50 protein-coding genes, 1 tRNA gene and 1 pseudogene (2 of these 52 running past the window's edge) are annotated in these 56,284 nt (G+C 63.9%); 27 read left to right on the top strand and 25 right to left on the bottom strand.

Translation table 11 applies throughout. The annotated features are described in order from the left end of the window. Positions 1-720, bottom strand: partial view of an AsmA family protein gene (locus NKI37_RS18370; protein WP_352626314.1) — the beginning only. Its footprint begins 1,134 nt before the window's first position; 720 of the gene's 1,854 nt are visible here — the first part of the coding sequence; the start codon lies at positions 718-720; its stop codon lies beyond the left edge, outside the window. 364 nt (positions 721-1,084) lie between these two features. On the opposite strand from NKI37_RS18370, the gene NKI37_RS18375 reads away from it, so the two are divergent. Then, the gene (locus NKI37_RS18375; protein WP_352789365.1) at positions 1,085-3,049 is read left to right on the top strand and encodes an acetoacetate--CoA ligase; all 1,965 of its coding nucleotides are present in this window, start codon (positions 1,085-1,087) and stop codon (positions 3,047-3,049) included. Between the two features lie 264 nt (positions 3,050-3,313). Here NKI37_RS18375 and NKI37_RS18380 read toward each other — a convergent pair whose 3' ends face one another. Continuing rightward, a complete protein-coding gene (locus NKI37_RS18380) occupies positions 3,314-7,318 on the bottom strand; it encodes a PAS domain S-box protein (RefSeq protein WP_352794528.1) in 4,005 nt (1,334 codons plus the stop codon). A 323-nt stretch (positions 7,319-7,641) separates the two neighbouring features. Between NKI37_RS18380 and NKI37_RS18385 the strand changes: the two genes are divergently transcribed. Then, positions 7,642-8,100 (top strand): phasin, encoded by a 459-nt coding sequence (locus tag NKI37_RS18385; protein WP_023669330.1) that lies wholly within the window; start codon positions 7,642-7,644, stop codon positions 8,098-8,100. 345 nt (positions 8,101-8,445) lie between these two features. Then, positions 8,446-8,522, top strand: a tRNA-His gene (locus NKI37_RS18390). A 144-nt stretch (positions 8,523-8,666) separates the two neighbouring features. Here the strand turns inward: NKI37_RS18390 and NKI37_RS18395 are convergent. The 7 genes and pseudogenes from NKI37_RS18395 to NKI37_RS18425 form a co-directional block, all read right to left on the bottom strand. Continuing rightward, a complete protein-coding gene (locus NKI37_RS18395) occupies positions 8,667-8,921 on the bottom strand; it encodes a hypothetical protein (RefSeq protein ID WP_023740474.1) in 255 nt (84 codons plus the stop codon). 66 nt (positions 8,922-8,987) lie between these two features. Beyond that, positions 8,988-9,115: pseudogene (locus NKI37_RS18400) on the bottom strand (glutathione-dependent formaldehyde dehydrogenase); the annotation flags it as partial. A 181-nt stretch (positions 9,116-9,296) separates the two neighbouring features. Continuing rightward, positions 9,297-9,425 carry a hypothetical protein gene (locus NKI37_RS18405; RefSeq protein ID WP_023729077.1) on the bottom strand — a complete coding sequence of 43 codons (129 nt, stop codon included), beginning with the start codon at positions 9,423-9,425 and terminating at the stop codon, positions 9,297-9,299. Positions 9,426-9,459: 34 nt separating this feature from the next. Next, complete coding sequence (locus NKI37_RS18410) at positions 9,460-9,777, bottom strand: hypothetical protein (protein ID WP_031195897.1); 318 nt, start codon at positions 9,775-9,777, stop codon at positions 9,460-9,462. Positions 9,778-9,868: 91 nt separating this feature from the next. Then, positions 9,869-10,168, bottom strand: coding sequence for a hypothetical protein (locus tag NKI37_RS18415; protein WP_156939228.1), 300 nt, complete (start codon positions 10,166-10,168; stop codon positions 9,869-9,871). A 566-nt stretch (positions 10,169-10,734) separates the two neighbouring features. After that, the gene (locus tag NKI37_RS18420; protein WP_352789370.1) at positions 10,735-11,016 is read right to left on the bottom strand and encodes a hypothetical protein; all 282 of its coding nucleotides are present in this window, start codon (positions 11,014-11,016) and stop codon (positions 10,735-10,737) included. Positions 11,017-11,263: 247 nt separating this feature from the next. Further along, entirely contained in the window at positions 11,264-12,070 is an 807-nt protein-coding gene (locus NKI37_RS18425; protein ID WP_023723361.1) for an IclR family transcriptional regulator, read from the bottom strand. 228 nt (positions 12,071-12,298) lie between these two features. Between NKI37_RS18425 and NKI37_RS18430 the strand changes: the two genes are divergently transcribed. The 4 genes from NKI37_RS18430 to NKI37_RS18445 are packed head-to-tail and all read left to right on the top strand — an operon-like array spanning position 12,299 to position 16,808. Beyond that, on the top strand, positions 12,299-13,351 hold the full coding sequence (locus NKI37_RS18430) for an ABC transporter substrate-binding protein (protein WP_023723360.1): 1,053 nt from the start codon (positions 12,299-12,301) through the stop codon (positions 13,349-13,351). 27 nt (positions 13,352-13,378) lie between these two features. Next, on the top strand, positions 13,379-14,878 hold the full coding sequence (locus NKI37_RS18435) for a sugar ABC transporter ATP-binding protein (protein WP_196815217.1): 1,500 nt from the start codon (positions 13,379-13,381) through the stop codon (positions 14,876-14,878). After that, positions 14,875-15,840: an ABC transporter permease gene (locus NKI37_RS18440; protein ID WP_023686801.1), complete on the top strand. Its 966-nt coding sequence runs from the start codon at positions 14,875-14,877 to the stop codon at positions 15,838-15,840. The genes NKI37_RS18435 and NKI37_RS18440 overlap by 4 nt, the downstream gene beginning before the upstream one ends. Beyond that, positions 15,837-16,808 (top strand): ABC transporter permease, encoded by a 972-nt coding sequence (locus NKI37_RS18445; RefSeq protein ID WP_023695084.1) that lies wholly within the window; start codon positions 15,837-15,839, stop codon positions 16,806-16,808. The genes NKI37_RS18440 and NKI37_RS18445 overlap by 4 nt, the downstream gene beginning before the upstream one ends. On the opposite strand, the gene NKI37_RS18450 is transcribed toward NKI37_RS18445, so the two are convergent. Beyond that, a complete protein-coding gene (locus NKI37_RS18450) occupies positions 16,782-17,723 on the bottom strand; it encodes an amidohydrolase family protein (protein WP_352789373.1) in 942 nt (313 codons plus the stop codon). The two genes, NKI37_RS18445 and NKI37_RS18450, sit on opposite strands and share 27 nt — an antisense overlap. A gap of 71 nt (positions 17,724-17,794) precedes the next feature. Here NKI37_RS18450 and NKI37_RS18455 point away from each other — a divergent pair, with 71 nt between their 5' ends. The 4 genes from NKI37_RS18455 to NKI37_RS18470 are packed head-to-tail and all read left to right on the top strand — an operon-like array spanning position 17,795 to position 21,718. After that, positions 17,795-19,120, top strand: coding sequence for an alanine racemase (locus tag NKI37_RS18455; RefSeq protein ID WP_352789376.1), 1,326 nt, complete (start codon positions 17,795-17,797; stop codon positions 19,118-19,120). A 38-nt stretch (positions 19,121-19,158) separates the two neighbouring features. Continuing rightward, a complete protein-coding gene (locus NKI37_RS18460; protein WP_023670576.1) occupies positions 19,159-19,503 on the top strand; it encodes a RidA family protein in 345 nt (114 codons plus the stop codon). A gap of 2 nt (positions 19,504-19,505) precedes the next feature. Further along, on the top strand, positions 19,506-20,516 hold the full coding sequence (locus tag NKI37_RS18465; RefSeq protein WP_023681856.1) for a succinylglutamate desuccinylase/aspartoacylase family protein: 1,011 nt from the start codon (positions 19,506-19,508) through the stop codon (positions 20,514-20,516). 20 nt (positions 20,517-20,536) lie between these two features. Further along, a complete protein-coding gene (locus NKI37_RS18470) occupies positions 20,537-21,718 on the top strand; it encodes a hypothetical protein (protein ID WP_352789379.1) in 1,182 nt (393 codons plus the stop codon). Positions 21,719-21,792: 74 nt separating this feature from the next. Here NKI37_RS18470 and NKI37_RS18475 read toward each other — a convergent pair whose 3' ends face one another. From NKI37_RS18475 to NKI37_RS18485, 3 genes are read right to left on the bottom strand one after another with little or no spacing between them, the layout of a single operon-like run. After that, entirely contained in the window at positions 21,793-22,644 is an 852-nt protein-coding gene (locus NKI37_RS18475; protein WP_352789382.1) for a TIGR01459 family HAD-type hydrolase, read from the bottom strand. After that, complete coding sequence (locus NKI37_RS18480; RefSeq protein ID WP_352789385.1) at positions 22,641-23,930, bottom strand: FGGY-family carbohydrate kinase; 1,290 nt, start codon at positions 23,928-23,930, stop codon at positions 22,641-22,643. The genes NKI37_RS18475 and NKI37_RS18480 overlap by 4 nt, the downstream gene beginning before the upstream one ends. Continuing rightward, the gene (locus tag NKI37_RS18485) at positions 23,914-24,957 is read right to left on the bottom strand and encodes a class II aldolase/adducin family protein (RefSeq protein WP_352789388.1); all 1,044 of its coding nucleotides are present in this window, start codon (positions 24,955-24,957) and stop codon (positions 23,914-23,916) included. The genes NKI37_RS18480 and NKI37_RS18485 overlap by 17 nt, the downstream gene beginning before the upstream one ends. Before the next feature lie 193 nt (positions 24,958-25,150). Between NKI37_RS18485 and NKI37_RS18490 the strand changes: the two genes are divergently transcribed. The 7 genes from NKI37_RS18490 to NKI37_RS18520 all read left to right on the top strand — a co-directional run bounded on the left by NKI37_RS18490 (position 25,151) and on the right by NKI37_RS18520 (position 32,677). Further along, positions 25,151-25,933, top strand: coding sequence for a DeoR/GlpR family DNA-binding transcription regulator (locus NKI37_RS18490; protein WP_023748638.1), 783 nt, complete (start codon positions 25,151-25,153; stop codon positions 25,931-25,933). After that, on the top strand, positions 25,930-27,309 hold the full coding sequence (locus NKI37_RS18495) for an FGGY-family carbohydrate kinase (RefSeq protein WP_352789391.1): 1,380 nt from the start codon (positions 25,930-25,932) through the stop codon (positions 27,307-27,309). The genes NKI37_RS18490 and NKI37_RS18495 overlap by 4 nt, the downstream gene beginning before the upstream one ends. Before the next feature lie 44 nt (positions 27,310-27,353). Beyond that, a complete protein-coding gene (locus NKI37_RS18500) occupies positions 27,354-28,850 on the top strand; it encodes a sugar ABC transporter ATP-binding protein (protein ID WP_352789429.1) in 1,497 nt (498 codons plus the stop codon). Then, a complete protein-coding gene (locus tag NKI37_RS18505; protein WP_023701287.1) occupies positions 28,847-29,839 on the top strand; it encodes an ABC transporter permease subunit in 993 nt (330 codons plus the stop codon). Before NKI37_RS18500 ends, NKI37_RS18505 begins: the two co-directional genes overlap by 4 nt. Positions 29,840-29,915: 76 nt before the next feature. Next, positions 29,916-30,854, top strand: a complete 939-nt coding sequence (locus NKI37_RS18510) for an ABC transporter substrate-binding protein (RefSeq protein ID WP_352789394.1) — start codon at positions 29,916-29,918, stop codon at positions 30,852-30,854. Positions 30,855-30,919: 65 nt separating this feature from the next. Next, positions 30,920-31,813, top strand: a complete 894-nt coding sequence (locus NKI37_RS18515; RefSeq protein ID WP_352789397.1) for a sugar phosphate isomerase/epimerase family protein — start codon at positions 30,920-30,922, stop codon at positions 31,811-31,813. 621 nt (positions 31,814-32,434) lie between these two features. After that, complete coding sequence (locus tag NKI37_RS18520; RefSeq protein ID WP_023670565.1) at positions 32,435-32,677, top strand: DUF768 domain-containing protein; 243 nt, start codon at positions 32,435-32,437, stop codon at positions 32,675-32,677. Between the two features lie 33 nt (positions 32,678-32,710). On the opposite strand, the gene NKI37_RS18525 is transcribed toward NKI37_RS18520, so the two are convergent. Then, positions 32,711-33,829 carry a DmpA family aminopeptidase gene (locus tag NKI37_RS18525; RefSeq protein WP_352789399.1) on the bottom strand — a complete coding sequence of 373 codons (1,119 nt, stop codon included), beginning with the start codon at positions 33,827-33,829 and terminating at the stop codon, positions 32,711-32,713. A gap of 8 nt (positions 33,830-33,837) precedes the next feature. After that, complete coding sequence (gene xseA, locus NKI37_RS18530; protein WP_023735728.1) at positions 33,838-35,511, bottom strand: exodeoxyribonuclease VII large subunit; 1,674 nt, start codon at positions 35,509-35,511, stop codon at positions 33,838-33,840. A gap of 91 nt (positions 35,512-35,602) precedes the next feature. On the opposite strand from xseA, the gene NKI37_RS18535 reads away from it, so the two are divergent. Next, the gene (locus NKI37_RS18535) at positions 35,603-37,801 is read left to right on the top strand and encodes a bifunctional diguanylate cyclase/phosphodiesterase (protein WP_352789402.1); all 2,199 of its coding nucleotides are present in this window, start codon (positions 35,603-35,605) and stop codon (positions 37,799-37,801) included. Positions 37,802-37,807: 6 nt separating this feature from the next. On the opposite strand, the gene NKI37_RS18540 is transcribed toward NKI37_RS18535, so the two are convergent. Further along, positions 37,808-38,764: a LysR substrate-binding domain-containing protein gene (locus NKI37_RS18540; protein WP_352789404.1), complete on the bottom strand. Its 957-nt coding sequence runs from the start codon at positions 38,762-38,764 to the stop codon at positions 37,808-37,810. A gap of 178 nt (positions 38,765-38,942) precedes the next feature. On the opposite strand from NKI37_RS18540, the gene NKI37_RS18545 reads away from it, so the two are divergent. Beyond that, positions 38,943-39,233 (top strand): DUF1127 domain-containing protein, encoded by a 291-nt coding sequence (locus NKI37_RS18545; RefSeq protein ID WP_023670560.1) that lies wholly within the window; start codon positions 38,943-38,945, stop codon positions 39,231-39,233. Between the two features lie 223 nt (positions 39,234-39,456). Here the strand turns inward: NKI37_RS18545 and NKI37_RS18550 are convergent, their stop codons facing one another. The 4 genes from NKI37_RS18550 to NKI37_RS18565 form a co-directional block, all read right to left on the bottom strand. Then, positions 39,457-40,518 carry a DUF937 domain-containing protein gene (locus NKI37_RS18550; RefSeq protein ID WP_352538387.1) on the bottom strand — a complete coding sequence of 354 codons (1,062 nt, stop codon included), beginning with the start codon at positions 40,516-40,518 and terminating at the stop codon, positions 39,457-39,459. Positions 40,519-40,608: 90 nt separating this feature from the next. Next, complete coding sequence (locus tag NKI37_RS18555) at positions 40,609-41,982, bottom strand: glutamate--cysteine ligase (RefSeq protein ID WP_352789407.1); 1,374 nt, start codon at positions 41,980-41,982, stop codon at positions 40,609-40,611. Between the two features lie 113 nt (positions 41,983-42,095). Further along, positions 42,096-42,830: a 16S rRNA (uracil(1498)-N(3))-methyltransferase gene (locus NKI37_RS18560; RefSeq protein WP_023681840.1), complete on the bottom strand. Its 735-nt coding sequence runs from the start codon at positions 42,828-42,830 to the stop codon at positions 42,096-42,098. A 31-nt stretch (positions 42,831-42,861) separates the two neighbouring features. Continuing rightward, a complete protein-coding gene (locus NKI37_RS18565; protein ID WP_023681839.1) occupies positions 42,862-43,509 on the bottom strand; it encodes a hypothetical protein in 648 nt (215 codons plus the stop codon). An 86-nt stretch (positions 43,510-43,595) separates the two neighbouring features. On the opposite strand from NKI37_RS18565, the gene NKI37_RS18570 reads away from it, so the two are divergent. Then, positions 43,596-44,294 carry a type 1 glutamine amidotransferase gene (locus tag NKI37_RS18570; RefSeq protein WP_023681838.1) on the top strand — a complete coding sequence of 233 codons (699 nt, stop codon included), beginning with the start codon at positions 43,596-43,598 and terminating at the stop codon, positions 44,292-44,294. Positions 44,295-44,665: 371 nt separating this feature from the next. Then, entirely contained in the window at positions 44,666-44,806 is a 141-nt protein-coding gene (locus NKI37_RS18575) for a hypothetical protein (RefSeq protein ID WP_006206855.1), read from the top strand. Here the strand turns inward: NKI37_RS18575 and NKI37_RS18580 are convergent. The 3 genes from NKI37_RS18580 to NKI37_RS18590 are packed head-to-tail and all read right to left on the bottom strand — an operon-like array spanning position 44,803 to position 47,572. Then, positions 44,803-45,570, bottom strand: coding sequence for a metallophosphoesterase family protein (locus tag NKI37_RS18580; RefSeq protein ID WP_023681837.1), 768 nt, complete (start codon positions 45,568-45,570; stop codon positions 44,803-44,805). The two genes, NKI37_RS18575 and NKI37_RS18580, sit on opposite strands and share 4 nt — an antisense overlap. A gap of 55 nt (positions 45,571-45,625) precedes the next feature. After that, the gene (locus tag NKI37_RS18585; RefSeq protein ID WP_023815110.1) at positions 45,626-46,762 is read right to left on the bottom strand and encodes an alpha-hydroxy acid oxidase; all 1,137 of its coding nucleotides are present in this window, start codon (positions 46,760-46,762) and stop codon (positions 45,626-45,628) included. Positions 46,763-46,774: 12 nt separating this feature from the next. Next, positions 46,775-47,572, bottom strand: a complete 798-nt coding sequence (locus NKI37_RS18590; RefSeq protein WP_023695102.1) for an FCD domain-containing protein — start codon at positions 47,570-47,572, stop codon at positions 46,775-46,777. A gap of 205 nt (positions 47,573-47,777) precedes the next feature. Here NKI37_RS18590 and NKI37_RS18595 point away from each other — a divergent pair, with 205 nt between their 5' ends. The 4 genes from NKI37_RS18595 to glcF all read left to right on the top strand — a co-directional run bounded on the left by NKI37_RS18595 (position 47,778) and on the right by glcF (position 53,615). Continuing rightward, positions 47,778-49,100, top strand: coding sequence for a DUF3422 family protein (locus NKI37_RS18595; protein WP_023686827.1), 1,323 nt, complete (start codon positions 47,778-47,780; stop codon positions 49,098-49,100). Between the two features lie 259 nt (positions 49,101-49,359). Beyond that, entirely contained in the window at positions 49,360-50,856 is a 1,497-nt protein-coding gene (locus NKI37_RS18600; protein WP_286439457.1) for an FAD-linked oxidase C-terminal domain-containing protein, read from the top strand. A gap of 217 nt (positions 50,857-51,073) precedes the next feature. Continuing rightward, complete coding sequence (locus tag NKI37_RS18605; protein WP_023704472.1) at positions 51,074-52,285, top strand: FAD-binding protein; 1,212 nt, start codon at positions 51,074-51,076, stop codon at positions 52,283-52,285. Positions 52,286-52,289: 4 nt separating this feature from the next. Further along, on the top strand, positions 52,290-53,615 hold the full coding sequence (gene glcF, locus NKI37_RS18610; protein WP_352789411.1) for a glycolate oxidase subunit GlcF: 1,326 nt from the start codon (positions 52,290-52,292) through the stop codon (positions 53,613-53,615). Positions 53,616-53,619: 4 nt separating this feature from the next. On the opposite strand, the gene NKI37_RS18615 is transcribed toward glcF, so the two are convergent. Both NKI37_RS18615 and NKI37_RS18620 read right to left on the bottom strand, forming a co-directional pair. Then, the gene (locus NKI37_RS18615; protein WP_023670547.1) at positions 53,620-54,540 is read right to left on the bottom strand and encodes a bifunctional 5,10-methylenetetrahydrofolate dehydrogenase/5,10-methenyltetrahydrofolate cyclohydrolase; all 921 of its coding nucleotides are present in this window, start codon (positions 54,538-54,540) and stop codon (positions 53,620-53,622) included. 271 nt (positions 54,541-54,811) lie between these two features. After that, positions 54,812-55,555, bottom strand: a complete 744-nt coding sequence (locus NKI37_RS18620) for a L,D-transpeptidase (RefSeq protein WP_352789412.1) — start codon at positions 55,553-55,555, stop codon at positions 54,812-54,814. Positions 55,556-55,764: 209 nt separating this feature from the next. Here NKI37_RS18620 and NKI37_RS18625 point away from each other — a divergent pair, with 209 nt between their 5' ends. Continuing rightward, a protein-coding gene (locus NKI37_RS18625) for a DNA-3-methyladenine glycosylase I (protein WP_023704470.1) crosses the window boundary here: on the top strand, positions 55,765-56,284 show its 5' portion. 119 nt of this gene lie beyond the right edge of the window; 520 of the gene's 639 nt are visible here — the first part of the coding sequence; it begins with the start codon at positions 55,765-55,767; its stop codon lies off the right edge, out of view.

Here is a 56,284-nt window from a genome sequence, read left to right on the forward strand (position 1 = left end):
CGAAAACGTGACCGGTGCGGCGCCGCCGGCAAACAGCACCAGCGGCTTGGGCGAGGCGGCATCGACGGTGACGCTCTCGCCGCGCCAGATTCCGGTCGCCGACAAGGTCGCGTTGCTGTTCATCGCTGCCCAGCTCGCCTGGCCGGACAGGCTGGTCAGCAATTCGACGTCCTTGCCGCCGACGGAGGCGACCATGCGGCCGTCCCTGAATTCCACGGTGCCGAACGGATCGGCGGGCAGCTTGCTCAGATCCGGCTTCGTCGGATCGGCGTTGACCACGCCGCGCGCCGTGTCGATGGAGCGGGTGATGCGTCCGCCCGTTGGTATGGCGGGCAGGAATATGCCGTTTGCGGCGCGCTGGACCCGGATCGTCGGCCGCACCAGCCGCGCCGTCGAAAACACCACATCGCCCTGCAGCGCCGCCATGGCCGACAGGTCGACCTCGACCCGTTCGGCCTCGATCACCGGCGGCGCGTCGGTCTCGGTCCACTGGGACAGCGTGACGTCGCTCAATATGGCGCGGAACTTCGGCCACACCTCGATGCGCGGCGAACCGGCGATGGTGACCCTGAAACCGCTCCACGCGCTCATCTCCCAGGCGATGCGATCGCGCACGATCCGGGTCGAGGCAAACAGCGGCAGAGCGGCGACGACCAGCGCGATGACGAGCACGGCAACGCCGATCGCCCATATTCCGCGCCGGATCAAAGGTGATGGCATATTGCCCCGGTTGCTTTCATTCCGATAAACGCCTGACGGGTGTAACCGCCAGTCGTCACCACGCCTTCCAGCCGTCACTACGACTTAGGGCTGAGGCATTTCAAGTCTTTATGGCCCGGCGATGGCAATTGCGCACATATGGCCGAGTTTAGCGGAACAAAATCTTGCTCTGCCGCACGGTGGTAGGCATAAGCGATGCAGCTTCAGCCTGTTACGAGGCGCGGCGTTTTTGGGACAGCGGCGCCTGTAAAGCTGAGGCTAGTGCATGTCGCCCGGAAGAGTGCAGCGGTTCCGGGACAACGACGTGCATCAAAACAAAAGCATATCTATCTTGCGACGCGACCGGCTTCAAGGAGGATCGATCATGGCTGCCGAAGCACCGCTCTGGACTCCGACGCAAGAGCAGATCGACGCAGCACCACTGACCGCGTTCATGAAGGCAGCAGCGGCCAAAAGCGGCACATCCTTCACCTCCTACGCCGAACTGCACCGCTGGTCGGTCGAGGATCGCGAAGGCTTCTGGAGCCTGCTGTGGGACTTTTGCGGCATTGTCGGCGACAAAGGGACCGATGGGACGGTGCTCGTCGATGGCGACAAGATGCCCGGCGCATCGTTCTTTCCCGAAGCGACACTGAACTTCGCCGAGAACCTGCTGAAGAAGACCGGTTCCGGTGACGCGATCGTCTTTCGCGGCGAGGACAAGATCGAGCGGCGGCTGTCGTGGAGCGAACTGCACCAGCTGACCTCGCGCTTTCAGCAGCTTTTCCTGTCGCTCAAGGTGAAAAAGGGCGACCGCATCGCGGCGATGATGCCCAACATGCCGGAAACCGTCGCCGCCATGCTGGCGGCCGCCTCCATCGGCGCGGTCTGGTCGTCCTGTTCCCCCGATTTCGGCGAGCAGGGCGTGCTCGACCGTTTCGGCCAGATCGAGCCGGTCATATTCATTGCGCCGGATGGCTATTGGTACAATGGCAAGGCAATCGAGGTCGCCGACAAGATCGCTGCCGTTGCAGCGAAGCTCGAAACAGTAGCCAAGGTCCTGATCGTCGACTATCTCGGTACCTCGCGTGACATCGCCGCGGTCATCGATAAGGCCGTGGCGCTCGAAGAGGCGCTGTCACCCTTTGCCGCCAAAGCGGTCACGTTCGAGCGGCTGCCGTTTGCGCATCCGCTCTACATCCTGTTTTCGTCAGGTACCACCGGCGTTCCCAAATGCATCGTCCATTCGGCCGGCGGCACGCTGGTCCAGCACGTCAAGGAACACCGGCTGCATGCCGGGCTCGTCGAAGGCGACCGCTTCTTCTACTTCACCACCTGCGGCTGGATGATGTGGAACTGGCTGGTGTCGGGCCTGGCCTCGGGCGCCACGCTGCTGCTCTATGACGGCTCACCCTTCCACCCCGACGGCAATGTGCTGTTCAGCTTCGCCGATGCCGAGAAGATGACCTTTTTCGGCACCTCAGCCAAATTCATCGATTCCGTGCGCAAGGCCGGGCTCAAGCCGATCCGCAGCCATGATCTGTCGAGTGTGCGGGCTATTTCCTCCACCGGCTCACCGTTGTCGCCGGAGGATTTCCGCTTCGTCTATGACGGCATCAAGAAGGACGTACATCTCGCCTCGGTTTCCGGCGGCACCGACATCGTCTCCTGTTTCGTGCTCGGCGTACCGACGCAACCGGTCTGGACCGGCGAGATCCAGGGTCCCGGCCTCGGCCTTGCCGTCGATGTATGGGACGATGACGGCAAGCCGATCCGCGAGCAAAAGGGTGAGCTGGTCTGCACAAAAGCGTTCCCGTCGATGCCGATCGGCTTCTGGAACGATCCTGAGGGCAAGAGATACCATGCGGCCTATTTCGAGCGCTTCGACAATGTCTGGTGCCACGGCGACTTCGCCGAATGGACCGCGCATGGCGGCATGATCATCCACGGCCGTTCCGACGCGACGCTCAATCCGGGCGGTGTGCGCATCGGCACGGCGGAGATCTACAATCAGGTCGAACAGATGCCGGAGATCCTTGAGGCGCTGTGCATCGGTCAGGATTTCGACAATGACGTCCGCGTCGTGCTGTTCGTGCGGCTGGCCGCCGGCGTGACGCTGGACGAGGATCTGGAAAAGCGCATTCGTTCCAAGATCCGCAGCGGCGCCAGCCCGCGCCACGTGCCGGCAAGGATCGTCGCCGTCAGCGACATTCCGCGCACCAAATCGGGCAAGATCACCGAGCTTGCAGTGCGCGACGTGGTGCATGGCCGCGCCATCAAGAACAAGGAAGCGTTGGCCAATCCAGAGGCGCTGGAGCTGTTCAGGAACCTGCCGCAGCTGGCTGAGTGACGCGGCCGGGATGGTTAACCAGATATGTCGGTCGAATTTACCTAGATTTCATGAGTGGTACACATTCGTAAATTTTTTGGACGGCCGGTAAGGAGTTGTTAAGGCCCGGCGTCGATAGTCGCACGTAACTTGAGGGAGAAATCCCGTTCCTCGTCCCCTGAGGATCAGATTCGCTCAAGCCCCCGTTGTGACAGCAAATCCCATTTAAGGCGTCCTGTTGGACGCCTTTTCTTTGTCCGGGATTCTCGCCCGGAAATCGCCGGCCTATTCGGCCAGCACCCGCGTCGACGGGAAGGCGACCTCGACCAGCGTCCCTTCGCCCGGCGTCGAGGTGATGGTGAAGCGGGCGCGGTTGGCTTCCACCATCGCCTTGGTCAGCGGCAGGCCGAGACCGGTGCCGTCGCCACGCCCGCGCTTCAGCGCATTGATCTGCTTGAACGGCTTCAGCGCCTGCTCGATCTCGGCATGGCTCATGCCAATGCCGGTATCGCGCACCCGCATGACAACGTCGCCGGAGGTTTCATAGGCGGTCGACACGATCACCTGTCCGCCGGCTTGCGTATAGCGAATGGCATTGGACAGGATGTTGAGCGCGATCTGGCGCACGCTTCTGAGGTCGGCGACGACTTCCGGCAGTCGCGAGGCGAAGCTGGAGCGGATGATGACACGCTCGCGGTTGGCCTGCGGCTGCATCATCGCCACCGTCTCGGCCAGCGTATCGTTGAGCGACACCGCCTCGTAGTCCATTTCCTGCTGGCCGGCCTCGATCTTCGAAATGTCGAGGAGGTCATTGACGAGATCGAGCACATGGTTGCCCGAGCGGTTGATGTCTCTGAGATAGTCGCGGTAGCGGTCATTGGCTACCGGGCCGAACTTCTCGTCCACCATCAGCTCGGAAAAGCCGATAATGGCGTTGAGCGGCGTGCGGATCTCGTGGCTGATGCGGGCGAGGAAATCGGTCTTCTGCGAGGAGGCGCGCTCGGCCACCGCGCGCGCCTGGGTCAGATCCTCTTCGGCCCGCTTCCACTGCGTGATGTCGCGCACCACGGCGCAGAAGCCGCTGTCATTGGGCAGCCTGCCGATGGTCATGAACAGCGGGATGAAGCGCCCTTGCGCCTCGCGCCCGATCACCTCGCGGCCATCGTTCATCACACTCGCCACGCCGGGCTCGGACAGGCCGTTCAGATAGTCGCGCGCCGCGCGCTGGCTTTCGATGGCAAACAGCGAGGCGAACGGTTTACCGGTGACGTCGTCGCTGTCGAAGCCGAACAGCGCCTCGGCCGGCCGGCTGATCGAGCGGATGTCGCCGTCGCGGCCGATCAACACCACACCATCGGTCGCGGTGTCGATGATGGTGCGCATCTCGGCAATGCGCGCTTTGAGTTCGGAGACATCGGGCTGCGTCTGCTCCTCGGCTGCGAGATGCGCAACCATCGGCGGCTCGTTATCGCCGGTACGTCGCACCACCAGCATCAGCGCCTTGCCGGCGCGCCACGGCACCGAACGCAAAATGGCTTCGATCGGAAATTCCTGGCCCTCGCGCGTCTTCAGTTTGAGTGTGTGGTCGCTTTCGCCGGCCATTTCTGAATAGGGATCGGCAAACAGCGCGTCGAGCCCGCCGGCGTCGCTCAGGTCCTCAAGCGTGTCATAGCCGGTCAGGCCGAGGAATTCCTCATTGGCGTAATGAAGCTCGTCGCCCGAATGGATGAGCAGCGGCACCGGCAGCTTGCCGAGGATCGACGTGTCAGGGGCCTTGTGTTCATCTCCGACCGAGAATGCCGAAGGCATGAACCCCTCAAGCTTGAGCGGCGGCACTTTCAGGCGCTGTGGTTCTGCCGGCACTGTGTCCGCATCGCCGGCCTTGTCCCCGTCTTCCACGGCGGAATCGGTCGCCTCGTCGGACGGCGCCCAATCCTCATTGTCCTCGGCATCGCGGAAGTCGGCCGACGTCATGCTGTCGTCTTCACCGGCATTGGCCGGCGTCTCGGCAACAACCGGCTGTGGCTCTGCGGCCTCGACGATCTCTTGGGCTTGCGTATCATCCGGTTCGGAAGCCGGCGCAAGTTCGTCGTTGGACGACGTTGCTTCCGTACTGTCTCCGGTGACGGAGCCTGGTTCGGGATCGGCATAGTCGAGCAGGGAGCGCGACACTGTCGGCGCCTTCGCCTCGCCTGCTTCGCTGTCCGCAAGGCCGTCGTCCGGCTGCTCGCCGTCAAGCTGCGTCAGGTCCTTTTCGTCCTCGGCATCGCTTTCCGGCGGTTCGGCCTCAGCCGTTTCGCTTTCGGGTGCGGCTGCCGATGGTTCAGCCACGGCAGCCGGGCCGGCTTCGCCCGGACTCGAGACCTCGGCGGGTTGTCGGGCTGGCGCGGCTGTTTCAGGCTGGTCCGCCTCGACATGATCCGGCTTGGGCTCATCTGCCTTGGCCTGGTCTGGCGTTACCTGATCCGGATTGGCCGGTTCGGCCTGCTTGGCAGTCTCCGGCTGCTCCGGCGGGGGATTGTCCTTCTTCAGCCGCTCGCCGATTTCGCGGAAAGCGCTGCGCTCCAGCGTCGACAGGCCCCTCTCGCTTGTCGGCTGCTTGTCGTTGGCGGGCTGCCGATGCTCGGCCAGCCGGATGACCTTATCGGCAAAACGACGTTCCTGCTTCGGCACGATGGTCAGTGCCGGCACTTCGCCCTCGAACGGATCGGCCGCCTTGGGAGCTTCCGCCACGGGCTGTTCCGGGGCCGGCTCGGCTGCTGCCGGTGGCGCGCCATTGGGGACCAGCGCCATGCCGATTGCTTCCGGATCGACCACCGCATCGCCGGCGCGGGCGACGCCGAAACCACGAAAACCTTCGAAGGCGCGGCTGCGGCCATAGACAGGCAGTGCTGCCAGATCGACCGGTATCTTCAGGTCGGAGCCGGCAACCGGCCACAGTACCGAGCGGCCCGACCAGGTGTCGCGCCGTTCAAGCAGGCCCGCGATCTCGCCCGAGGCGTCGAGGCCGAAAATTGTCGCGACGTCCTTGAAGCGGCGGCCGATCACGTCGGCGGCGGCTTTGCCGACAATGTCGCCGAATTCCGGCGACAGCGCGCTGAACTTGCCCTCGGCGTCGGTGCGCCAGACGAAGCGCAGCGGCGGCGCCGAGCGGTCGACCTCACGTTTGGCGGGAGGCGCAGCCGGTGGAGCTGCGTCAGACGGCAGGGCGGGCGCAGCGGCACTGCTGTCCAACTGCGCACTCTCGGCCGGGGAAACAGAGTCCGGCTCGGCCTGCGCCGGACTGTCCGGCTCGCCCGCCTGCGGCTCTTCGCCGGCATGGAAGTACCAATGATCATGTTGCGCCGGCGCGCTGTCATTCGCCGCCTGCTCGCGGCAGGTCGTCTGCTCGCGATGGTCCGCCTTTGTATCGGTTGACGCCGAAGCATCATGCTTGGTGGCAGCCGGACCTGTCTCCCCGACATCAGGTGCGGCCGCGAGTGGGGCGCCCTGATTCCCGCTTGCGGTGGGGTGGTCAGCCACCGCATCCACCGTTACCGCGTTCTCCGCGGCGGCTTGCGCCGGGCCATCGTCGACCTGCGCTGCAGCAGGTTCGGCATCCAGCTCGCCGACAGGATTTTCCTCACCGAGCTGATCCTCGTCGATGACCACCAGCAGATGCCTGGACTCGGTCAGGCGCGCGAAGCCGGCCGGATAGGACGTGGCGCCGCCGGGGACCAGCCGCTTGACGATGCGGTCGTCCTGGCTCGCCACGTCGGCGACAAGCGCGGCCAGCGTCTCAGGCCGGATGGCGAGCGCGCCAAAGCCATCGGAAGCCGCCTCGACAGTGCCGGCGGCGTCGACAAAGGCGATGAAATGGCCGTCTTCGGTAAAGCCGCTGATGGCGCGGGCCGCAATGTCGGCAGCACTGCGCGAGCCGGCCTGCGCTGCCGGCACCACCAGCATGATGGCGCTTTCGCCGTCCGGCATAGTCACCGCACTGGCCAGGAAGCCGACGGCGCGGCTGGTGATGCCGGTCGCCAGCCGTACCGTAATGGCGCGGTCGCTGCCGATCTGCGGGAAGCCCGCGGTCGCCATGATCTGGCGCCTGGCGATCAGCGGCAGCTGAGCCGAGGCGCCGATGATGGCCTCGATATCGGGATAGCCGAACACCGCAGCGCCCGGGCCGTTGGCCCAGATCACCTGTTCGAGGTCGGCCGACAGAATCGCGATCGCGTCGCCGGCGGCGAAGCGCTGGCGAACCGCATCAAGCACGGCGACATCGAGGAAAGAGTAGTTCTCGGAAGGCATGCGCTTGGCGGACCCTTTCGGTGAAACCTCTTGGCGAACCCCTCTTGGCGAACCTACAAGGCGGGCAATTTGCAGTTAACGCTTTGTTAATAAAAGCCCGCGCGGCGAAGGTCCACAAGCCATGGCGGGAAGCAGGTGGAATCTCTGGCCACTTGGTTAACAGCTCTCGGAATGTCCCTGGATAACTTCTTGGGTGACGCATGGGAAGAAATTTATGGTGCACTGCAACAAAGATATTGCATCGCACAAAAAAACCGCTATATTGCCATCATACATGAACGAGACGGCTTTTTGTCAAAGCCGCTACCCCGAAAGGATGGAAAATGACCAAGGCCAAGACCGCTGAGACCATCGAAAACGTCGAATTCCCGAGCTTCGACGCTTCCAAGGCAACCGACCAGATCCGCGCTTTCGCCGAAAAGGGCGTCGAGCAGTCGAAGGAAGCCTACTCCAAGCTGAAGACCGGCGCCGAAGAGACCCAGAAAGTCCTGGAATCGACCTTCGAGACTGCCAAGACCGTTTCCAGCGACCTGTCGCTCAAGACCATCGCCGCTCTGCGCGCCAATGCCGAAGCCGGCTTCTCGCATCTCGAGGCCCTCATCGGCGCCAAGTCGCTGTCGGAAGTGGTCGAACTGCAGACCGCCTTCCTGCGCAAGCGCGTCGAGACCACCGTCGAGCAGGCCAAGGACTTCCAGGCTGTTGCTTCGAAGGCTGCCGAAGACGTCTCCAAGCCGGTCAAGACCGCTTTCGAGAAGGCCCTGAAGGACATCAAGGCCGCCTAATAATTGCGCACAACTCTGCGATGCATCAAAACGTCGCATTTCGTCAGACAAATAGGTGTGCGATAGAGTTGTCCAAATGAATACCCGGCGAGTGGAACCTCCTCCCTCTGCTCTCCGGGGTGACCAGCCAGCACCTCCTCCCGCTGGCTCGTAACAGGAAAAGGCCGGCACCTCCTCCCGCCGGCCTTTTTCTTTTGCCGAAGAAACGGGCGTCTGTTGGGAGACCGGCTTTGCCTTATCAAAGGCCTTGAATTAGTCTCTGATAGACCGTATTGGACGCATCGCCGAACGACAGAGCGGATCTCGGAGAATGAATTTTCACCACGATCTGGCTCAGGCGAACGTGCCGTTGTAGCTCAGATGGTTAGAGCGCCGGATTGTGGATCCGGAGGTCGCTGGTTCGATCCCAGCCAACGGTACCATCGAATTTCCCGCTAAAGTATTGATTGCCGATCCCGACGGTCCACGAGAGATCAAGACCTGTATGGCGCTGTCGGCAGGGCAGGAAGACCCTGACTGCACACACGCCGCGGTGCGGATACCCGCGCCACAGCTTAGGTTTCATTTTACTCCAGCGATTCGTCGGTCGGCCGAGGCGTCGTGCCTGCCTGACGAGGGCGGCCGGCATTGCGATTTGCAATACGGCTGTCGAGCGGCGATCTGGACGCTTGCTGGGCGCCGGCGGTCTTGGGTGCCGTCGGCTTGGCGCCGGAATCGCTGTCTTCAGCATCGCGACGGGGATGTGGCAGGCCGGCGGCGTCAGGCGACCTGACCGGGGGTGTGGCGGCCGGGTTTGTCGATGCGGGTTTATCCTTGGCCATTTTCAACTCTCGCCTTTTCAGCATGCAGACGGCCGGACAACAAAGTCGGGCCATTGGACAGAACGGTCAGCCGTGCGGGCGCATCACGACTTTGATGCAGCCGTCCTCCTTGTCGCGGAAGGTTTTGTAAAGCTCGGGCCTGGCCTCGACGCCACCCGATGGGTGATCACGAATGACGGGTCGATATCGCCGTTCTGAACTTTCTGCAGCGATGTCGCGTTCATCCTGGATCGTCGGATCGGCCACCTGTTCGCAACGTATGTCGCCTTTGCCGCGCCATGTGAGGGCCTTCATGTGCTGTTCCTTGACGACAAGCTCTGCGAGCCCGAACTTGGCTTGATGTGAAATGTTCCCGCTTCGAACGAGCATCTGGCCTCAACCCTTGGCGGCCGAGCCGGGTTCGGCCATGCCGCAATGCTGCTCGGTCGGGGTGCCGGCCGGCGTGGCATGCGCGGCTGCAACCTGCTTTTCCAGCCGCTGATCGCCTGCTGCCCACGGCCACATCCTTGAACGCGTTTTGGCGCAAGCGCAGGATCTGCTATCGCGCCAGAATCGCGGCGACAACGAACACGACGGCGGCAACGACGACAAGCGCGACAATGGCCAGCACCGGGCCGTTTTTACTCGGGGCCGGGGCGCGCTCGTCGTCCGGCCGCCGCATCGCATTGGCGAAGCTTGCTTGATTAGCGAAAGCCGGCGTGCCCGTCGCTGCGGGAACCGGCACGGCGCAGGTGTCTGCTGCTTCGGCATCGGTTTCCATAGGCGCCGCCGCCGGGTCGAATCCCGGCGTCTTGTCCTCTGTCACCCCAGACTGAATATCGCCTCTGTCTTCGGCCGGGTTACGTTCGACGTTCATGATGATGCTCCTGCCGCTGGCCCGGGCTTCCCCAACCGCGAGCGGATCAGGATGTTCCATCGGGCGGAATCGCCAACAACGAGGAGCAAATTCAGATAGCCTTCAAACAGATGTCCCTGGTGGCAACGCGGGCCATGCAACCGGTCAGCACCGGATTGGTGGTCTCGTTGTAGTCGGCCATGGTCGGCAACGCGGCAGATTCGGCAAAGTTCCAGTCTGGCTCGCAATGCCCGCTTACGCACACCGCCGCTCGTTGACCTTGAGCTGGCTCGTTCCAGCCACTCCAACCCAAATTGCCAGTCCGGCTCCCGGCGGCGCGCTGTTTGGATTCCGTGGGAACATCAACAGCGCCAGCGAGTTCGGTATGTGCAGCGAGTTCCCTGTTCGCCACATGGCCAACATCCGGAGCTCTTGACTGCCCGCGTCTTCGCTCCTGGAGCGCGGGCCACTCCTCTTAGCCCAAGGTTGCGATCATGAGCAGAAACATTCCGGAAAAGCGGGCCAGGCAGGGTGGCTTGGGGCGACCGGTCCTTGGCGTGCTCTTGGCAGGCCTTGTCTTGGCGCTCGTTGCCTGGGGGATCGCTGAAATCTATGGCGAGCAGGCTAAGACACCGGCGACACAGCAAAACAGCCGGGTTCCATCGCCAGATACTTACAGCCCAAATCCTGGCCAAACGGACCCTGCAAACTCCAAGGCCGACGATGTGAATGGCGAACCGGTGGACCGGAATCCCAAGCTCGACAAGGATCCCACGCCGCGATCAAGCACTGGCGGGGATCAGCCAGGAACGCCGCCAGCTCAACCTGCTTCGCCATAGCGTTCGCGCTAGTTGATAAACACAATTCAAACAGATGCGGAAATGTGGAGGGCGATTTCAGCCAATTTCAAGAGCCGGGTCTGTCAATAATCGCCGGCGCTCTCTGATAGCTGGGGAGCCACAAAACCTCCGCTGATTCTTACCGCTTGCTGGATGGCACTGGCGGCTCCAGACCGACTGCGCGCTGTGTCACGCCGGTAGACCTTTGCACCTCTGGGCGCTTTTGAACTTGCAAGTCGATGGAATCGGGCAAGCTGGGTGTAGATGATGCAGTCGTCATCTTATCGAGGTCCGGCAGCAACACCATCTTTGCGTAGCGTGGAGGAACCAGATGGCCTTCGAAAACAGCGAATATCCCGCACACGAATAAAGCGAGAAGCAGGGCCGTAAGCACATCTGTGAAAATCTCGACAAATCTCATGTGCTCGCTCCGCGCGTAAGAATCCCGCCGCGCTCTCGACAGTAAGAGCGGCGGGATCCTCAACCGGCGATGAAGGGACTTTGATCGACGGTCTTCTCCTAATGTGGCTTCCGGTTGCGTGTTCCCTGGTTCGGACCTTATCCACCGACTATGGGACTAAGGTCCGGAACCTAAATGGAACCAATGGGGAAGAGCGGAATCCATGTGCCTTTAAGAGGCTTCAACCTGAGTGCACGACGGCTGATCGTCAGCCTCCCGCCAGAGACAGTCCACGGGCGCGCTCGCGCAGCAACGCAAGCAGTTCGTCGCGCCGTGGCTCCGGCGTGTCGACGGGTAACACCAAACACAAGGTCCTTTTGATGGCGCCGTGGCCGTCACGGATGGGGGCCGCCATGCACCAGGTGAAACGGTCGGCCAAGGCTGTGGTCTCGCTGAAACCCTGCCGGTGGGCCAAGGCAACATCGGCAAAGAATTCGGCTGGTGCAATGATGCGGCCGTCGGGAAGCCTGTAGTCGCCAGATGGGATGAAATCCCTCAACTCTTGCTCGTTCATATGGCCGAGGAGCAGCCGTCCGGATGCCGTCCATGGGATCGGCACCTCAACCCCAACATCGCTTGAGATCCGGAACGGGCCTGGGGAATCTCGGCAGTCAAGAACGACGTATTTGTTGCCACGCAGGCCGCATAGCTGGACCGTCTCGCCTGTCTCGGCGGCCAACTTATCCAAGGTCTCGATGATGCGACGGTAATGGGCATTGTGATGTGAGTAGGCCCAGCCGAACAGATGCATGGCGCGTCCGAAATAGACGTAACCTTCACCGCCGACGTTTTCGAGCATTTCGGCGTCGAGCAGGCTGTTGACGATCTCGTAGGTGGTCGAACGCGGCGCGCCGATCATTTTGGCGATGTCGCCGACGCGCATTGGCGCGCGGTGCCGCAGCAACGCCTCGAGCAGCATGATGACGCGGTCAATGCCGCGTCGTCGTTCGCCGTTGCGCGGCTCCGCGCCGGCTTCCTTCCCGATCGCATCGTTAGTGCCGTCGCTCATGACCATCCGCCAAAATCATTTCGGTTCTCGTCTCAAGGCGCTTGAAAGATGTCAAGGCTCGGTCTAGCATCCAATTTGTCCGATATACAGACACATTGTCTGAAATACCAGACAAACTAACGAGCCTGACGCAGACAAATCCCGAGGCGACACACGGTTTCCAAGATCCGGGACCGACGGGTTTCCTCGCCCTTGTTCTGCACGTCGAGGCCACAACCTCTGAAGGGAACAGTCATGATGAAATCACCGTTTTTCGCATCCGCCAGCGCGCTTTGCCTCGGTCTCGTGCTGAGCTTTGGCGCCGGCTCGGCAGCCAATGCCGCCGCCAACTGCATCAAGGGCGACCGCAAGGCGCCGTACACGATCGGCTGGGCCAACATCTATTCCGTGCCGACCTGGATGAAGCAGACCCAAGGCACGATCGAAGCCGAAGTCGAGACCCTGAAAAAGCAGGGACTGGTCGACAAGCTCGTCGTCACCGACGCTCAGGGCGATGCCAACGTCCAGATCCAGCAGATCCAGTCGATGATCGATTCCGATGTCGACGCCATCATCCTGATCGCCGGTTCGTCGACCGCACCGGCACGCGTTCTGGCCGACGCCTGCGCCAAGGGCATCGCCATCATCAACTTCGACAGCCTCGTCGATACCGACAAGGTCACCGCCAAGGTCAACACCGATTCTTCGCAATGGGGCGACCAGGCCGCCAAGTTCCTGATCGACGCCATCGGCGGCAAGGGCAAGATCCTGATCCTCAATGGCCCCGCCGGGGTTTCGGTCAGCGATGACAGGCGCAAAGGCGCCGACGCTGAGCTCAAGGCCCATCCCGACGTGACGGTGCTTGCCGAGACCAACACGCCCTACAACGTCGCGCCGGCACAGGAAGCCGTCACCAGCCTGCTCTTCGCCAACCCCGAGATCGACGGCATCCTGTCGCTCGGCGGCGCTCTGTCGGCAGGCGCCGTGCTGGCCCTCGACAAGCAGGGCCGTGAACAGGTGCCGATCACCGGTGAGAACGCCCGGCAGTTTTTGGAACTCTGGAAAGAAAAGGGCTTGAAGAGCTGGGCGACGATGCAGCCGAACTGGCTCGGCGCCTTCGCCACCTACACCGCCGTTCAGGCGCTGGAAGGCAAGGATGTGCCGGCTTTCGTCAAGATTCCGCTGCCGGTGATCGACAATTCCAACATCGACGAATACCTCGCCCGGGCCAAGGACTTCCCGGCTGACGGCTACATCTTTTCTCCTTACGATGAGGAGCTGTTCAAGAAGCTGCTGGCTCAGAAATAAGCCTGAAGGGTTGTAGCGTTGACAACCATGGCTCCGCTGCTCGCGGCGCGCGGGGTGTCGAAGTCTTTCTTCGGCAACCCCGTCCTGCGCGACGTTTCAATCGCTCTCCAGCCGGGCCGCGTGCATGCGCTGCTCGGCGAGAACGGCGCCGGAAAGTCGACCTTGATCAACCTTTTGTCCGGCGCCTTGAGACCGGATGGCGGGACGATCGAGGTCGATGGACGCGCGGTCTCACGCATGACGCCAGCTGTTGCGCGGCAGGCCGGCATCGCCGTCGTCCAGCAGGAACTCAGCCTGACGGCCAGTCTTTCCATCGCCGAAAATGTTGGTCTCGGCGCCTATCCCAAACGGTTCGGCCTGATCGACTACCGCGAACTCGCTGCGCGGGCGAGGGCCGCATGCGAACTTGTCGGGCTGCACGAGCCGCTGTCGACGCCGGTCGGGAATCTGTCGCTCGGCCGCCGCCAAATGGTGGAGATCGCCAAGGCGCTCTACCGCCGGCCGCGCGTGCTCATTCTCGACGAACCGACATCGTCGCTATCGGCAACCGAAACCAAAATCCTCACCGATCTGCTGCAGCGGTTGCGCGGCGAAGGCATCGCCATTCTCTACATCTCGCACCGACTGAACGAAGTCATGGCGCTGTGCCAGCACGTCACCGTGCTGAAGGACGGCACCTGCACGGCCGACCGCACCCTGGAAGGCACCGACGCCGCCGGGTTGGTTCGGCTGATGGTCGGCCGCGATCCCGGTGATCTTTTTCCGCAATGGCAGCCTTCCAGTTTGCTTGCCGACGCTATCTCCGTCCGAAATCTTTCGGCCGGCCTGATGCGCGACGTCGATCTGGATATCAAAACGGGCGAAGTGCTTGGCATTGGCGGCCTGGTCGGGCAAGGGCAGGAAGATCTGCTGCTCGGTCTCTACGGCGCCATTCCGGCACGGACGGCGTCGGCGACCGTCAACGGCGCCTCCGGCCTGCCCGGCGGCGTGCCGAAAGCCAACGCGCTGGGGCTGGCCTATGTGCCCGCGGATCGCAAGCGCGAGGGCCTGCACCTGATCCATCCCATCATCACCAACATGATGCTGCCCGCCTTTGCCAGGCTGCCGGCGCTGAAGCTGCGCAGCCGCCGCGCAGAGCGCGAGACGGCCAAAAGCCTTGCCGCCCAACTCGGCATCAAGGGTCACCTCGGCCGGGCGGCGCAGGCTCTATCGGGCGGCAACCAGCAGAAGGTGGCGCTGGCGAAATGGATGCCGCACGACCCGTTGGTGCTTCTGCTCAACGATCCGACGCGCGGCGTCGACGTCGAAACCAAGCGTGAGATCTACATGATGCTTCGCAATTTCGCCGCCGCCGGCAAGGCGGTCGTGCTGCTCAGTTCCGACACGCCCGAACTCGTGCACCTTTGCGACCGTGTAGCCATCGTCCGCGAAGGCCGCATCGTCGCCATGCTGGCGCGTGGAGCGCTGAGCGAGGAAGCCATCGTCTCCGCGGCGATGGGCGCCGAACAGCGGAAGGTTGCGGCATGAACACATCTTCCTCCGCCCGGCAGACCGGCGCGCTCTACTGGCCGGTGCAACTGCGTCGCAATGTCGGCGTGCGCAGCCTGTTTGCCGTCGTCCTGGTGTTTCTCATCGCCTATGGCGTCCTCTTTCCGGGTCTGTTCACGGCGTCCGGCTTCGCCAAATTCACGCAGAGCTGGTTTCCATTGGCTCTGGTCGCGATGGCGCAGGCGATCCTGATGCTCACCGGCGGCATCAGCCTGGCCATCGGCGCGACGGTCAGCTTGGGCGCGGTCATCGCCGCGACGACGATGGCCGGGCCGCTGGGCGTCGCCGGGGGCACTGCCGCGGTGGCGCTGACGGGCCTCGGCATCGGGGCGGCGACCGGCTTCATCGTGGTACGGCTTCGGCTGCCGGCCATCGTGGTGACGCTTGCCGGGTCGTTCATCATCGGCGGCGCCGCACTGCTGATCCTGCCGCGGCCCGGCGGCGCAATCCCGGCGTGGCTGTCCGACCTGCTTGCCGGCAACACACCGGCGGCATTCGTGCTGCTGGTGCTCATCGTTCTCCTGTGGAAGCTCTATCTCGCCACGCCGCTTGGCTTGAGCCTCTATGCCGCCGGCGAGAATCCGGTCGGCGCCTATCGCTCCGGCGTGCCGGTCGACGGCGCGCGCATTGCGGCCTATGCGATCAGCGGTCTGCTCTCCACCGGCGCCGGCTTGTTCGTCGCCGCACAGACCGGTTCGGGCGACCCGGTCATCGGCGCCGCCTTTACCCTGAACTCGATTGCCGCTGCGGTGCTCGGCGGCATCGGCTTCCTCGGCGGCCAGGGCACGATGCGCGGCGCGCTTGCCGGCAGCCTGCTGCTCAGCCTGATGATCAGCGTCATGTTCTTCCTCGGCTTCACGCCGGTCGCACAATATGTGGCCCAGGGCCTGATCATCATCGGCGCGGTCGCCATCCCGCAATTCCGCAAGGCACAGCAATGACAGCATGGAATGACAGCGCGGGCGGCAAACGCGCCCTGACGGTCCTGCGCAGCCGGCCGTTTCTCACCGTTGCCATCGTTGCCGCGGTCTGGATCGTGGCGAGCTTCGTTTCGCGCGGCTTCGGCGCTTATGGCCATCTGCGCTATCTGGTGGAGCTCGGCGCCGTCATCGGCCTGGTTGCCGCGGGCCAGACTTTTGTGGTGATCGCCGGCGGCATCGACCTTTCCGTCGCGGCCATCGTCACGGTCAGCGCCGTCAGCCTGCCGCTGCTGTCGTGGCAGGTGGATCCGACCGGCATCACCGCCATTCTTGCCGTTCTGGTGCTGACCACGGCAATCGGCCTGGTCAACGGGCTCGGCGTCGCTTTGCTGCGCGTCCACCCGATGATCATGACATTGGCCATGGCGACATTCTTGCAGGGTCTGTTGATCATCATCGCCGGCGGCAGCGCCGTGACCGCCGAGAACCCGCTGGTCCACTGGCTCGGCAATGGCCGGCCGGCCGGCATTCCCGCTGGCGTATTGTTGTGGGTGGTCGTCTCGGCGATCGTGCTGACCACGATGCATGCGACATCGCTCGGCGCCCGGATTTTTGCCATGGGCGCCAACCCGCTTGCCGCGGCGCTGTCCGGTGTTCCGGTCACGTCCACGACGCTTGCGGTCTACGGCATCAGCGGCTTCTGCTCGGGACTTGCCGGCGTGCTCGTGTTGGGCATGAACGGACAGGGCTATGTCGGCATCGGCGATCCCTATCTGCTCGCCTCGATTGCCGCCGTGGTCCTCGGTGGCACCTCGATCCTCGGCGGGCTTGGCACCTATGCCGGCACCATCCCCGGCGCCATCCTGCTGGTCACCATCACCGCGCTGATCACCGTCGTCAACGCATCGCCCGGCTGGCGCAGCATCCTGTTCGGCTCGCTGATCCTCGGCCTGCTGCTGCTCTCAGGCCGGGAGCAGGCGCGCCGATGACACATCGTCGAGCCGATAGATGCGCCTTGCGTTGCCGAAGAACAGCGCCGTCTGCTCGTCGGCGGAAAAGTCCGCTGTGATGGTTTTGAAGCCGTCATATATGTCATCGAACGAGGCATGCAGGCCGGCGACCGGAAAGTCGCTGCCGAACATGGCGCGACCGGTGCCGAAACAATCGATGCAATGCAGGACGACGGGCTTCAGGCTGTCGAGCGTCCAGTCATGATCGTAGGCGACCAGATCCGATATTTTGATGGCGACGTTGTCGCATTGCGACAGAAGCCGCAGCCCGTCGCGCCACACCTGCATGCCATCGGCGTCGCGGTCGATCGGGCTACCGCAATGGTTGAGCACGAATTGCTGATCGGGGAAGGCAGCCGCAAGGCGAGCCGCGCCGGCGAGCTGGCTCGGAAACACCATCAGGTCGAAGGCCAGCCGATGCTGGCCAAGCAAGGCAAGCCCGGCACGCCAGGCCGGCTCCTCCATGATGCCGTCACGGGTCGCAAAACGGCGGGCAGGGTCGGGATCCCAGCTCAATATGTCGCGCACGCCGGCGACACGCTCGAACGCGGCTTGCGCTTCGATCAGCGCCGGCGCCTGGCGATCGGCGAGCGGCACGTGAACGACATAGCGGGCGGCGACGCCGCGCGATTTGTCGAGTGTTTCAAGCCAGCGCGTTTCTCCGATGCAGTCGCCACTCGCCCAGCCGGCTTCGACATGGACGGTGGCGACGACATTATGCCCTATGGCATCGCGCGCATAATCCCCGGGCAGATAGTTCCGCCGCAAGGGGTAAAGCTCGCCCAGGCCGCCGCGCTCGCCGGCCGTGGCGGCGAGCCAGGGATGCCGTCCCAGGCTGAGATCCCAAAGATGATGATGGGCGTCGATGATCGGTCCGGCGTAAGGTTCTGGCACGTATCTCTCTCAGGCTGTGACCGGCGATCGATTCTGGCTTCGTTCTGCGACGGTGAAAGGGTTAGCATCGGATGACTGAAAACTCACCGGTTCCAGCCCTTTCGGTGCACGAAAATTTTCAGCTCGACGACCGCATCCGCGGCGTGCCTCCCGGCACAACCGGGCTTGACAGCAGCCTTGTCGCGGCCGAGCACTGGCATCCCGCCGATGGACGCATGGCGCTTCCGGTGCTGACCCTCGACGAGGCGGCCTTCTCCGTCAATCGCGACCTGTTCCTGCGCTATGCGCGCGAACACAATGTTGAGATCGCTCCGCATGCCAAGACGCCGATGGCGCCCGACCTTGCCCGGTCGCTGGTCGAGGCCGGCGCATGGGGCACGACGGTCGCCGACATCAGGCAAGCGACAGTGATGCTGAAGGCCGGCTTGACACGGCTGATCATCGCCAATGAGGTTGGCGGAGCCGGCGGCGCCAACCGGCTGGCGGTGCTTGCTGGTGCCTGGCCGGATGCCGAGCTCTATGTCTTTGCCGACTCGGTCGACGCCGTGAATGCGCTTGCCGAGGCCTGGCGCGCCAATGCGGCGCTGCCGCCGCTGCGCGTGCTGGTCGAACTTGGTGCGGGCAGGGCGGGCGCCCGCACCACCGCGCAAGCCGAGGCTATCGCCGATGCGATCACGGCTGCCGGCGGGCGGCTGCTGATCGCCGGCGTTACGACCTATGAAGGGGCGGCGGCGCAACCCGAGCCCGGTCGCACCGATGAGGTGATATCCCGCCTGCTGGCAATGACCGCCGACATGTTCCTGCGGCTGCGTGCCCGCGTCGGCGGCGACGCACCGCTGATCGTCACAGCCGGCGGCTCCGCCTTCTTCGACAGAGTGGTTGAAGCACTTTCGCCGGTGGTTTTCAGCGACGGCAACGCAACGCTGGTGCTGCGCAGCGGCGCCATCTTCTTCCACGACCACGGCACCTATGACCGTTCGCTCGGCGCCCTCGATGCCCGCAAGGGTTTTGCCATAGGCGGCATCAGCGCTTCGGCGCGGCATTCCTTTCGCCCTGCGCTACGCCTGTGGGCCGAAGTGCTGTCGCGGCCTGAGCCCGGCCTCGTTATCTGCGGCATGGGGATGCGCGACGTGTCGTTCGACCAGGGATTTCCAACGCTGCTCACGGTCTTCCGCGCCGGGAAGCCGCTGCCGATGCCGGCGGCGCGCGCCGAGGTGGTCAAGCTCAACGACCAGCATGCCTTCCTGTCGATTGCGCCGAGCGACGACATCGCCGTCGGCGACGTCATCGAATTCGGCATCTCGCACCCCTGCACCTGCCTCGACCGTTATCGTGTGATCTTCGGGGTCGACGCGACCGGCCACGTCCGCCACGCTTTCCCCACCTGGTTCGGCTGACCAGATCCCCGAAAAAGAGAACCTCGAAAGGATCCGATATGATCAAGTATTTTCAGTCCGGCTCGCGCATGTCGCAGGCAGTCGTCTATGGCGGCCTCGTTCACATAGCCGGCCAGGTGGCCAACGATCGCAAGGCCGGCATCGAAGGCCAGACCAGCGACGTGCTTGCCAAAGTCGAGGCGCTGCTGGTCGAGGCCGGCAGCAGCAAGTCGAAGTTGGTGGCGGTCAACATCTTCCTGCCGCAGATCGGTGATTTCGAGGCCATGAACAGCATCTACGATGCCTGGATCGATCCTGCCCGCCTGCCGGCGCGGGCCTGCGTCGAGGCGCGGCTTGCCGACCCTGATCTGCGCATCGAAATCACCGCGGTCGCGGCGGTCTGACCATGCACACCGGCCTCGCCCACACGCTCGATTTCGACCGCGACGGCAAGACGCTCAGCCATCTAAGCATTCCGTTCTCGATCGATCGCTCGCCCTACTTTCAGGTCAAGGTGCCGATCTGCCTCATCCGCAATGGCGACGGCCCGTCACTGCTTTTGATGGCCGGCAATCACGGCGACGAATATGAGGGCGAGCTGTCGCTGGCAAAACTGGCGCGCCGGCTCGATCCGAAGCGGATCAAGGGCCGCATCACCATCATGCCGATGGCCAACGCCCCTGCGGTGATGGCCGCCAAGCGCTGCTCGCCGCTCGACGGCGGCAATCTCAACCGGGCCTTTCCCGGCGATCCCTCGGGAACGCCGACAAGCCGGCTCGCCAATTTCCTTGAGACGGAGCTGTTCCCCCGTCACGACGTCGTCTTCGATATCCATTCGGGCGGCACGTCGATGGAGCATCTGCCGACCGCGCTGGTTGAACGCAACGCCGATCCCGAGCGCCACCGGCGTGGCGTCGAGCTGATGCGCATGCTCGGCATGCCCTACGGCTTTATCGCTGACAACGGTCAGGCCTCGCCAACCTCGATGGGCGCAGCGCGCCGCGCCGGCGCCATCGGCGTCAGCGGCGAGTTCGGCGGCGGTGGCACCGCAACGGTCGATTCGATGGCGATCACGGCCCGCGCACTCGACCGTCTGATGATAGCAATGGGTGTGGTCGGCGCGCCGGTCCTTGGCGCAGGCGAAAAGCCTTCGGCGCCGACAAGGCTGCTGTCCCTGTCCAGGCACAGCCAGGGCCTCTATGCCACCCGCCGCGGCTGGTTCGAGCCCGCCGCCAGGCTCGGCGACAGTGTCACTTCAGGACAATTGGCCGGCTGGTACCACGATCTCGAGCGGCTCGATGTTGCCGAGGAGGCCCTGCATTTCGCCGAAAGCGGCTTGGTGCTGTCGCGCCGGCTGCACACGATGTGTGAGGCGGGCGACTGCCTAATGCAGGTCGCAGAGCCGGTCGACGGCTGAGCCAAAGGCAGAGATATTCCATGCAGCAACTGTCCATGTGGACCTATCCCTGGGACATCCAGGATCTCGGCCTGGAGACGGTCGAACGTGATCTTGTCGAGCGCGCCGGGCTCAACATGATCAGCCTGGCGACATCCTATCATGCCGGGCGCTTCCTGCAGCCGCGCAGTCCGCGCCGCAAGGCCTATTTCCCTGAGGACGGCACCATCTATTTCAAGCCGACCGCTGCGCGCTGGGGAAGTCTAGCCATCCAACCCAAGGTGGCTGACGTGATCACCGAGGGCGGCGACGTGCTCGGTCAGCTCATCCGCCGTCGCGACGCGGGCGGGCTAGGCGTTTCGTGCTGGACGGTCTGCCTGCACAACACCCGCCTGGGCATGCTGCATCCGCAGGCCGTCACCCGCAACGCCTTCGGCGACGCCAATTACTACAATCTCTGCCCGTCCCATCCCGATGCGCGCGCCTATGTCCGCGCGCTGATCGCCGACATCTCGCACAGCTATCGGCCGGACCGGATAGAACTTGAAAGCCCGTCCTTCATGGGCTTTGCCCATGAATACCATCACGAGAAGGACGGTGTCGGGCTGACGCCGGAAGACGATTTTCTTTTGTCTCTGTGCTTCTGTCCGTCCTGCGTCGCCCGTGCGGCAAAAGCCGGCATCGATGCCGAGGCGGCGCGCAAGCTCACCAGGCAATGGATCGTCGAGACCTGCGAGCGTGCGGTGCCTGAGCGGCGCTTTCCCGATTTCCCCGCCTGCGGCCTCGACGCCTTTGCGCCGTGGCCGGAGCTCCATGCCTATCTCTTGTGGCGATTCGAGCCAGTGACCAGCCTGGTCGCCGAACTGCGCGAGGTAGCCGATCCCACGACGCGGGTCGTCATTATCGATCTGAAAGACGGCTGGCTTGGCGGTTGCGATCTGGCAGCGCTGGGCAAGGTCTGCGACGGGGCGATCCTGTGCGCCTACGACATGCAGGCCGGCGATGTCGCCAGCCTGATGGCGGCCGGCCGTGCGGCACTGGGCGCGGACAAATTCCTCGGCGCCGGCTACCGGCTGTTCTATCCGGAAATGGCCCGCCCCGACATCCTCGCGGCCAAGGTGAAGCCGGCGCTGGCGCCCGGTGTGGACGGCGTCAATTTCTACAATTACGGCCTCATTCCAGCCGCGCGGCTCGACTGGATCCGCGCTGTTCGGCAGTCTTGAGCCAGCCGGCCAATGCTCGTGGCCACGAGGCGTTGAGGCCGGATTCGGGCGCGAGCGCTGCCGGGTTAATCAAATCAGCGAAACCTGAAGCCATCCATGGTGTAATCCGGGTAGGCGTCCATCGTGTCGAACAGATCGAACAGGTCAGGGGTCTCCGCCAATATTCCTGACAGAACCAGCACCGTGGCCACGCCGGCAGCAAGTCCGCCAGCGATGTCGTGTTCGACACTGTCGCCGACGCAGACCACAGTGCTGCGGTCTGGATTGCCTGCCAGCGCTAGCGCGGCGCCGAATATGGCGGGGTAAGGCTTGCCGATACGCGTGACGCTACCACCGAGGTCCTCGTAGAGATCCGCCAGCCGGCCGGCGCCGAAGCGCGGCCCCACTGCCGTCAGCATGATCTTGTCAGGGTTGGTGCAGAAGCATGGCACCTGCCGCACCGCAGCCGGCGCAAGAAGCCGGCGATAGTGCTCGAGATCGTAGCGGTCGCCCTCGCTGGCCGAAATCAGCACCAGCCCGGCATCTTCACCGTCCTTGGTCAATGCGAAGGGCAGACCTTCGATCGCCGAGCGGTCATCGTCGCGGCTTATCAACAGGCATTTCGTGTTTGGCAGTAGCTTTCCGGATACCGCCATGTCGTGGAAGAACTCCCACGCGACCTCGCCGGAAGAAACAAAATGGTCCCAGCTTCCCGGTTCGAAGCCGAGCTTTAGCAGCCGGCTCTCGTTGGGCCCCGCCCGCTTGCCGGAGTTCGAGATCAGCACAATGGTCTTGCCGGCGCGCTTCAGCGTCGACAGTGCTTCCACCGCCCCTGGATAGGGGCTGGCGCCGTCATGCAGCACGCCGAACTGATCGAGCAGGAAAACATCATAGCGCTCGGCCAGCTGGTTGACGCCGTTGAGGTGTTCGACTGTTTTCGCGCTCATAGAAGCCCCGCCGCGCTTGCGCCCGTCAGCGCCAGCCGCGCCGTGCCGGCGGCGGCTTCGTGCGAAAGCGCCGGCAGGAAATCAACACCAAGTCTGCGCTGCCGGATCGCCGTCCAGGCGGCATTCGCCGCACCGCCCCCGACGCTTCTGACCGACGTCAGCCGCGGCGCGCCGAGCTCTGCGAGCCTGTCATAGCCGAGCGCCTCGATGGCGGCGATACCCTCCAACATGGCTTTCAGATAGTCGGCGTCCTCCACCGGTCGCGGCACAAGACGCGGCGGCAGTGCCGGATCGGCGATCGGAAAGCGTTCGCCTGCAGTGGCAAGAGGATAGTAGTCGAGGCCGGTCTCGGTCATCGGGTCGATCGCCATGCTCAGCTCGACGATGCGCGCCAGAGGGAAATGTTGTGTCAGCACCTTGCCGCCGGAGTTCGATGCGCCGCCCGCCAGCCAAACATCTCCAAGCCGATGGCTGTAGATACCGAAGCGTGGCGCCGAGATAGGCCGGTCGGACAGGATCTTGACGGTCAACGACGACCCCAGCACGGTGACGCCGTCGCCTATTGCCGCAGCACCTGTCGCCAGGAACGAGGCGCAGCCATCGGTCGTTCCGGCGACGACGGCGATTTCGCGCGATAAGCCGAACATATCCGCGGCATCCGCGGTTAGCTTGCCGACGACATCGCCCGGCCTGACGACGCCGGGCAGCAACTCCATGCGCATTTCGGTGGCCGCAATCCAGTCCGGCCAGCTGCGGGCCGTGATGTCGTAACCGGTTTTCAAGGCATTGTTCTCGTCGCTGACATCGAAGCGACCGGACAATTGTCCCGCGATCCAGTCCGCCTGATGCAGCACCGCGGCAACACCGGGCGTGCGCTGGAACCAGAGCGCCTTGGCGAGACCGGACGTCGCCCCAAGTGCGGCACTGGTCGCTGGGGCTTCGCGAGCGATCGCGACCAGAATGGCGTTGTCGGCGACCGTATCGTTGTACATCAGCGGCTCGGCCAGCGGCCGCCCGGCGCCGTCGACCGGCAGCAACGTACCTGAAGTGCCGTCAACAGCGATCGACCGGACCGCTGTTCGGTCGATGCCCGAAAGCAGTTCCGCCAGCGCTGCGCCGACCGCTGACCACCACACTGCAGGGTCGCGGGCATTCCGGCCAAACAACTCGAGCGAAACGGCGGAACGCGCGGCAATGGAAAAATCCGGACGCATGGCGACCGCGCGCGCGCCGGACGTGCCGATGTCGATGCCTATGGCAAGCGGCGTGTCAGCGGCTGGCGGCATTGAGTTTCTGGCGATACTTCTCGGCGTCCCAGTTGACCAGTTCATCGTTCTCGGCGGCGGTGAGGTAGTTCAGTCGCGCTGCAATGTCGATGCGTGCCGTCACGTCGGCAAGGCAGCGTTGCATGGCGTCGGCGCCCGCACTGGCATCGCCGCGCATCAGCACGCCCAGCCCGGGAAACAGGATCGCCACGGGGTTTGCACCGCACCGCTCGATGACGCGCGGCACATCCTCACCGGGCTTTGCCACCACCGACCCCCGACCCAGAAAGATGACGTGATCGGGGTAGAGGCTGCCCCCGGACGCCATGCGGCGGCTTTCGGGATCGATGGCAACCGCGTGCGCCTCGATTTCCGCCGGCAGCCTGTAACCGGTTTTCCCGGCCAGCGCCGCCAATCCCGCAACATCCGGTTCCGCCACTTGGCGCGCCGGCCGCGCCAGAAGCAGCGTGACGCGGCGCAGCAGCACTTCGGCCTCGGCGACGGTATCGGCCGCGACGACCAGCCCGTGATTGGCAAGGATCAGCACGTCGACCCCAGCCTGAAGCCGCTCGGCAATACCCTGGGCAAGCGGCAGGCCTGGCCGGAAATAAGGAACATACGCCCATTTGAGACCATCAAGGCGTCTGGCGGCTTCCACCTCGCAATTGGCCTGTACCGCCAGCGAAATGGTTTCGACGCAATGGACATGCAGGACGACGCGCTGCGGCATCAGCGCGTGAACGGTGGTTTCAATCGAAGGGCGCAGGCGCCGGGCGTTGAGCGTCTCGATAGCGAAGATCTGCGGCTGGTCGGCGGCGCTGTCGCGCTGTTCGACAGCCCTGAGCAGCGGCGCCATCGACACCGGGACCATGATGTCTTCGGAGAGCGCATCCTTCAGCCATGTGCCGGAAGCCTTGATCCACAGCGTGTCGCCGGCTTTCAGCGAGGTGTTGCCGCCGGCGGCCTGGGTCAGATTTGGATTGCGCCCGATGCTGGCCGAAAGCGCCCGCAAAGCAGCCATTTCCTGCGCATCCGCATAGGTCGCCATGGCGCATTTCCTCTATCAGCTCCGTCAGCCTCGCAGCTTCGGATACCCGTCGTGGGATTTTGATGTGTATCGCAGATGCGAGCGACCTACGTCAATAGTGATCTAATATCATCAAAGGTTCTTGCAATCGGAAAGATGTTGAGTAAGTTACGTCAAATGCCGTGGCAAAAACGGCCTCCGGGAGGAAAAACGATTGAGCGACTCCGGCCGCCAGCGTCAGATCGTCGAGTTGCTGCGGGATCGCCCCTTCGCGTCGGTGCGCGAACTGCAGGAGCAGCTCGGCGTGTCGGCGGCGACGGTGCGGCGCGACATCGACAAGATCGACGAGGCCGGTGAAGCACGGAAGGTCTATGGCGGCATCTCGGCGCTCGACGGCGCTTCACAGGCGGGTGTTGCCTATGCCAGGCCCTATGACGAGAACCGCGACCTCGCGGTCGAGGCCAAGCGGCAGATCGCCGCTCTCGCGGCCACGATGGTGCGCGACGGCGATGCGGTCATCGTGCATGGCGGTTCGACCTGCTTCCACCTTGGGGTCAAGCTCGCCGAGCGCAGCATCCGTCTCTATACCAATTCGATGCCGCTCGCGGCCTATCTGAGCGACCACGGCCATTGCAGCCTGACCGTTGCCGGCGGCGATCTGCATCGTGAGCCGGGCATCATCCATTCACCGACCCAGGCGGAGCCGTTCTACGCATCGAAGTTCTTTCTCGGCGCCCAAGGCCTTGGCCAGGAGGGCGTGCTGGAATCGCACCCGCTGCTGGTCCGCTCCATCGCCGATCTCAGCCTGTGTGCCGACCAGATCGTGGTGCTGGCCGACAGCCGTAAGCTGTCGATCCACGCCCGTAACATCGCGCTGCCCTTGTCGCGCATCGGCACGCTGGTGACCGATGACGGCCTGTCCGACGTCGACGCGCGCATGCTGGAAGGCGCGGGCGTCATGGTGCGCATCGCTTCGGCTTCGGGAGCCATCCAGTGAAGATGGCCGTCCTCGATTTCGGCAAGACCAATTCGAAGCTGTTCGTCTTCGCTCAGGACGGGCGCATCGTCGACGAGCGCCGGACCCGGCCGAACTGGATGCGCAAAGATGGCTTCAGCGTGCTTGATGAGGCAGCACTTCACGATTGGGCGGTTCGCGCCGTTAGCGAGGCCGCCGACATCCATGGCGTAGAGGGCGTGATGGTGTCGGGCCATGGCTGCACCTTTGCCCTGATCGACGAGGCGGCGCTGACGCATCCGATACTCGACTACGAGCAAGAGCCGCCGGCTGATATCGCCGCGCAAATCGATCGCCTCGTTCCGGATTTCACCGAGACCTTCTCGCCGCGATTGCCGCTCGGCTTCAACTACGGTCGCCACATGCTGTGGCTACAGGCGGTGCAACCCGGTGCATTCACGGCCGCGAAATCGATCCTCGGCTATCCACAATACTGGAGCTGGCGGTTTGGCGGCCGGGCGGTCTCGGAAGTGTCCTATCTCGGCTGCCACTCGCATTTATGGGCGCCGCGCAAGCGCGACTTCAGTTCGCTGGTCGACATCGAGGGCTGGCGCGACCGGATGCCCGCTTTCGAGCGGGCGGGCTCGGTTGTCGGCGAGCAACGCCTCGGCGATACGAAGCGGCGGATCGCCATCCACAATGGTGTCCATGACAGCAATGCCGCGCTCCATGCCTATCGCCGGCAGGAGCTTGGCCCGGTCACCGTCGTCTCGACCGGCACCTGGGTCGTCGTGCTTAATCCGGATTGCCTGCTCGACGCGCTCGATGGCCAGCGCGACATGCTGGTCAATGTCGATGTCGACGGCGGCCCTGTGCCGACCATCCGCTTTATGGGCGGGCGCGAATTCGCCACGATCAGCGACGGCTGGCAAGGCGCGATCGCGCCGGCGACAGTGCAGCGGGTGATCAACGCCGGCAGCATGGCGCTGCCGAGCTTCGCGCCGGGCGGCCCAATGCCCGGCCGCGCCGGCAAATTGGTCGGCCGCATGCCAAGCGCCGAGGAACGCGCAGCCGTGGCGCTGCTCTACGTCGCGCTGATGGTCGACCTCTGCCTCGACCAGATCCATTCGGACAACACCGTGATCGTCGATGGCGGACTGAACGCTGGCGGCCTGCTCGCCGGGCTAGTGGCGCAACTGCGTCCCAGCCAGGCCTTCCTGCAAGGGGCCACACTGGAGGGCAGCGCCACCGGGGCGGCGGCGCTGGCCTTCGAGACCGTCGGCCGCGAATTTGCCGCGGAAGTGCCGGAGCCCGTGCGTGCCGCAAGCTTCACCGGACTTGCCCGATATCGCGACACATGGCGTGGCCTCATCGGCGAGCAGGGCATCCCCCGCGCGGCAGCGGGAGGCGCACGGTGATCGTCGCTGCTCAGGCCGAAGTCACGCGCCAGCCAGTGCTGGAAATGCGGCACATCTCGAAGACGTTCGGGCCAGTCCGCGCCTTGCAGGACGTGTCGCTGACCGTCCATGCCGGCGAAGTCCATGCGCTGATGGGTGAAAACGGTGCTGGCAAGTCGACTTTGATGAAGGTGCTGTCCGGCGCCTATCGGCCTGATGCCGGCGGCGAGATACTGATCGACGGCGTGCCGGTCGCCACCGGCGACCCGATCAAGGCGCGGGCTCACGGCATTGCGGTTATCTATCAGGAACTGTCGCTGGCGCCCAACCTGACGGTCGCGCAGAACATCTTCCTCGGCAATGAGCCGAGGCGTTTCGGCATCGTCGACCGCGACCAGTGCCGCCGGCGCAGCAATGAGATCATCAAGCGTCTCGGCGTGTCCTTCACCGCACGGGCCCAGGTTTCCAGCCTGTCGCTCGGCGAGCGTCAGCTGGTCGAAATCGCCCGCGCGCTTTCGACCAGCGCGCGCATCATCGTCATGGACGAGCCAACCACCTCTCTGACCTCGCGCGATACCGACCGTCTGTTCGAGGTCATCGCGACGCTGAAATCGCAAGGCATCGCCATCATCTACATCAGCCACCGCATGGAAGAGGTCTACCAGTTGGCCGACCGTGTCAGCGTGCTGCGCGACAGCGGCTATGTCGGCACACTCGAGCGCGCCGAGCTGAACGCCTCGCGCCTCGTCTCGATGATGGTTGGCCGCGACCTGTCGGCTTTTTACAGGAAGGATCATCGCCCGCCGGACAGCAAGCGCGCGGTCGCCTTGTCGGTGCGCGGCATGGCGGACGGCAATCTCCTGAAGAACTGCTCCTTCGAACTGTACAAGGGGGAGGTGCTGGCTCTGGCTGGCCTTGTCGGCTCGGGCCGCACCGAACTCGCGCGACTGATCTTCGGTGCCGACAGACGCATCGCCGGCACGCTGGAACTCGACGGCAAGCCAGTAACCATCGGCTCGCCAAGCGAGGCACTGAATGCCGGCATCGCCTATCTCACCGAAGACCGCAAGGAACTCGGCCTGTTTCTCGACATGTCGATATCCGACAACATCAGCATGGGCGTGCTGGCCAGGGATGCGCGGCCCGGCGGCTTGCGCGATTTCAAAGCCGCCGAGAGACGTGCTGCCACGGCCGTTTCGGATCTCTCCATCCGCACCAGGTCGGTACAGGCCAATGCCGGTTCGCTGTCGGGCGGCAACCAGCAGAAAGTGTTGCTTGCCCGCCTGCTCGAGACCGAGCCGCAAGTGGTCATCCTAGATGAACCGACGCGCGGCGTCGATGTCGGAGCGAAGTCGGAAATCTACCGGCTGATCGACAATCTCGCCAAAAAGGGCATCGCCATCCTGATGATCTCCAGCGAACTGCCGGAGGTGATCGGCGTTGCCGACCGCGTGCTGGTAATGCGCGACGGCACGATTGCCGGCGAGGTTACGGCGTCCAAAGACCAGCCGCTGCGCCAGGAAGCAATCATGGAACTTGCAACGGGAGCGGCCAAGGGATGACCGACAAGGCGACCGAGATCAGTGGCCAGGTTGTCGGCAGGAGCCGGCGGTTGCGCACCGCCTTCGCCGCCCTTGGCATGCTGCCGATCCTGATCCTGCTGGCGGTCGGCTTCCAGTTGATGAACGCGCGCTTCTTCACCCAGACCAATTTGCTGATCGTCATGCAGCAATCGTCGATCAACATCGTGCTGGCAGCGGGCATGACCTTCGTCATCCTGACCGGCGGGATCGACCTGTCCGTCGGCTCGATACTTGCCGCCTCGGCGATGGTGGCGGTGATGGTGTCGCTGGTGCCCGATTGGGGACTGCTGGGCGTGCCGGCGGCCATTCTCGTCGGCCTCGGCTTCGGCGTCATCAACGGGCTGCTGATCGCCTATATCAGACTGCCGCCCTTCATCGTCACGCTGGGGTCGCTGACCGCTGTGCGCGGCGTCGCCCGCCTGCTCGGCCAGGACACCACGGTGTTCAACTCGGACCTGCCGTTCGACTTCATCGGCAACGGTTCGCTGTTCGGCATTCCGTGGCTGGTCATCATCGCCTTGTCGATCGTGGTGCTGTCCTGGCTGGTGCTCAAGCGCACCGTGCTCGGCACCTGGATCTATGCCGTTGGCGGCAATGCCGAAGCGGCGCGGCTGACCGGCATCAAGGTGCCGCTGGTGCTGCTCTTTGTCTATGGCGTTTCCGGCCTGCTGGCCGGCCTTGGCGGCGCCATGTCAGCGGCCCGGCTCTATGCGGCCAACGGGCTGCAGCTTGGGCAGTCTTACGAACTCGACGCCATTGCCGCGGTCATTCTCGGCGGCACCAGCTTCGTCGGCGGCGTCGGCTCGATCTGGGGTACGCTGATCGGTGGCCTGATCATAGCGGTGCTCTCCAACGGGCTTATCTTGGCCGGTGTCTCGGACATCTGGCAGTACATCATCAAGGGATTGGTCATCATCGTGGCAGTCGCCCTCGACCGCTACAGGCTCCAGGCAGGAGCGAGAACGTGATTGACCTTGGTCGCCGGCGTAAACGACCGGTTTGTGTAACGCACCGTGAGAGGCGCGGGGCAATTGGAGGAAAGCAATGAAGACCATCGCTAAACTGCTCTGCGGCGTCGCACTCGCGGCCGCCGCCATCGCGCCCGCATCGGCCAAGGACCTCAACAAGGTCGGCATCTCGGTCGGCCTGCTCGGCAACCCCTTCTTCGTCGCCACCATCAAGGGCATCGAGGACGCAGCCAAGAAGATCAACCCGAAGGTCGAGGTGACGTCAGTGTCGGCCGACTACGACCTCAACAAGCAGGTCTCCCAGGTCGATTCCTTCATCGCCGCTGGCGTCGACGTCATCATGCTCAATGCGGTCGATGCCAAGGCGATCGGCCCGGCGGTGAAGAAGGCGCAAGCAGCGGGCATCGTCGTTGCCGCCTTCGACGTCTCGGCGCCAGGCGCCGACGTCACCGTGATGACCAACAACGTCAAGGCCGGCGAAGAGGCCTGCCAGTACCTGGTCGACCACACCGGCGGCAAGGGCGACTACGTTATCCTCAACGGCCCGGCGTCGTCGTCGATCCTGGAGCGGGTGAAGGGCTGCAAGGACGTCCTTGCAAAACACCCCGACATCAAGATCCTCTCCGACGACCAGAATGCCGAAGGCTCGCGCGACGGCGGCCTGAAGGTCTTTCAGTCGCTGCTGACCCGCTTCGACAAGATCGATGCGGTGTTTGCCATCAACGATCCGACGGCGATCGGCGCCCAGCTTGCGGCCAAGCAGCTCAATCGCTCGGAGTTCATCTTCACCGCAGTGGATGGCGCTCCCGATATCGAGAAGGAACTCGGTTCCGGCACCTCGATGATCAAGGCCTCGGCTTCGCAGGACCCTTACGTGATGGCTGGCCAGTCGCTGACGATGGCGGCTGAGCTGCTTGCCGGCAAGAAGCCGGCGGAGCCGACCGTGCTGCTCGACCCGAAGCTGATCACGGCCGAGAACCTGAAAGACTACAAGGGCTGGACCGCAGCCCGCTAAGCCTCCCAAGGCCGATGCGGCGGGGGCAACCCGGCCGCATCTCAATTCAGAAACGGGAGACGATCATGTCGCGCATCGGTATTCATTCCTTCGTCTGGTCGGCGAGTTCGGCGCAAAGCGACCTCGAACGGACCCTGGCCAACACCAAGGAGGCCGGTTTCGACCTGATCGAGTTCTCCTATCTTGACCCCGCCAATGTCGACGTTGGCGGGCTGGCCAGGCGCATCGCCGACCTCAAGCTTGGCGTGGCGATCAGCATCGGCCTGCCGGCCGACGGCGACATTTCGAGTGCCGACAAGGCGGTTGCCGCGCGCGGCGTCGAAATCCTCAACGAGACGATCGCGCTTACCCGCGATCTCGGCGGCCAGAAGGTTGGCGGCATCCTCAGTACCAGCCACGGCTTGCAGACGCAGGCGCCGACGCGCGATCAGTGGAACCGCAGCGCGGGGACACTTGCGAAGGTTGCGGAGACGGCCAAGTCCGCCGGCGTCACGCTCAATCTGGAGATCGTCAACCGCTTCGAAAGCAATCTGCTCAACACCGCTTCACAAGGCCTGGCCTTCATCGCGGACACCGGCTCCGACAACATCTTCCTGCATCTCGATACCTTCCACATGAACATCGAGGAGGCCGATGTCGGACTGGCTATCCGCCATGCCGCTGACAAGATCGGCTATGTCCATATCGGCGAGAGCCATCGCGGTTTCCTCGGCACCGGCAATATCGACTTTGCCGCTATCTTCGATGCGCTGACCGCAATCGGCTATAGGGACGACCTCAGCTTTGAATCCTTCTCGTCGAAGATCGTCGACGAGAACCTGTCACGGAAGACCGCGATCTGGCGCAATCTGTGGGCCGACAATATGGAACTGGCCCGGCATGCGCGCGCCTTCATCTCAATCGGGCTGGAGACGGCGCAGCGCAAGGCAGAGCTTGTCGCATCGAGACATCGTCCTTAGCAGGAGCGCGCTGCCAAAGCGCCAATGTTGTCGTTCATCCGGCCCGCGCGTTACGTGCAAGGAATCGACGTCGGAGGCGCTGAGTGTGGCGGAGGCAGTCGAGCGGGGTGACGCTGACGAGAGCTTTCTGATTTTGGCTCACGAAACGCAATAAAATCAACATCTTCATACGCCTTCCGGGGCCATCCAATCTCCATACTGGACGGGGATGACGTTTGACACAGCGCGGCGGAAAGAAGCAGGATGGCTGATAGAGTCGACATCGCATGATGATGTCACTATATAGCGGCGGCTTCGACCGTGTAGCTGTGGCGGTGTACCACGAAGCAGCAGAAAATGTGTTACGCGTTGTGATCCCTATTGTGATACAAATCGGCCGTCGACAGCAGGAAAAGATCGTAAGAACAATAGCATAGAGCCGAAGCCGATCCCGGCCAACGTACCACTCTATCAAACAATCAGAACGTGCTCATTGAACCCTTCCCTTCATTCGGCTCTTCGGACCTCCGACAAGATCAACTTGCCGGGCGAAGCCGACTCGGTTCGAATGGCAGCATGCATCCTTTACCGGGTGCGGACGTTTACGGTTACCAACCGGCATAGCCGCCAGGGAAAAGCAGTATGAGTGAACATGCGATCGAGTTCTTGCGCGGATGGATCGGTGAAAAGGTCCACTGCCAGCACTCGCCGGTAAAGATCGAGAAGCAGGCCGAGACCCTCGCCAAGGAGTGCGCGGCCAAGGCCGCTGAGGTCGGCATTCCGCTGGAAGATATCCAGGAAGAAGTCGGCGACATCCAGGAACTGATCGCATCGCGGCTCGAAGAGGCGGCCGAGGCCGACCAGAGCAACGCGGCCAAGCCGTGACGCAACAGGCCTGGTGCCGCCAGGCCTTGTCCTCTATCCAAATCGATCTTTCAGCCAGGCCTTCGGCAGCGCCGGCACGAAATTGCCGTCGCGTCCGCTCATATCCTCATTGGCGACCATTGCATTGAGGATCGCCTCCTCTACGCCTTGCGCCACCGCATCGAAGAACGGATCGATATCGACGTCCGGGATGTAAGCGACGTTTGCGGTTCGTCCCGATGGTGCAAGTGCTGCTTGCGGATTGGCGGTGGTGAAGGCCAGAAAAATGTCGCCCGAACTGTGGTAGCCGAAGCCGCCTGTCATGGCGATGCCGAGCGGCACGCGCTTTGCCAGCCGCTTCATCTGGTGCGGCAGAAATGGCGCATCGGTGGCGACGATGGCGATGATCGAGCCCTTTTCGGCACGCGGCGTGCCTTCGCGCATCGCCGGCTCTACCAGATCAGGCCCGACGCGGGCGCCGCGCAGTGTGAAATTGCGCCGCTTGCCGAAATTCGCCTGCACGAATACGCCGACCGTATGCCTGATGCCCTGCCACTCGACGATGCGCGATGCCGTGCCCGAGCCGGCCTTGAAGCCAAAGGCAATCATGCCGGTGCCGCCGCCGACACTGCCTTCCTCGATCGCTCCACCGGCGGCACCGTCGAGCGCGGCTTCGACATCTTCGAAGCCGACGTGATGACCGTTGATGTCGTTGAGGAAACCATCATAGGTCTCCGCCGCAACCGGCAGGCCCCAGCCGCTGTCGAGCGCCGCCGGCAGCACGCGTTGCATCCAGCGCAGCGTGCCGTCGCGGGTGACGCCGCAGGAATGCGTGTTGGTGATGGTGACCGGCAGGTTGAAGGCGCCGACTTCCTCGATAATGTGCGACCCCGTCAACTCGCCATTGCCGTTCTGGCTGAAGACACCGGCAAACACCGGCGTGGCGAGCTCAGCCAACGGCCGCGGCAGGATGGCGGTGACGCCGGTGCGCACCGGCCCCGTGCCAACCTCGAGCAGACCCTCGCCGGAAATCAGCGTCGCATAGCCGACCGATACGCCGGGCACATCGGTGATGGCGTTGAAGCCGCCCGGCGTGCCCTCGAAGGCAATGCCGAAAGCACGGGCGCGCGGCTTGCCCGCCGGCGTTTGAAGATGCGGGTCATGTCCGGTCATGCGGTCCTCTAAAAAAGCGAGCCCTGATTGCCCGGTTCTTTCGGTTTGCTGGCCGTCGGCTTTGCGGCGGGTTTGCTGGCGGGCGGCGTGGCCGCTGGTTTGGCAACGGCCTGCACCCGCTCGGCGTCGCCGGTCGCGACTGCATTTACGATGCCGTCGGCGAACTCCAGCTGCAGGCCAGCGCCCGGCGCCACATCAACTGCCAGTTTGATCACCGCGCCGTCGGCATCCTTGACCAGTGCGAAGCCGCGGGCCAGCACAGCCTTGTGCGACAGCGTTGCCATCAGCCTCTCGGATTGGACGATGCGGCCGCGCAGTCGCTCCAGCCTGAGCAGTACCGCTTGCGTGCCGCGTCTCGTCAAAGCTGTCAGCAGATCCCTCTGCACGGTTTGCCGCCGTGCCGTTGGCTCGATCGTAATGCGGCCTTGCAGCAAAGCCAGTTGCTGCCTGTGCCGTTGCAGGGATGCTTTCGCACATTTTGGCAACTGATCCGCCGCACGATTCAACTCCGCGCGCCGGGCTCTCGCCAATGCGCGCAGCGCCCCTTGGGCGCGCAAAAGGTTGCGGTCGTTGGTGCGTCGCGCCTCGGCAATCCGCCGCGACAGCGTTGCCGGAGTGAGCTTCACGGCGAAGAACCGAGCTTGCTTTCTTTCGGTGGAGACCATCAGCCCCCGGCTAAGCCGGCTGGCCGCCTCGTCCAGCCGCCGTCGCGGCAGCGCCAGCAACTGGTCGGGCGAGGGCAGCGCGCGGGCGGCCGCACGCGAGGCCTGCCGCTTGCGTTCGAAATTGCGCAAGGTAGCTGCTTTGAGCCGTGCGCCAAGACTGGCTAGTGTCGCTTCGAGGTCCGCTTTCACCGGCACCGCGATCTCCGCCGCACCTGTCGGCGTCGGTGCCCGCATGTCGGCGACGAGATCGATCAAGGTCCAGTCGGTCTCGTGGCCGACGGCCGAAATCACCGGGATGCGCGAGGCAGCGACGGCGCGCGCCAGCCCTTCATCGTTGAACCCCCAGAGGTCCTCGAGGCTGCCGCCGCCGCGCGCCACGATCAGAAGGTCGGGCGGCACGATCGCTCCATCCCAGGCCAGCGCGTTGAAGCCGTTGACGGCCGCCGTCACTTCCGCCCCCGCCGTCTCGCCCTGCACTCTCACCGGCCAGACCAGCACATGCAGCGGAAAGCGGTCCTTGATGCGATGGATGATGTCACGGATCACCGATCCGGTCGGCGAGGTGACGACGCCGATGGTGCGCGGCATGAAGGGCAGCCGCCGCTTGCGGCCGGCATCGAACAGCCCTTCGGCCTGCAGTCGCCGCTTGCGCTCTTCCAAAAGCGCCATCAGCGCCCCGGCGCCGGCGGGTTCTAGATTGTCGATGACGATCTGGTAGTTGGATTTGCCGGGATAGGTGGTGAGTTTGCCGGTGGCGATCACCTCCATCCCCTCTTCGGGGCGGAATTTCAGCCGGCTCATCGTGCCTTTCCAGACCACGGCATCGAGCCGCGCGCGGTCGTCCTTCAGGGTGAAATAGGCATGGCCGGAAGAGTGCGGCCCACGATAGCCGGAAATTTCGCCGCGCACCCGCACATGGCCGAAGACATCCTCGACCGTGCGCTTCAGCGCGCCGGAAATCTCGCTCACCGTGTATTCGGTGGCATTGGTTCGTGATTCGGATTCTGCGTCGCTCATCGGCCGATTGAGCGGCTGTTGTCGCTCCGCGTCAAGATTCCATAACTTGATCTTAAGCCTGTCCTGATTGACTCTGGGCCAAGGAGGACGCATGAGCGCCCGCAGACAACGCAGCCCGTTGACGTTCCAGGTCACCCTGACGGTGCTGACGCTTGCCGTTTTTGCACTGGCCATCGTTGTCGGCTTCGGCCTTTACGCCACCATGCAGGCCGACCGGGTCTCGCTCGAGCGGCAGAAGGTTTTCCTGGCCAACGGCCTGCAGGATCAGATCGCCGCGGTAAAGCGCGAGCAGGAAAGCGTCGCCGTCTGGGATGATTCCGTTATCAACGCCAAGGCCGGCAACCAGACCTGGATGGCAGAGAATCTCAGCGTCTGGATGTACTCGTATTACGGCCACAACCGGGTCTATGTGCTGGACGACGCCAACCGGCCGGTCCACGCCATGCGCGAAGGGAAGGTCGTGTCGCCTGCCGTCTTTGGCGAGGACGAACCCGCTTTGCGGCCGACAATCGCCAGGTTGCGCCAGGTGATGAGCAAGGACGCAAGCCAGGCCGGCGCAAAATTCGTTGCCGACGATCTGGTCTCGCTTGGCGGTCAGCCTGCCATACTCAGCGTCATGCCTCTGGTGCCGAGTTCGGATCGCGTCACTCAGGCATCCGGCAGCGAATATCTGCATGTCTCCATAGAGTTCATCAACGACGCGGTGATCGGCAAGATCGCGCAGAAATATCTTCTGGCGGGGGCGCATCTCCTGCCGATGGCTCAGCCGCTTGGCTCGGCTGCCATTCCGCTTATCGACAAACAGGGTGTCATCCTCGGCTATATTGCCTGGGACCAGGAACGGCCCGGCCTGACGCTGGTGGGCAAGGCCAGCCCGGCCCTGGTTCTGGCCGCGCTGGTCGCGGCGAGCGTGCTGGCCTTTCTGCTCCGGCGTCTGCGCCGTGCGTCATCGGCGCTGCAAACCAGCCAGGCTCAGGCGCAATATCTCGCCTTTCACGACACGCTCACCGGCCTGCCCAACCGGGCACTGTTCGAGGACAGGCTGCGGCGTGCCTTGCTTACCTCCGGCAATGAAAGCAAGGTCGCGCTGCTTTATCTCGATCTCGATCGCTTCAAGCATGTCAACGACACGCTTGGTCACCCGGCCGGCGACGAACTCGTGCGCCAGACGGCGGCCAGGCTTCAGCATACGGTTCGCGATGTCGACACGGTGGCAAGACTGGGTGGCGACGAATTCGCGGTGATCCTGATCGATGTCCGCGACGTAAGGAACGCAGAGGATATTTCCGAGAGGGTGCTGCAGAAACTGCAGGAGCCGTTCAAACTGATGGACGATCAGGTCTTTATCAGCGCCAGCATCGGCATAGCCTTGTCGACAGGCCCTGATGCCGATGCAGACGATCTGCTGCGCAAGGCCGACATCGCGCTCTACGAAGCCAAGAAGAACGGCCGTGGCCGCTACCAGGTCTTCGCCGGCGACATGGACGACCTTTTGCTGCGCAAGCGCAAGGTCGAGAGCGAGCTGCGCAGCGCGCTGAATGGCGGCACCGGTATCAAGCTCGCCTACCAGCCGGTCTTTGCTAGCGACGGCAAGACCATTGTCGGCGCCGAGGCGCTGATCCGCTGGGCGCATGAGGTCCATGGCGCATTGCCGGCGGCGCAGTTCATCGCCATCGCCGAGGAACGCGGCATGATCGGGCAGCTCGGCGCATGGGCCCTGCTGGAAGCCTGCCGCTTCGCCGTGAAGACAAAACTGCCGTGGCTCGCCGTCAATGTCTCGCCGCTGCAATTGCGCGACGCCGGCTTTGCCGAAGAGGTTGCCTCGATCCTCGCCGAAACGGGACTGGCGCCGAAGCGCCTGCAGCTCGAGATCACCGAAAACGTTCTCCTGGAAAACAACGACACCACCAGAGCGGCTCTGGCAGCCTTGCGCCAGTCGGGCGTCGGCATTGTGCTCGACGATTTCGGCACCGGCTATTCGTCGCTGAGCTATCTGCGCCGCCATGCCATCGACAAGCTCAAGATCGACCGCTCCTTCGTGCGGCTTCTCGACGGCGACGGCAATTCGGGCGCCATCGTCAAGGCGCTGATCGATCTCGCCGGCGCGCTCAAGGTCGAGGTCACCGCCGAGGGCGTAGAGACCGAGGTGCAAAAGGCGCTGCTGGTCGCCATGGGCTGCCAGCAGCTGCAGGGCTACCTCTTGTCGCCGCCGCTGGAGCCGGCGCAATTGGTGGCGCTGCCCGGCCTGTCGTCGGCCAACGCAACGACGGAGGCGGCAGCGTCGGCCTGATCGTTCCTACCAGCCAGGCAGGATCTGGTTCGGCTTGCTCCGCTTCATCTTGGCGAAGGCGAGCGAGGCGAAATCGAAGCTTCCCGTTTCTTCGCCGAGCGGCACGGAAATATTGTCGAGGCTTTCCGAGATGTGCCGGGCCAGCGCGTCGACGATTTCGGGACGCGAGGTCTGGCCGCGCATGATGCCGATGCGGCAGTCGGGTAGGGCGCCAAAACCGTCGGCTTCGCCCAGCACTCGCATGCCGGGCCGCAGCGCGCATTCCGGCAGCACCGAGATCGCCAGCCCCGACAGCACCGCGGCGGTGATGACGGTCGCCGAGAAGCTGGTGAACAGGATTCGATAGTCGCGGCTTTGCCGGTCGAGCACATCGACGGCGGCGCGCCGCCAGATGCAGTTCGGCCGGCCGAAGGCCATCGGCAGCACTTCCTGTTCGTGCGTGGCATGGTTGGCCGAGGTCACCCATAGCAGCGGCTCGCGCCGCACCACTTCCGACTGGCCGCGCGTATCATTGTGCGTCACCAGCGCAAGATCGAGATTGCCGCGCTTGATATGCTCGACCAAGCCTGGCGTCGGCTCGCAGACGACGGTCAGTTCGACGCGCGGGTTTGACCGTGTGAAGCGTGCCATGATTTCGGGCAGGAACCGGTCGGCATAGTCGTCGGGGGTGCCGATGCGGATGGTGCCTTCGAGCCGCTGGTCATCGAAGGCGGCCAGCGTTTCGCGGTTGAGATAGAGCAGGCGGCGCGCGTAGGAGAGCAGCTTGTCGCCTTCCTCAGTCAGCCTGTTGGTGCGGCCGTCCTTTTCGAACAGCGGCTTGCCGATCCGCTCTTCCAGCCGGCGCATCTGCATCGACACCGCCGATTGCGTGCGCAGCACTTCCTCGGCCGCGCGGGTGAAGCTGCCGGTATCGGCAATCGAGATGAAGGTCTGCAACTGGTCGAGATCGAGTGGCGCTTTCATCGGTCCAATCCATCACTAGCGTTGATGCTAAAGATTAGAAACATTCGTTGGATTAATCAATCGGTGCGTGGCAAATTCACATTGTCCACATGAAGGCATGTGAATCGAGACCGGAACGGCCGCTGTCCCCAGCGCCGATCGCCTGGTCTTGTCCAGTTCGAGTCTGAAGGAGACCGACATGACCACGTTTGATTTCGCCACCGAGACCTCGCGCATCACCTCGCGTCCGGCCGTTGCGACGCGCGTGGCCAACACTCTTCTCAATGCCTACCAGGCCTGGAAAAATCGCCGCGCCTTCTATCGCCTTGGCGAGATGTCGGACGCCGAACTCGCCGATATCGGCCTGACGCGCGCGGACCTCCATGTCGCCATCGATGTGCCGTTCGGCGCCGATCCGACCGTGAAGCTGCGTGCGATTGCGAGCGATCGTGCCGATACGATCGAAGATCTCGCCCGCCAGATAGCGTGATATCGGGCGCATTGTTTCGGTTGCCGTGAACCTTTCTCAGGCTCGCCGCGACCAACGAGTATAGCAGGCTCCCCACTCCCTGCCGGTTCCCCGCCGGCCAGCCTGCACACTGGCCCGGTCCTCCTCCAGGACCGGGCTTTTCTTTTAAAGCTCCGTCGTCATCGTGCGGTCTGCGCCGCGTCCCTTCGCTCCTTGCTCCGAAGCCGCGAAGGTCAGCGCCCAACTACCGCCGGTCCATGTCCCGCTTGAACTGGTCGAAGATCGTTTCCACGCCCTTCTGATACTCGTCGCGCTGCTGGGCGCCGGTCTCGAACATCTTGCCGAAAATATCGTCGAACGGATTGCGTGGCCTGCCGCTCGGATTGGCCTGCGGTTGCGGCGCCTGGCGCTCCTGCGGTGCCTGTCGCCGCTGGGGTGCTTGCGGCTGCTGCGGCGCCGGCTGCCCACCGGGCAGGCCGAAGCCGCCACCACCGCCTTGCCGCATCATCTCTTCAAAAATCTTGCCCAGCGGGTTGTCGCCGTAAGGGCTCTGCGTCTGTTGCGGCTGTGTCGGTTGCTGCGAACGGCCCTGCGGTTGCTGTGCAGCACCACCGCCGAACATGTCCTGCAGCACCTTCCCGAGCGGATTGTCGCCATAGGGGTTGGGCGCCTGTTGCGGCTGGCTTTGCGGCTGTTGGGCGCCGCCGCCGAACATGTCCTGCAGCACTTTGCCTAGCGGGTTCTCACCGTAAGGGTTGGGTGCTGGCTGCGGCGCAGGCTGTGCCCCGCCGCCCGCCTGCCGCATCATCTGTTCGATGATTTCGCCGAGCGGATTGCTGCCTCCGCCGAAGCCACCGGCGGCCTGCATCTGACCCCCGGTCAACTGGTTTGTCGTCTGCTTGAACAATCCGCCCATCACCATCGAAGCGATGGCCGGCAGCATCTGCTGCAATATCTGCTGGCTGACGCCGGTCGCCTGCGCGGCCTGGCTGGCCACCGCGCGCGACAGCTCCTTCGAGCCGAACAGATGACCCAGAATGCCATTGCCCTCATTGACGCCTTGCGGCGAGAAAGCCTTGGTCGCGTCCTCGAAATATTTGGCGTGCTGGCCGCTCGCCATCGCCGTCATGAAGGCGCCTAGCCCATATGGATCGGCCGTGTTGCGTTGCAAGCCCTGCGAGAAGGCCGGCAGCAGAGCGGCGACAGCCGCCTGCGTCTGCTGCATGGAAAGCCCGTACTGCTGGGCAAGCGCCTGCATGCCGTTGCCGTTCTGCGCCTGCGCCAATATGTCGAACAAGGTAGGCATCGGTTTCTCCTCCGGGAAATCCTCAAGGGAGAACCTAGTTCGTTTCGATGTTCGATTGAAGCGGCTTTTGCCGCTGCTCAAGGCGCGACGCTAATACGCATATTCCATGAACACCGGCTCGATCGAGCCGCCCCAGCGCGTGTGGTAGGCCGACAGCATTTCCTCGGCACTGGTGGTGCCGCGCGCCACGACTTCGTCCAGCGTGTTGAGGAACGAGGTCTCGTCATAGCCGTCGCGGTTTTTCCTGCCGCGATTTTTCAGCCCAAGGCGCGAAATGGTCATTACATCGCGGCCGATCTCACGCAGCGTCGTGTTGCGGAACGGCGCGGAAATGCCTTGTTCCGGCACCCCATTGCGCATCGCCAGCGTTTCTTCATAGGTCCAGCTCGAAGTCAGCGCCTCGGCGGCGTCGAGCGCGGCCTCGTCATAGAGCAGCCCGACCCAGAAGGCCGGCAGTGCGCAGATGCGGCGCCACGGCCCGCCATCGGCGCCGCGCATTTCGAGGAAGCGCTTCAGCCTGACGTCGGGGAACAGCGTCGACAGATGGTTCGCCCAGTCGCCCATGGTGGGCAGTCCGTCCGGTACTTCATTGCGGGCAGCGCCGGCCATGAACTGGCGGAAGGTGATGTGCGTCATGTCGTGATAGTGGCCGTCGCGGATGACGAAATACATCGGCACGTCGAGCGCCCATTCGACATAGTCGGCAAAGCCGAACTCGGGCGAGAAGCAGAATTCGAGCAGGCCCGAGCGCTGGTTGTCGGTGTCGCGCCAGATGTCGCCGCGCCAGCTCTGCAGCCCGTTCGGCCGGCTGTCGGTGAAGGGCGAGTTGGCAAACAGCGCCGTCGACAGTGGCTGCAGCTTCAGCGACACCTGCATCTTGCGGCGCATGTCGGCTTCGCTTTCGAAGTCGAGGTTCACCTGGATGGTGCAGGTGCGATACATCATGTCGAGACCCTTGGTGCCGACCTTGGGCATGTAGCGGGTCATGATTTCGTAGCGCGATTTCGGCATTTTCGGCGTCTCGGCCAGCGACCATTTCGGGCTGCCGCCGAGGCCGAGAAAGCGGATGCCCATCGGCTCGGCGATCTCGCGTACCTGCGCCAGATGCGCATTGCCCTCGCGACAGGTCTGGTGGATCGTTTCCAGCGGCGCGCCCGACAGCTCGAACTGGCCGCCCGGCTCGAGCGAGATCGCGCCCTGGCCGGTCGGCTCGACCAGGCCGATGATGCGGCCGTCATCGATGATCGGGTCCCAGCCGAGCTTTTGCTGCATGCCTTCGAGGATGGCGCGGATGCCGCGCTCGCCGCCATAAGGCACCGGCGCGTTGCCGTCGACATAGAAGGGGAACTTCTCGTGCTCGGTCCCGATGCGCCACTTGTCGCGCGGCTTGTTGCCTTCGGCCAGATGCTCGACCAGTTCGTCGATGTCTTCGATTGGCCGGAAATCGGTTGTGTCGCGCGCCATGGGGCCCCCTCTGCGGCTCTCGGAGCCCGCCGGCGCTAAATGGACGAAATGTCAGCAGCCGATCAAGCGAAAAATCCTGAGCCACAGGTCACAGGAATTGATCTTTACGCTTCTTACCAGTCTCCGACCGTCGCCTGCATCACCGCAAGCGCCGCTACAGCTGCTGTGTCAGCGCGCAGGATGCGCGGTCCGAGCGGGATGGCAGTGACGAAGGGGAGCGCCCGCAGCATCTTGCGTTCGTCGTCGGAAAAGCCGCCTTCCGGTCCGACCAGCAGCGCCAGCTTCTTCTCCGGCACCGCCTGCAATGCCGGCAGCGGGTTGTTGGTCGAGGCGTCCTCGTCGCAGAAGATCAGTCGCCGCTCCTTGTCCCAGCCGGAGAGCAGACGCTCGAATTTCTCGGCTTCTCGCACTTCCGGCACCGCCAGTATGCCGCATTGCTCGGCCGCCTCGACGACATTGGCGCGCAGCCGGTCGATGGAGGGTTTTGCCAATTGCGTGTGCTGGGTGATCACCGGCTGCAGGATGCCGGCGCCCATCTCCACCGCCTTCTGCACGAGATAGTCGAGCCGCCCCTGCTTCAGCGGCGCGAAGCAATAAACTAGATCGGGCAAAGGCGGTTGCGGCCGCTGTTGGCTGAGCACTCTCAGCCGCACCGCCTTCTTCGACTTCGAAGCGATCGCCGCCGACCACTCGCCGTCGCGGCCGTTGAAGACCAGAATCTCGGCGCCTTCGCCGAGCCGCAGCACATGCATGAGGTAATGGCTCTGCTGCTGGCCGGCATCGAATTCGATGCCTGCCGCGAGGTCGTCCGGCACGAACAGCCGCTGCATCTTGTAATTGGCGCGCATCGCCGAGGAATGGGCGAGGCGGTGCCTGGCGTCAAGTCTCGGCGGAACGATGCCACACCGGTTCAAAACCGTGCCGCAGCACCGAAACGGTCGTGGCCGGTGTGAGCAGGCGCAGCGACCGGCCGGCAAGGCTGTCGAAGGCCGCCGCATCGCCATAGCCTGCGAACGACCAGGGCAGCGCGTTGCCGCCGCGCAGCGCATAGGCCGAGCCGCCATCCGCGATCATCGCTCCGTCCGGCAATTCGGCAAGCTCTCCCATGGTGACATCAGGTGGCTTGCCGCCGGAAGCCAGCCGCTCCTTGTGCAGCCGCTTGTCCACCATTGGCGCGCGCGGTTCGTTTACACCGAAGACTTTGCCGAAACGCCCGACAAAATCCGTGGCTCGCTCACGCCGGCAATAGAAACAGGGACGGTGCCCGGCGGCCAGCGCCGTCACCTCGTCGAGGAAGAACAACTCGGTCCAGCCGGCCCTGCCGCCCGGCCGATTCCTGCCCATCGGCTCGCGCCGCACATTGCGGAATTGGCGGACGCAGATGATCCAGGCCGGCAAGGCCCAACGCTTTTTCAGCAGCGTCTTGGTCTCAGGATCGTGGATGATGCCGCGATTGCCGGTGAACAGGCCGCGCTCGGATATGGCATGGATGGCGCCGAACGGATCGACCCGGTTCTGCAGTGGCATAGCTCTCTCCCGAATACGCATCTTGGCTGCAATGCTGGCGACATGATATCGCTCGTCGCGTCATTTCATGTCAGCAGGGTTTTGCGATGCGGGTGCTGGTGGTCCAGAACTACGACAACACCGGCCTTGGCCAGGTTGGTGCCGCGCTCGCCGAAGCCGGCGCCGATCTCGACCTGCGCCGGCCCTACAAGGGCGATGCGCTGCCGGACGACGCGACCGGACACGATGCCATGGTGATGCTGGGCGGCGGCCAGAATGCGCTGGCCGACGATGACTACCCGTATTTCCCGGTGCTGCTCGAACTGACCCGCGATTTCGCCGCCAAGGATCGCTCGGTTCTCGGTATCTGCCTGGGCAGCCAGTTGGTTGCCCGCTCTTTCGGCGGTGAGAACCAGATCGGCGGCGCCTCGGAATTCGGCTGGCACAAGGTATCGCTGACGCCGGACGCCAGAACCGATCCGGTGCTTGGCGCACTTCCCCAGGATTTCCCCATCTTCGAATGGCACGACGACACTTTCGCGCTGCCGTCAAATGCGGTGCGGCTTGCCGGCAGCGAAATTGCCGAGAACCAGGCGTTCCGTATCGGCCGCGCCGTCTACGGCTTCCAGTTCCATTTCGAGGCCGACCAGCCGATGGTGAGGGACTGGAGCACATCCTTCGCGCCGCTGATTGCCGATCGCCATCCCGACTGGCAGGATCGCCTCGACAGCGAAATGGCACGCAACGGCCCCGAGGCCGACGCCGCGGGCTTGGCCATTGCCCGCGCCTGGGTGGCGACGATCTGAGACTGGCCGCGCGCAGTCAGCAATTCCAGGAAAAGTGTGAAGCGGTTTTCCGTCCGGAATTGCGTCAGATAAAAAGATAGAGCGGTTCGCCGTAGCGGCGAACCGCTCTATCCGTTGCATAATTGGCACGCGGCGGGGAATCTGCCGGGGACAACTTCTTTCGTCCTTGGTTTGTGGCCGAACGCTATCCTACAAGGCGCGCGCTATGCAACGGCAATGCAACCGCGATGAACCTTCTGTGTGATCCGCGCGACACACCGCCGATACAGAATCGACCTACAAACGCGAAATCGTCGAAACTTTGAGACGAATTCTCGGTTTCAACCCATTGGTAACCGCCTCGTGCCCAGATGCAGGAAGCTCAACTAGAGATGACGTCCGTGAAAGCAGCGCTTCTGTCCTTTGTCATGCTGTCTGCCATCGTTTTGTGCGGTCTCGGCATTTATTCCGCCGATGCAGCCAACAACCATCAGGCCGTCGACGGCTACGGCGTCACCGCCGCGCTTCGCTAAAACGCTTTTCCCTGCACAGTCAGGATACGCTTGTCCGCGCCGTCCACGGCGAGCGCGCTGAGCATGCCTGACTGCCAGGCGAGTGTGTCGACATTGACGCGGTTCGGCATCACCTCCGCCTGCGGCACCGGTGTGTGGCCGTGCACGATCACCTTCGGGTAAAGCCCTGGATGGTTGTGGAAGACGTCGCGGATCCAGACCAGATCCTGCGGGCTCTGGCTCGCCAGCGGCACGTCAGGCCTGACGCCGGCATGGCATAAGAAGAAATCACCTGATATCAGTGACAATTGCAGCGACCGCAGGAAGTCGACATGGGCTTGCGGTACAGCATTGACCAGTGCCTGGTGTCCCCGCCGTAACGCCTCGGCCTTGCCGAACCAGCTTGCGTGTCCCGCTAAGTCGACACCATAGGATTGTGCCGTCTGCACGCCGCCATAACGGATGAACAGCCCTTCCGGGTCAGGCTCGTCGAGAAAGTCGAGGAAGCCGATATCGTGGTTGCCGGCGAGCATCAGATGCCGCGGATCGCGTTTCTGTGCCTCGATCAGGAAGTCTATGACGCCCTTGGACTCTGGTCCGCGGTCGACATAGTCGCCGAGGTGGATGACGCGCCAATCGCTGGTCGGCTTGTATTCGAGTTCGCTCTCGATGCGGCGATGCATGGCGGCGAGCAGATCGAGCCGGCCATGCACGTCGCCGATCGCATAGAGGCGCATGCCATCGGGTGCGCGCGCGTCGAGGTAGTGGATGCCGGTCTCGGTCAAGGCGGCTTCGTCTCCGTGATCCAGCGAGGCTAGGGTCTAATCGGTGAACAAGACCCTAGCGCCGCAACTGGTCCTTGCCCATCTCGGTCACCAGCCGCTTGCCGCACAGTGCCAGCGTGATGTCCATCTCCTTGCGGATGATGTCCAGCGCCAGGGTCACGCCTTGCTTGCCCATGGCGCCCAATCCGTACAGGAACGGGCGGCCGATATAGGTGCCCTTGGCGCCGAGGCAAAGCGCCTTCAGCACGTCCTGGCCCGAGCGGATGCCGCCGTCCATATGCACCTCGATCCTGTCGCCGACGGCATCGGCGATCTCTTCCAGCGCCATGATTGACGACGATGCGCCGTCGAGCTGGCGCCCGCCATGGTTGGAAACGATGATGGCGTCGGCGCCGGTCTCGACCGCCATCAGCGCGTCCTCCTTGTCGAGAATGCCTTTCAGGATCAGCTTGCCGCCCCAACGTTCCTTGATCCAGGCGACATCCTTCCACGACAGATGCGGGTCGAACTGCTCCGTCGTCCACGATGCCAGCGAAGCGACGTCGCCGACGCCCTTGGCATGGCCGACAATGTTGCGGAAGGTGCGGCGCTTGGTGCCGGCAATGCCCATCAGCCAGCGTGGCCGCATGGCGATGTTGGCAATGTTGGCCAGCGTCATCTTGGGCGGCGCCGACAGCCCGTTGCGGACATCCTTGTGGCGCTGCCCCAAGATCTGCAGGTCGAGCGTCAACACCAGCGCCGAGCATTTTGCAGCCTTCGCCCTGTCGATCAGGTCGAGCACGAAATCCTTGTCGCGAAGCACGTAGAGCTGGAACCAGAACGGCTTCTTGGTCACCGACGCGACATCCTCGATCGAGCAGATGCTCATCGTCGACAGCGTGAACGGCACGCCGAATTCCTCTGCCGCCTGCGCGGCCAGCATCTCGCCATCGGCATGCTGCATGCCGGTCATTCCAGTTGGGGCAAGCGCCACCGGCATCGCCACTTTCTCGCCGATCATGGTCGATTCCAGCGAGCGGTTGCTCATGTCGACCAGTACGCGCTGACGGAATTTTATCTTCTGGAAGTCCTCTTCGTTGGCGCGGTAGGTGCTTTCGGTCCAGGCGCCGGAATCGGCATAGTCGTAGAACATCTTCGGCACCCGCCGGCGCGCCAGGTCCTTGAGATCGGCAATGGTGAGGATGTCGCTCATGGTGGTTCCTCGTTAGCCAGTCGTCTTGAAGCCGTCGTCGGCGTCGGAGCGCTGCTTAAGCCTGAGCCGCGACACGCGCTGCCAGTCGCCGCTGCGTTCGGCCTCGAGCATCGAGCGCTCGACATAGGAGATATGGTCCATCGCCGCTTGGCGGGCAGCTGAGGGATCGCCGGCCTTCACGGCTTTGTAGATCGCGCCGTGCTGGGCCAGCAGCGCCTCGCGCGCTCCGGGCACGCTGAACACCAGAAGCCGGTTCTGGAACACGCCTTCAGACAGCAGCCGGTAGCAGGAGCGCAGTGTGTGCAAGAGGATGATGTTGTGCGCGCATTCGCACACAGCATGGTGGAACTCGACGTCGATTTCCGCCTCGTCGTCGAAATCGCCGGTGCGGTGCGCCTCGTCCATGCGCGCCATGATGCGGTCGAGCAGCGCAATGTCGTCCGCTGTCGCGCGCCGCGCCGCATATTCGGCCGCAACACCTTCGATCTCGCGGCGGTATTCCAGATAGTCGGTCACCGCCTTGCGGTGCATCGAGATGAGGTCGGTCACCGGCTTGGTGAACAACTGGCCGATGACGTCGGCGACATGGGTGCCGCCGCCGGCCTTGGTGATCAGCAGCCCGCGCCCTTCCAGCGCCTTCAGCGCATCGCGCAGGATCGGCCGCGACACGTCGAACTGGCGCGCCAGCTCGCGCTCGCCCGGCAGCCGGTCGCCGGTGCGCAGCACGCCTTCAAGGATCAGGCTTTCGATCTGCTGCACCACCTCGTCGGCGGTGCGCGAATGCTCGATCCTTGAGAAAATATCGCTCAACGGGGGCCTGGGAAATTGAACCGGCGTCGCGCAAGATAAAGCCAGCGTCGCCAACTGGTCAAATTATTTATCCAATTTGCCCAATCGGGTCGGTCTGCGCGTCGCGCCGGCAGGACCTACGATGCTAGACTTTGGTGTTTACGCGCCTCATGGATTGCCTTTAGAGGACGCCATCACACGAAGGGTCGAGAACAGGGGGACCACCGTGTCGGACGAGACGTCCAACCTCGAATTCCAGCCGCGCGCCCAGGGCAGCGTGATGGGCTTTCCCGCGCATGAGGGACGGCCCGGCGCGATCGGCGAGGTCCATGCCCGGCCGCATCCGCTGATCGAGAAGCCGCGCGTGCTTGTGCAACTCGCCTTCATGACCGAGGGCGGCTCCGGCGTCGACATGGCCGTGCTCTCCGAACTGTCGCGGCGCCTCGGCATCGCGGCGCCCGACCGTCATGCCCGCCACCACGCCATGAAGTGGGGCAAGGGCACGCTGCGCTGGGAGCGGCATACGGAATTCTCGACCTATCTTTGGGAAGGGCCGCTTGCCGAAAGCGGCAGGGCGCAGGAGGATTCTCCTTTCGGCAACGGGTTCTCGCCGCCGGGAACGGTGATCTCAGGCATAAGGCTGGAGATCCGCAAATGGACGCCGGCAAGCGAGAAGCTGATTGCGGCCTTCGACCCGACGAGCCTCTGCTATTCGCTGGTCGAGCGCGGCAATGCGGCCATCGTCACCGATTTCCGCCAGGACGGCGACGGCCTGACCCGCATCCTGGTGCTTGATCGCGGCCTGACGCCGGCGCGGACCGGGGCGCTGTCGCAGCGGCTGATCGACGTCGAGACCTACCGCACGCTTGCCATGCTCGGCCTGCCGCTGGCGCTGACCCTGTCGAGCCGCGCCCGCCGCATCGAAGACCGGTTGGCGCAGACCACGCTGGAAATGAAGGTCACTGAAACCCGCGACAGCCAGACGCTGCTCGCCGACCTGACCGAGCTTGCCGCCGAGCTGGAAGCCGATGCCGCCTCCAGCCTCTATCGCTTCGGCGCCAGCCGCGCCTATGACGGCATCGTTGTCGAGCGGCTGGAGGCGCTGGACGAAGAAGCCGTGCCCGGCTACGACACTTGGGGCGGCTTCCTGCAGCGGCGGGTGGCGCCTGCCATGCGCACCTGCCGTTCGGTCGAGGAGCGCCAGGCCAACCTGTCGCGCAAACTAACCCGCGCCACGACGCTGCTGCGCACGTGGGTTGATGTCGAGGTCGAGAAGCAGAACCGCGATCTGCTGGCGTCGATGAACAACCGCGCCCGGCTGCAACTGCGGTTGCAGCAGACGGTCGAGGGCCTGTCGGTGGCAGCAGTGTCCTACTATGTCGTCGGTCTGATCTCCTACCTTGCCAAGGGCGCCTCGATCTTCGGCCATGCCATTGCGCCCGAAGTCGTCACCGCCGCCTCGGTGCCGGTCGCCATCGTGCTGGTCTGGTGGGGGGTGCGGCGAGTGAGGCGGATGCACTCCGAGCCGGCGAAACATCCGGGGGAGTAGGAGCGCACTTTACCCTCCCCCTTGTGGGGAGGGTCGATCCGCATAGCGGATCGGGGTGGGGGTGCTCGTAAAGAGCTTTCGTCGCGCGGACCCCCACCCCGCTCACTGCGTTCGCGACCCTCCCCACAAGGGGGAGGGTGAATAGCGGCAGATTGCCGCTGCGGAAGGCGGGCAGTACGCTCTTTGCCCGACGCGGTGTTTGCAACATCCGAATGAAATTGGTAAAAGATTTTTACCAGCCAAGCGGAGAACGCCGCCGATGTCCGGCCTTGTCATGCCCAAGCCAGACGACGCCACTATGCGAAGGCGGGCGGAGATCGTCGCCGACATGCGCATCATCGTGCCGGGCGAGGGCGTCGTCGACGCCACCAATGAGATGCGCGCCTTCGAAAGCGACGGCCTCACCGCCTACCGGCAATTGCCGCTGGTCGTGGTGCTGCCGGAAACGGTGGCGCAGGTGTCGCGCATCTTGAAATACTGCAACGACCGCAACATCCGTGTCGTGCCGCGCGGCTCCGGAACCTCGTTGTCGGGCGGCGCGCTGCCGCTCGAGGATGCCGTGCTGCTGGTCATGAGCCGCTTCAACCGCATCCTTGCCATCGACTATCCCGACCGCATCGTCGTCGCTCAGCCAGGCGTTACCAATCTTGGCATCACCATTGCCGTCGAGCAGGAGGGCTTTTACTACGCCCCTGACCCATCCTCCCAGATCGCGTGCTCGATTGGCGGCAATGTCGCGGAAAATTCCGGCGGCGTGCACTGCCTGAAATACGGCCTGACCGCCAACAATGTGCTCGGCATCGAGATGGTGCTGATGAACGGCGAGGTGGTGCGCCTGGGCGGCAATCATCTGGACTCGGAAGGCTATGATCTCCTCGGCGTCATGACGGGGTCCGAAGGCCTGCTCGGCGTCGTCACCGAGGTCACCGTGCGCATCCTGAAAAAGCCGGAGACGGCCCGCGCTCTGCTGATCGGCTTTCCGACCAGCGAGCAGGGCGGCCAATGCGTCGCCGACATCATCGGCGCCGGCATTATCCCTGGCGGCATGGAGATGATGGACCGGCCGGCGATCCATGCCGCGGAAGATTTCGTCCATGCCGGCTACCCCCTTGATGTCGAGGCGCTGCTGATCGTCGAACTCGACGGGCCGGGCGTCGAGGTCGATCACCTGATCGGTCTCGTCGAAGCGATCGCCTATAGGAACGGCTCCACCACCTGTCGCATCTCGCAATCCGAACAGGAGCGGCTGAGTTTCTGGGCCGGCCGCAAGGCGGCCTTCCCGGCGGTCGGCCGCATCTCGCCCGACTATTACTGCATGGATGGCACCATCCCGCGCAAGGAATTGCCGCGTGTGCTCGCCGGCATGCGCGAACTGTCGGAGAAATACGGCCTTGGCGTCGCCAATGTCTTCCACGCCGGCGACGGCAATCTGCATCCGCTGATCCTCTACGACGCCAACGTGCCGGGCGAACTCGACAAGGCGGAAAGTTTTGGCGCCGACATCTTGCGGCTCTGCGTCAAGGTCGGCGGCGTCTTGACCGGCGAGCACGGCGTCGGCGTCGAGAAGCGCGACTTGATGCCTGAAATGTTCGACCAGATCGACCTCGATCAGCAAATGCGCGTCAAATGCGCCTTCGACCCCAATCATTTGCTCAACCCCGGCAAGGTGTTTCCACAACTGCGCCGCTGCGCGGAGCTTGGGCGCATGCACGTGCATCGCGGCCAGGTGGCGTTTCCGGACATTCCGAGGTTTTGATGGGGGCGGAATGTCTCACGTCGGCGATCCTTCGCGCCCCCCTCTGTCCTGCCGGACATCTCCCCCACAAGGGGGGAGATCACCAGTCATCTCTGCCTTCGCCAATCTTCGACGTTGCTAGAGAAGCGCGGTCGCCAAAGCTGCTAATCTCCCCCCAAGTGGGGGAGATGTCCGGCAGGACAGAGGGGGGCGCGAAGGAACTCGACCCATCTTCGCCATGACGACCTTCACCCCCACCACATCGGCCGAGATCCTCTCCACCGTCCAATGGGCGGCGGCGGAAGAGTCACCTTTGGAAATCATCGGCCACGGCTCCAAGCGCGGCATCGGCCGGCCACAGCAGAGCGAACACACGCTCGATCTTTCGAAGCTCACCGGCGTCACGCTCTACGAGCCGGCCGAGTTGGTACTGTCGGCCAAGGCCGGCACGCCGCTTTCCGAGATCGAAAACCTGCTCGCCGAAAGCGGCCAGCAACTCGCCTTCGAACCGATGGATTACGGTCCTTTACTCGGCGGCGAGCCCGGCAAGGGCACGATCGGCAGCGTGCTCGCCGCGAACCTGTCCGGCCCGCGCCGGCTGAAGGCGGGGGGTGCACGAGACCATATTCTGGGAATCAATGCGGTTGCCGGACGCGGCGAGGCCTTCAAGTCCGGCGGCCGCGTCGTCAAGAATGTCACCGGCTACGATCTGTCGAAGCTGATGGCCAACAGCTGGGGCACGCTGGCCGTGTTCACCGATGTCACCTTCAAGGTGCTGCCGGCGGCCGAGACCGAGGTGACGCTTGCCATGCGCGGCCTACTCGACGATGCCGCCTCTGCCGCCATGGCGCTGGCGCTCGGCTCCAGCGCCGAAGTGTCGAGCGCGGCCCATCTGCCCGAACGCATCGCCGCGCGCGTTGCCGGGGGCAGTCTAGGCACTGACGCTGCAACGCTGCTGCGCGTCGAAGGGTTTGGCCCATCGGTCGCCTATCGCATCGAGGCACTGAAGACCCTGCTGAAAAATGCCGGCCCGCTGCAGGAGATCGCAGGCGAGACATCGCATACCCTCTGGCGTGACATAAGGGACTGCACGCCATTCGCCGACCGTAGCGAAAAGCCGGTCTGGCGCGTCTCCATGGCGCCGTCTCAGGCCCATCAGATGGTGCTGACGCTGCGCATGCAGATCGGTGTCAGCGCCTTCTACGACTGGCAGGGCGGGCTGGTCTGGCTGCGCATGGAGCAGGGCGATCCCGAGGCCGCCCTGCTGCGCGGGCTGATCAGAAAGCATCGCGGCGGCCACGCGACGCTGGTGCGCGCCACCCCTTCGTATCGCGCCGCCGTTCCGGTGTTCGAGCCGCAGGCGCCGCATCTGGCCGCACTGTCGGCGCGCATGAAGGCCGAGTTCGATCCTAAGACCATCCTGAACCCAGGCCGCATGGCCCAAGGCTAAGATAATGCAAACTAACTTCTCCCTTGCCCAGCTCGCCGATCCGCATGTCGCGGAATCGGAGAAGATCCTGCGCAAATGCGTGCATTGCGGCTTCTGCACCGCCACCTGCCCGACCTATGTGACGCTTGGCAACGAACTGGATTCGCCGCGCGGCCGCATCTATCTCATCAAGGACATGCTGGAGAATGGCCGCCCGGCCGACAAGGAGATCGTCACCCATATCGACCGCTGCCTGTCCTGCCTCGCCTGCATGACGACCTGCCCGTCGGGCGTCAATTACATTCACTTGGTCGACCATGCCCGCGCCCATATCGAGGAAACTTACAAGCGGCCGCTGCTCGACCGGCTCACCCGCGCCATGCTGGCCTTCGTGCTGCCCTATCCCGCGCGCTTTCGCGCCGCGCTGAAATTGGCGAGACTCGGCAAGCCATTCATTCGTCTGTTCGAAAAGGTGTCGGCCCTGAAGCCGCTCAGCGCGATGCTGAAGCTGGCACCGGCCTCGATCCCGACGGTCTCGCCAATGGCCTCTTCCGGCATTCATGCCGGGCAGGGGACGAAGAGAGGCCGCGTCGCCATCCTCACCGGCTGCGCCCAATCGGTACTCGACCCCGCCATCAACGAGACGACGATTGCATTGCTGACCAGGCTTGGCGTCGAGGTCGTGGTGCCGCAGGGCGAAGCCTGCTGTGGCGCGGTTGTCCATCATATGGGCCGCGAGGCAGCAGCCCTTGCCTCGGCCCGGCAGAATGTCGATGCGTGGACGCGTGCCATCGACCAGGGCGGGCTCGATGCCATCGTCATCACCGCGTCCGGCTGCGGCACAACGATCAAGGACTACGGCTTCATGCTGCGCCTCGATCCGGCCTATGCCGACAAGGCCGCGCGGGTCTCGGCGCTGGCCAGGGACATTACCGAATATCTCGCAAGCCTCGACCTGCCCGAGCCGGTGCGCAAACCCGGCACCGTCGTCGCCTATCACTCCGCCTGCTCGATGCAGCACGGTCAGAAGATCATCCGCCAGCCGAAGGAATTGCTGTCCAAGGCGGGCTTCGTCGTGCGCGAACCGCGCGAGGGGCATCTGTGCTGCGGCTCCGCCGGCACCTACAACATCCTGCAGCCGGAGATTTCCGCAAGGTTGCGTGACCGCAAGGTGAAGAACATCGAGGCGACCGACGCCGAAATCGTCGCCACCGGCAACATCGGCTGCATCACCCAGATCGCTTCCGCCGCGAAGCTGCCGGTGGTGCACACGATCAAGCTGCTCGACTGGGCCTATGGTGGTCCGAAGCCGGAGGGCGTCTCCGAAGGAAACCTGGTCGCCGCCGAGTAAGCAGCTATTCCGCTGCCAGCCGGTCCACCACGCCATACGTCGCCTGGTAGCGCGCGCGCTGGCGGCTGAGCGCGACCATTGTGTTGCGCAAGAGGATCGCCACAGTGATCGGGCCGACGCCGCCCGGCACCGGCGTGATCCAGGACGCGACTTCCTTCACGCTCTCGGTGTCGACGTCGCCGACGATGCGGCTCGTGCCGTCCGGGCCGATCTCGGAATTGATGCCGATGTCGATGACGGCCGCACCGGGCTTCACCATGTCGGCCTTGATCAGCCGCGGCTTGCCGACGGCGACGAACAGCGCATCGGCGCGGCGCGCATGTGCCGCCACCGAGCGCGTCATGTGATGGCACACCGTCACCGTTGCGCCTTCGCTCATCAGCAGGAAGGCAATCGGCTTGCCGACGATCTCGGAATGGCCGACGACGACGACTTCGAGCCCCTTGAGGTCGAGGCCGGTTTCCTTGAGCAGCTCGACCGAGGCCGCAGCCGTGCAAGGCGCGAGGTCGAGCTGGTTGTAGACGATATTGCCGATCGACGCCGGATGCATGCCCTCGACGTCCTTCAGTGGATGCACCGCCGCTTGCAGCGTCTTGATCGGGATATGCGCCGGCACCGGCCGCTGGATGATGATGCCGGTGACGCGCGGGTCGGCGTTCAGGCCGTGGATCGCCGCCTCGAGTTCGCCGGCGCTGATGTCGGCGGGGAACCGCCGCTCCTCGAAACCGATGCCGGCAAGCGCGGCCTTGGCGCGCTGGTTGCGCACATAGACATCGACGGCAGCGGTATCGCCGACGGTGATCGACACCAGCTTGGGCGGAAAACCTTCGGCGGTGGCGATGGCGGCATCCTCGCGCACGGATGCCATGATGCGCTGGGCGACCGGGCCGCCCCGGAGATAGCGGCTATCGTCTGGCGGAGACATGGCTGAACCTTTGCAGCGAGTTTGGCGCAGGGGAGTTTGGCCGTCCCTATAGCAGGGGAAATGCGGCAAGGCAGCGTGAAAGCGAACCGTCATCCCCCTGGCGCGACGTTCTGGCGCAGCCTGGCTCAGCTATAGCCGCAAAGAGAAAGGGCAGCGCGGTTTCCCGGGCTGCCCTTTCCTGACTGGCCGCATCCCCACACGGCCCGTCCCCCGTAAACTCTTCCCGATCCCTGAAGGTCTAGCCTTCTGAACCAGATGATTCGGTAGCCGACTATATCACGACCACGGTCGTTCCAACATTGACCCTCTCGTAAAGGTCAACCACGTCCTCGTTGCGCATGCGGATACAGCCGGAAGATACCGAGCCGCCGATGGTCCATGGCTGGTTGGTGCCGTGGATGCGGTATTCCGTCGTGCCGAGATAGAGCGCGCGGGCGCCGAGCGGATTCTCTTCGCCACCGGCCAGATAGGTCGGGAGGTAGCGGCCCTTGGCGGCCTCGCGCTTGATCATCTCCGCTGGCGGGCGCCAGTCCGGCCAGACGCGCTTGTTGGTGATCTTGTGCGTGCCAGACCATTCGAAGCCAGGCTTGCCTGTGCCGACGCCATAGCGCCGCGCCTTGCCGTTCTTCTCGACCAGGAACAGGAAGTTCTGCGTCGTATCGATGACGATCGTGCCCGGCTTCTGCGGGCCGTCATAGGCGACTTCCTGCGGCAGGTAGAGCGGATTGATCTGCGGCCGCATCACCACGCGCTTGGCCGGCGCCTGCACGGAAGCAGTGCGCACCCGATCGGGTCGCGCCGGCTGCGCATAGCGAAGTCGCGGCTGCTGGACCACCTGTCGGCTCTGCAGCACGATGCCGGGCGCCCGGCCAAGCTGCAGCACCCAGGGTGCGGAAAGGTCGGGGCTCACCATCACCGGCGGCCTGTCGGCATAGCGGTCGTTGGCGGCAGAAGAGGTGACGCCGGCGGCCAGAATGGCCACGGCGCCGAGCACGGAACGCAAAAAGATCTTCATCGGAACGCACCTTGATCGTCGAACGGACGGAGGCGGAACTTGCCCCCGGTTGCGCGATCCTTGGCGCGAAGCGGCAACCGAAACATGAATCGGAATGCGTAAAATGCCGCTTTGTCAGTAAACCTTTTGGTGTGGTTACCGTCGGGTTCAGGAATCTGGTAAAGCCGCGGTAAATGCAGCGCGAAAGCGCGTTAACGGATGGATTGGCCATGGCGCAAGACAACACCGGACTGCTTACCGGCTCCGACGGGATCACGCGCTGCTTCTGGCACGGCAATCTGCCGGACTATCTGCACTACCACGACCATGAATGGGGCCGGCCGGTCGCCGACGACCGCAGGCTGTTCGAAAAAATCTGCCTGGAAGGCTTTCAGTCCGGCCTGTCCTGGCTGACCATTCTGCGCAAGCGCGAGAATTTCCGCGAGGCCTTCGCCGGTTTCGACTTCGACAAGGTCGCTGCCTTCACCGACGAGGATGTCGAGCGCCTGGTCGCCAATGTCGGCATCATCCGCCACCGCGGCAAGATCGTCTCGACCATCAACAACGCCAAACGCGCGCGCGAAATGGTGGATGAATTCGGCTCGCTGGCCGCCTGGTTCTGGAAGTTCGAGCCGGGGCCGGAGGAGCGGCCGGAGATCGTCGACCTCGCCCACCTGCGGGCCAACCCGACGACAGCGGTCTCGATCAGGATTTCGAAGGAGTTGAAAAAGCGCGGCTGGAGCTTTGTCG

The sequence above is a fragment of the Mesorhizobium sp. M0626 genome, assembly GCF_040320665.1.
GTDB lineage: Bacteria > Pseudomonadota > Alphaproteobacteria > Rhizobiales > Rhizobiaceae > Mesorhizobium.

Coding starts and splice junctions, on each gene's coding strand:
- NKI37_RS18535 (WP_352789402.1), top strand. CDS start 35,603: ATGAGCGCCCGCAGACAACGCAGCCCGTTGACGTTCCAGGTCACCCTG.
- NKI37_RS18615 (WP_023670547.1), bottom strand. CDS start 54,540: ATGTCTCCGCCAGACGATAGCCGCTATCTCCGGGGCGGCCCGGTCGCC.
- NKI37_RS18420 (WP_352789370.1), bottom strand. CDS start 11,016: ATGAGATTTGTCGAGATTTTCACAGATGTGCTTACGGCCCTGCTTCTC.
- NKI37_RS18475 (WP_352789382.1), bottom strand. CDS start 22,644: ATGAGCGCGAAAACAGTCGAACACCTCAACGGCGTCAACCAGCTGGCC.
- NKI37_RS18470 (WP_352789379.1), top strand. CDS start 20,537: ATGCAGCAACTGTCCATGTGGACCTATCCCTGGGACATCCAGGATCTC.
- NKI37_RS18525 (WP_352789399.1), bottom strand. CDS start 33,829: ATGACCGGACATGACCCGCATCTTCAAACGCCGGCGGGCAAGCCGCGC.
- NKI37_RS18620 (WP_352789412.1), bottom strand. CDS start 55,555: ATGAAGATCTTTTTGCGTTCCGTGCTCGGCGCCGTGGCCATTCTGGCC.
- NKI37_RS18550 (WP_352538387.1), bottom strand. CDS start 40,518: ATGCCTACCTTGTTCGACATATTGGCGCAGGCGCAGAACGGCAACGGC.
- NKI37_RS18585 (WP_023815110.1), bottom strand. CDS start 46,762: ATGAGCGACATCCTCACCATTGCCGATCTCAAGGACCTGGCGCGCCGG.
- NKI37_RS18560 (WP_023681840.1), bottom strand. CDS start 42,830: ATGCGCGCCAATTACAAGATGCAGCGGCTGTTCGTGCCGGACGACCTC.
- NKI37_RS18435 (WP_196815217.1), top strand. CDS start 13,379: ATGGCTCCGCTGCTCGCGGCGCGCGGGGTGTCGAAGTCTTTCTTCGGC.
- NKI37_RS18555 (WP_352789407.1), bottom strand. CDS start 41,982: ATGGCGCGCGACACAACCGATTTCCGGCCAATCGAAGACATCGACGAA.
- NKI37_RS18480 (WP_352789385.1), bottom strand. CDS start 23,930: ATGCCGCCAGCCGCTGACACGCCGCTTGCCATAGGCATCGACATCGGC.
- NKI37_RS18570 (WP_023681838.1), top strand. CDS start 43,596: ATGCGGGTGCTGGTGGTCCAGAACTACGACAACACCGGCCTTGGCCAG.
- NKI37_RS18440 (WP_023686801.1), top strand. CDS start 14,875: ATGAACACATCTTCCTCCGCCCGGCAGACCGGCGCGCTCTACTGGCCG.
- NKI37_RS18375 (WP_352789365.1), top strand. CDS start 1,085: ATGGCTGCCGAAGCACCGCTCTGGACTCCGACGCAAGAGCAGATCGAC.
- NKI37_RS18405 (WP_023729077.1), bottom strand. CDS start 9,425: ATGTGGCCGTGGGCAGCAGGCGATCAGCGGCTGGAAAAGCAGGTTGCA.
- NKI37_RS18380 (WP_352794528.1), bottom strand. CDS start 7,318: ATGCCTTCCGAGAACTACTCTTTCCTCGATGTCGCCGTGCTTGATGCG.
- NKI37_RS18455 (WP_352789376.1), top strand. CDS start 17,795: ATGACTGAAAACTCACCGGTTCCAGCCCTTTCGGTGCACGAAAATTTT.
- NKI37_RS18445 (WP_023695084.1), top strand. CDS start 15,837: ATGACAGCATGGAATGACAGCGCGGGCGGCAAACGCGCCCTGACGGTC.
- NKI37_RS18395 (WP_023740474.1), bottom strand. CDS start 8,921: ATGGCCAAGGATAAACCCGCATCGACAAACCCGGCCGCCACACCCCCG.
- NKI37_RS18410 (WP_031195897.1), bottom strand. CDS start 9,777: ATGAACGTCGAACGTAACCCGGCCGAAGACAGAGGCGATATTCAGTCT.
- NKI37_RS18510 (WP_352789394.1), top strand. CDS start 29,916: ATGAAGACCATCGCTAAACTGCTCTGCGGCGTCGCACTCGCGGCCGCC.
- NKI37_RS18545 (WP_023670560.1), top strand. CDS start 38,943: ATGACCACGTTTGATTTCGCCACCGAGACCTCGCGCATCACCTCGCGT.
- glcF (WP_352789411.1), top strand. CDS start 52,290: ATGCAAACTAACTTCTCCCTTGCCCAGCTCGCCGATCCGCATGTCGCG.
- NKI37_RS18540 (WP_352789404.1), bottom strand. CDS start 38,764: ATGAAAGCGCCACTCGATCTCGACCAGTTGCAGACCTTCATCTCGATT.
- NKI37_RS18460 (WP_023670576.1), top strand. CDS start 19,159: ATGATCAAGTATTTTCAGTCCGGCTCGCGCATGTCGCAGGCAGTCGTC.
- NKI37_RS18465 (WP_023681856.1), top strand. CDS start 19,506: ATGCACACCGGCCTCGCCCACACGCTCGATTTCGACCGCGACGGCAAG.
- NKI37_RS18600 (WP_286439457.1), top strand. CDS start 49,360: ATGTCCGGCCTTGTCATGCCCAAGCCAGACGACGCCACTATGCGAAGG.
- NKI37_RS18575 (WP_006206855.1), top strand. CDS start 44,666: ATGACGTCCGTGAAAGCAGCGCTTCTGTCCTTTGTCATGCTGTCTGCC.
- NKI37_RS18485 (WP_352789388.1), bottom strand. CDS start 24,957: ATGGCGACCTATGCGGATGCGCAGGAAATGGCTGCTTTGCGGGCGCTT.
- NKI37_RS18425 (WP_023723361.1), bottom strand. CDS start 12,070: ATGGTCATGAGCGACGGCACTAACGATGCGATCGGGAAGGAAGCCGGC.
- NKI37_RS18505 (WP_023701287.1), top strand. CDS start 28,847: ATGACCGACAAGGCGACCGAGATCAGTGGCCAGGTTGTCGGCAGGAGC.
- NKI37_RS18385 (WP_023669330.1), top strand. CDS start 7,642: ATGACCAAGGCCAAGACCGCTGAGACCATCGAAAACGTCGAATTCCCG.
- NKI37_RS18605 (WP_023704472.1), top strand. CDS start 51,074: ATGACGACCTTCACCCCCACCACATCGGCCGAGATCCTCTCCACCGTC.
- NKI37_RS18565 (WP_023681839.1), bottom strand. CDS start 43,509: ATGCCACTGCAGAACCGGGTCGATCCGTTCGGCGCCATCCATGCCATA.
- NKI37_RS18500 (WP_352789429.1), top strand. CDS start 27,354: ATGCGGCACATCTCGAAGACGTTCGGGCCAGTCCGCGCCTTGCAGGAC.
- NKI37_RS18515 (WP_352789397.1), top strand. CDS start 30,920: ATGTCGCGCATCGGTATTCATTCCTTCGTCTGGTCGGCGAGTTCGGCG.
- NKI37_RS18430 (WP_023723360.1), top strand. CDS start 12,299: ATGATGAAATCACCGTTTTTCGCATCCGCCAGCGCGCTTTGCCTCGGT.
- NKI37_RS18520 (WP_023670565.1), top strand. CDS start 32,435: ATGAGTGAACATGCGATCGAGTTCTTGCGCGGATGGATCGGTGAAAAG.
- xseA (WP_023735728.1), bottom strand. CDS start 35,511: ATGAGCGACGCAGAATCCGAATCACGAACCAATGCCACCGAATACACG.